56 protein-coding genes, 1 tRNA gene and 1 pseudogene (2 of these 58 running past the window's edge) are annotated in these 57,671 nt (G+C 43.9%); 44 read left to right on the top strand and 14 right to left on the bottom strand.

The window, feature by feature from the left end:
* Positions 1–1,047 carry the 5' portion of an MFS transporter gene (locus ASD24_RS18650; protein WP_056698778.1) on the bottom strand. 60 nt of this gene lie to the left of the window's left edge, so only the first 1,047 of its 1,107 coding nucleotides appear in the window; its start codon is at positions 1,045–1,047; its stop codon lies off the left edge, out of view.
* Between the two features lie 85 nt (positions 1,048–1,132).
* Positions 1,133–1,669: a TetR/AcrR family transcriptional regulator gene (locus ASD24_RS18645; RefSeq protein WP_235540667.1), complete on the bottom strand. Its 537-nt coding sequence runs from the start codon at positions 1,667–1,669 to the stop codon at positions 1,133–1,135.
* Positions 1,670–2,048: 379 nt separating this feature from the next.
* On the opposite strand from ASD24_RS18645, the gene ASD24_RS18640 reads away from it, so the two are divergent.
* From ASD24_RS18640 to ASD24_RS18595, 10 genes are all read left to right on the top strand, one after another.
* Complete coding sequence (locus ASD24_RS18640) at positions 2,049–2,567, top strand: nucleotidyltransferase family protein (protein ID WP_235540665.1); 519 nt, start codon at positions 2,049–2,051, stop codon at positions 2,565–2,567.
* Positions 2,564–3,304, top strand: a complete 741-nt coding sequence (locus ASD24_RS18635) for a YdcF family protein (RefSeq protein ID WP_056698772.1) — start codon at positions 2,564–2,566, stop codon at positions 3,302–3,304. The genes ASD24_RS18640 and ASD24_RS18635 overlap by 4 nt, the downstream gene beginning before the upstream one ends.
* Before the next feature lie 117 nt (positions 3,305–3,421).
* A complete protein-coding gene (locus tag ASD24_RS18630) occupies positions 3,422–3,979 on the top strand; it encodes a DJ-1/PfpI family protein (protein ID WP_056698770.1) in 558 nt (185 codons plus the stop codon).
* 43 nt (positions 3,980–4,022) lie between these two features.
* Positions 4,023–4,544: a hypothetical protein gene (locus ASD24_RS18625; protein WP_056698766.1), complete on the top strand. Its 522-nt coding sequence runs from the start codon at positions 4,023–4,025 to the stop codon at positions 4,542–4,544.
* A gap of 50 nt (positions 4,545–4,594) precedes the next feature.
* Positions 4,595–5,485, top strand: coding sequence for a TIGR01777 family oxidoreductase (locus tag ASD24_RS18620; RefSeq protein ID WP_056698763.1), 891 nt, complete (start codon positions 4,595–4,597; stop codon positions 5,483–5,485).
* Between the two features lie 187 nt (positions 5,486–5,672).
* Positions 5,673–6,533: an SDR family oxidoreductase gene (locus tag ASD24_RS18615; protein WP_056698759.1), complete on the top strand. Its 861-nt coding sequence runs from the start codon at positions 5,673–5,675 to the stop codon at positions 6,531–6,533.
* Between the two features lie 93 nt (positions 6,534–6,626).
* Positions 6,627–7,283, top strand: coding sequence for a GNAT family N-acetyltransferase (locus ASD24_RS18610; protein WP_327205247.1), 657 nt, complete (start codon positions 6,627–6,629; stop codon positions 7,281–7,283).
* A gap of 86 nt (positions 7,284–7,369) precedes the next feature.
* On the top strand, positions 7,370–7,843 hold the full coding sequence (locus tag ASD24_RS18605; RefSeq protein ID WP_162248957.1) for a GNAT family N-acetyltransferase: 474 nt from the start codon (positions 7,370–7,372) through the stop codon (positions 7,841–7,843).
* A 116-nt stretch (positions 7,844–7,959) separates the two neighbouring features.
* Entirely contained in the window at positions 7,960–8,850 is an 891-nt protein-coding gene (gene murI, locus ASD24_RS18600; protein ID WP_235540663.1) for a glutamate racemase, read from the top strand.
* 24 nt (positions 8,851–8,874) lie between these two features.
* Positions 8,875–9,423, top strand: a complete 549-nt coding sequence (locus tag ASD24_RS18595) for a histidine phosphatase family protein (RefSeq protein WP_056698754.1) — start codon at positions 8,875–8,877, stop codon at positions 9,421–9,423.
* Positions 9,424–9,495: 72 nt separating this feature from the next.
* On the opposite strand, the gene ASD24_RS18590 is transcribed toward ASD24_RS18595, so the two are convergent.
* Complete coding sequence (locus ASD24_RS18590) at positions 9,496–9,858, bottom strand: DUF423 domain-containing protein (RefSeq protein ID WP_056698751.1); 363 nt, start codon at positions 9,856–9,858, stop codon at positions 9,496–9,498.
* 58 nt (positions 9,859–9,916) lie between these two features.
* Positions 9,917–10,846: a type I pantothenate kinase gene (gene coaA / locus ASD24_RS18585; RefSeq protein WP_056698747.1), complete on the bottom strand. Its 930-nt coding sequence runs from the start codon at positions 10,844–10,846 to the stop codon at positions 9,917–9,919.
* A gap of 134 nt (positions 10,847–10,980) precedes the next feature.
* Between coaA and ASD24_RS18580 the strand changes: the two genes are divergently transcribed.
* The 9 genes from ASD24_RS18580 (at position 10,981) to odhB (ending at position 19,243) form a co-directional block, all read left to right on the top strand.
* Positions 10,981–11,778: a DUF3891 family protein gene (locus tag ASD24_RS18580; RefSeq protein ID WP_056698745.1), complete on the top strand. Its 798-nt coding sequence runs from the start codon at positions 10,981–10,983 to the stop codon at positions 11,776–11,778.
* A gap of 185 nt (positions 11,779–11,963) precedes the next feature.
* Positions 11,964–12,458, top strand: coding sequence for an 8-oxo-dGTP diphosphatase (locus ASD24_RS18575; protein WP_056698742.1), 495 nt, complete (start codon positions 11,964–11,966; stop codon positions 12,456–12,458).
* A 77-nt stretch (positions 12,459–12,535) separates the two neighbouring features.
* Positions 12,536–12,733: a GNAT family N-acetyltransferase gene (locus tag ASD24_RS30000; protein WP_082560454.1), complete on the top strand. Its 198-nt coding sequence runs from the start codon at positions 12,536–12,538 to the stop codon at positions 12,731–12,733.
* 126 nt (positions 12,734–12,859) lie between these two features.
* The gene (locus tag ASD24_RS18570; protein WP_056698739.1) at positions 12,860–13,345 is read left to right on the top strand and encodes a GNAT family N-acetyltransferase; all 486 of its coding nucleotides are present in this window, start codon (positions 12,860–12,862) and stop codon (positions 13,343–13,345) included.
* Positions 13,342–13,707, top strand: a complete 366-nt coding sequence (locus ASD24_RS18565) for a cupin domain-containing protein (RefSeq protein ID WP_235540659.1) — start codon at positions 13,342–13,344, stop codon at positions 13,705–13,707. Before ASD24_RS18570 ends, ASD24_RS18565 begins: the two co-directional genes overlap by 4 nt.
* Positions 13,708–13,853: 146 nt before the next feature.
* Positions 13,854–14,291, top strand: coding sequence for an NUDIX domain-containing protein (locus tag ASD24_RS18560; protein ID WP_056698736.1), 438 nt, complete (start codon positions 13,854–13,856; stop codon positions 14,289–14,291).
* Between the two features lie 14 nt (positions 14,292–14,305).
* Positions 14,306–14,379, top strand: a tRNA-Pro gene (locus tag ASD24_RS18555).
* Positions 14,380–15,089: 710 nt separating this feature from the next.
* Entirely contained in the window at positions 15,090–17,963 is a 2,874-nt protein-coding gene (locus ASD24_RS18550; RefSeq protein WP_056698732.1) for a 2-oxoglutarate dehydrogenase E1 component, read from the top strand.
* A 5-nt stretch (positions 17,964–17,968) separates the two neighbouring features.
* Entirely contained in the window at positions 17,969–19,243 is a 1,275-nt protein-coding gene (gene odhB / locus ASD24_RS18545; RefSeq protein WP_056698729.1) for a 2-oxoglutarate dehydrogenase complex dihydrolipoyllysine-residue succinyltransferase, read from the top strand.
* Between the two features lie 266 nt (positions 19,244–19,509).
* Here odhB and ASD24_RS18540 read toward each other — a convergent pair whose 3' ends face one another.
* The 4 genes from ASD24_RS18540 to ASD24_RS18525 all read right to left on the bottom strand — a co-directional run bounded on the left by ASD24_RS18540 (position 19,510) and on the right by ASD24_RS18525 (position 23,311).
* Complete coding sequence (locus ASD24_RS18540) at positions 19,510–20,487, bottom strand: alpha/beta fold hydrolase (protein ID WP_056698725.1); 978 nt, start codon at positions 20,485–20,487, stop codon at positions 19,510–19,512.
* A gap of 81 nt (positions 20,488–20,568) precedes the next feature.
* A complete protein-coding gene (locus ASD24_RS18535) occupies positions 20,569–21,546 on the bottom strand; it encodes a type I phosphomannose isomerase catalytic subunit (RefSeq protein WP_056698722.1) in 978 nt (325 codons plus the stop codon).
* Between the two features lie 225 nt (positions 21,547–21,771).
* A complete protein-coding gene (locus ASD24_RS18530; RefSeq protein ID WP_056698719.1) occupies positions 21,772–22,356 on the bottom strand; it encodes a class I SAM-dependent methyltransferase in 585 nt (194 codons plus the stop codon).
* 1 nt (position 22,357) lies between these two features.
* On the bottom strand, positions 22,358–23,311 hold the full coding sequence (locus ASD24_RS18525; protein ID WP_056698715.1) for a TIGR01212 family radical SAM protein: 954 nt from the start codon (positions 23,309–23,311) through the stop codon (positions 22,358–22,360).
* A gap of 303 nt (positions 23,312–23,614) precedes the next feature.
* On the opposite strand from ASD24_RS18525, the gene ASD24_RS18520 reads away from it, so the two are divergent.
* Together ASD24_RS18520 and trmB are read left to right on the top strand one after the other, a co-directional pair.
* Positions 23,615–23,815 (top strand): hypothetical protein, encoded by a 201-nt coding sequence (locus ASD24_RS18520; protein ID WP_056698713.1) that lies wholly within the window; start codon positions 23,615–23,617, stop codon positions 23,813–23,815.
* 151 nt (positions 23,816–23,966) lie between these two features.
* Complete coding sequence (trmB, locus tag ASD24_RS18515) at positions 23,967–24,716, top strand: tRNA (guanosine(46)-N7)-methyltransferase TrmB (protein ID WP_056699898.1); 750 nt, start codon at positions 23,967–23,969, stop codon at positions 24,714–24,716.
* 75 nt (positions 24,717–24,791) lie between these two features.
* Here the strand turns inward: trmB and ASD24_RS18510 are convergent, their stop codons facing one another.
* On the bottom strand, positions 24,792–27,044 hold the full coding sequence (locus tag ASD24_RS18510; RefSeq protein ID WP_056698710.1) for an AraC family transcriptional regulator: 2,253 nt from the start codon (positions 27,042–27,044) through the stop codon (positions 24,792–24,794).
* Positions 27,045–27,449: 405 nt separating this feature from the next.
* Here ASD24_RS18510 and ASD24_RS18505 point away from each other — a divergent pair, with 405 nt between their 5' ends.
* From ASD24_RS18505 to ASD24_RS18495, 3 genes are all read left to right on the top strand, one after another.
* Positions 27,450–28,355, top strand: a complete 906-nt coding sequence (locus ASD24_RS18505; RefSeq protein WP_186380926.1) for an ABC transporter permease — start codon at positions 27,450–27,452, stop codon at positions 28,353–28,355.
* A gap of 30 nt (positions 28,356–28,385) precedes the next feature.
* Positions 28,386–29,285, top strand: a complete 900-nt coding sequence (locus tag ASD24_RS18500; protein ID WP_056698705.1) for a carbohydrate ABC transporter permease — start codon at positions 28,386–28,388, stop codon at positions 29,283–29,285.
* A gap of 98 nt (positions 29,286–29,383) precedes the next feature.
* On the top strand, positions 29,384–30,940 hold the full coding sequence (locus ASD24_RS18495; RefSeq protein ID WP_397339571.1) for an ABC transporter substrate-binding protein: 1,557 nt from the start codon (positions 29,384–29,386) through the stop codon (positions 30,938–30,940).
* A 164-nt stretch (positions 30,941–31,104) separates the two neighbouring features.
* Here ASD24_RS18495 and ASD24_RS18490 read toward each other — a convergent pair whose 3' ends face one another.
* Both ASD24_RS18490 and ASD24_RS18485 read right to left on the bottom strand, forming a co-directional pair.
* A complete protein-coding gene (locus ASD24_RS18490) occupies positions 31,105–32,253 on the bottom strand; it encodes an MGDG synthase family glycosyltransferase (protein WP_056698700.1) in 1,149 nt (382 codons plus the stop codon).
* A 50-nt stretch (positions 32,254–32,303) separates the two neighbouring features.
* Positions 32,304–32,831, bottom strand: a complete 528-nt coding sequence (locus ASD24_RS18485; RefSeq protein ID WP_056698698.1) for a phosphatase PAP2 family protein — start codon at positions 32,829–32,831, stop codon at positions 32,304–32,306.
* Positions 32,832–33,938: 1,107 nt separating this feature from the next.
* On the opposite strand from ASD24_RS18485, the gene ASD24_RS18480 reads away from it, so the two are divergent.
* The 9 genes from ASD24_RS18480 (at position 33,939) to ASD24_RS18440 (ending at position 43,047) form a co-directional block, all read left to right on the top strand.
* Positions 33,939–35,177 carry a glycosyltransferase family 2 protein gene (locus ASD24_RS18480; RefSeq protein ID WP_056698693.1) on the top strand — a complete coding sequence of 413 codons (1,239 nt, stop codon included), beginning with the start codon at positions 33,939–33,941 and terminating at the stop codon, positions 35,175–35,177.
* Positions 35,178–35,505: 328 nt separating this feature from the next.
* Positions 35,506–36,000, top strand: coding sequence for a translation initiation factor IF-3 (gene infC / locus ASD24_RS18475; protein ID WP_056698687.1), 495 nt, complete (start codon positions 35,506–35,508; stop codon positions 35,998–36,000).
* Positions 36,001–36,024: 24 nt separating this feature from the next.
* Positions 36,025–36,228: a 50S ribosomal protein L35 gene (gene rpmI, locus ASD24_RS18470; protein ID WP_017689665.1), complete on the top strand. Its 204-nt coding sequence runs from the start codon at positions 36,025–36,027 to the stop codon at positions 36,226–36,228.
* A gap of 89 nt (positions 36,229–36,317) precedes the next feature.
* On the top strand, positions 36,318–36,677 hold the full coding sequence (gene rplT / locus ASD24_RS18465; protein WP_017689664.1) for a 50S ribosomal protein L20: 360 nt from the start codon (positions 36,318–36,320) through the stop codon (positions 36,675–36,677).
* A 554-nt stretch (positions 36,678–37,231) separates the two neighbouring features.
* Positions 37,232–38,272 carry a BMP family lipoprotein gene (locus ASD24_RS18460; protein WP_056698684.1) on the top strand — a complete coding sequence of 347 codons (1,041 nt, stop codon included), beginning with the start codon at positions 37,232–37,234 and terminating at the stop codon, positions 38,270–38,272.
* A 232-nt stretch (positions 38,273–38,504) separates the two neighbouring features.
* Positions 38,505–40,043 carry an ABC transporter ATP-binding protein gene (locus ASD24_RS18455; protein ID WP_056698682.1) on the top strand — a complete coding sequence of 513 codons (1,539 nt, stop codon included), beginning with the start codon at positions 38,505–38,507 and terminating at the stop codon, positions 40,041–40,043.
* Positions 40,036–41,115 (top strand): ABC transporter permease, encoded by a 1,080-nt coding sequence (locus ASD24_RS18450; protein ID WP_056698679.1) that lies wholly within the window; start codon positions 40,036–40,038, stop codon positions 41,113–41,115. Before ASD24_RS18455 ends, ASD24_RS18450 begins: the two co-directional genes overlap by 8 nt.
* On the top strand, positions 41,116–42,078 hold the full coding sequence (locus tag ASD24_RS18445) for an ABC transporter permease (RefSeq protein ID WP_056698676.1): 963 nt from the start codon (positions 41,116–41,118) through the stop codon (positions 42,076–42,078).
* Between the two features lie 273 nt (positions 42,079–42,351).
* Positions 42,352–43,047, top strand: coding sequence for a hypothetical protein (locus ASD24_RS18440; protein WP_056698674.1), 696 nt, complete (start codon positions 42,352–42,354; stop codon positions 43,045–43,047).
* A gap of 64 nt (positions 43,048–43,111) precedes the next feature.
* On the opposite strand, the pseudogene ASD24_RS31070 reads toward ASD24_RS18440, so the two are convergent.
* Positions 43,112–43,403 (bottom strand): annotated as a pseudogene (locus tag ASD24_RS31070) (IS3 family transposase); the annotation flags it as partial.
* A 392-nt stretch (positions 43,404–43,795) separates the two neighbouring features.
* On the opposite strand from ASD24_RS31070, the gene ASD24_RS18435 reads away from it, so the two are divergent.
* Complete coding sequence (locus tag ASD24_RS18435; RefSeq protein ID WP_056698671.1) at positions 43,796–44,176, top strand: hypothetical protein; 381 nt, start codon at positions 43,796–43,798, stop codon at positions 44,174–44,176.
* Between the two features lie 22 nt (positions 44,177–44,198).
* Here ASD24_RS18435 and ASD24_RS18430 read toward each other — a convergent pair whose 3' ends face one another.
* Complete coding sequence (locus ASD24_RS18430; protein WP_056698668.1) at positions 44,199–44,645, bottom strand: GNAT family N-acetyltransferase; 447 nt, start codon at positions 44,643–44,645, stop codon at positions 44,199–44,201.
* A gap of 598 nt (positions 44,646–45,243) precedes the next feature.
* On the opposite strand from ASD24_RS18430, the gene ilvB reads away from it, so the two are divergent.
* The 4 genes from ilvB to ASD24_RS18410 all read left to right on the top strand — a co-directional run bounded on the left by ilvB (position 45,244) and on the right by ASD24_RS18410 (position 50,423).
* The gene (gene ilvB / locus ASD24_RS18425; protein ID WP_056698665.1) at positions 45,244–46,995 is read left to right on the top strand and encodes a biosynthetic-type acetolactate synthase large subunit; all 1,752 of its coding nucleotides are present in this window, start codon (positions 45,244–45,246) and stop codon (positions 46,993–46,995) included.
* Entirely contained in the window at positions 46,992–47,474 is a 483-nt protein-coding gene (ilvN, locus tag ASD24_RS18420; RefSeq protein WP_056698662.1) for an acetolactate synthase small subunit, read from the top strand. Before ilvB ends, ilvN begins: the two co-directional genes overlap by 4 nt.
* Before the next feature lie 235 nt (positions 47,475–47,709).
* Entirely contained in the window at positions 47,710–48,702 is a 993-nt protein-coding gene (gene ilvC, locus ASD24_RS18415; protein WP_056698659.1) for a ketol-acid reductoisomerase, read from the top strand.
* Between the two features lie 179 nt (positions 48,703–48,881).
* Entirely contained in the window at positions 48,882–50,423 is a 1,542-nt protein-coding gene (locus tag ASD24_RS18410) for a 2-isopropylmalate synthase (RefSeq protein WP_056698657.1), read from the top strand.
* A 223-nt stretch (positions 50,424–50,646) separates the two neighbouring features.
* On the opposite strand, the gene ASD24_RS18405 is transcribed toward ASD24_RS18410, so the two are convergent.
* Entirely contained in the window at positions 50,647–51,627 is a 981-nt protein-coding gene (locus ASD24_RS18405) for an aldo/keto reductase (protein ID WP_056698654.1), read from the bottom strand.
* Between the two features lie 233 nt (positions 51,628–51,860).
* Between ASD24_RS18405 and leuB the strand changes: the two genes are divergently transcribed.
* The 6 genes from leuB to ASD24_RS18365 all read left to right on the top strand — a co-directional run.
* Positions 51,861–52,946, top strand: coding sequence for a 3-isopropylmalate dehydrogenase (leuB, locus tag ASD24_RS18400; RefSeq protein WP_056698648.1), 1,086 nt, complete (start codon positions 51,861–51,863; stop codon positions 52,944–52,946).
* A gap of 351 nt (positions 52,947–53,297) precedes the next feature.
* Positions 53,298–53,837, top strand: a complete 540-nt coding sequence (locus ASD24_RS18390) for a peroxiredoxin (RefSeq protein ID WP_056698644.1) — start codon at positions 53,298–53,300, stop codon at positions 53,835–53,837.
* Between the two features lie 357 nt (positions 53,838–54,194).
* A complete protein-coding gene (locus tag ASD24_RS18385) occupies positions 54,195–54,611 on the top strand; it encodes a hypothetical protein (RefSeq protein ID WP_024628323.1) in 417 nt (138 codons plus the stop codon).
* A gap of 645 nt (positions 54,612–55,256) precedes the next feature.
* Positions 55,257–56,360: a PAS domain-containing sensor histidine kinase gene (locus ASD24_RS18375; RefSeq protein ID WP_056698637.1), complete on the top strand. Its 1,104-nt coding sequence runs from the start codon at positions 55,257–55,259 to the stop codon at positions 56,358–56,360.
* Positions 56,361–56,496: 136 nt separating this feature from the next.
* Positions 56,497–57,465: an AAA family ATPase gene (locus tag ASD24_RS18370; protein WP_056698634.1), complete on the top strand. Its 969-nt coding sequence runs from the start codon at positions 56,497–56,499 to the stop codon at positions 57,463–57,465.
* Between the two features lie 2 nt (positions 57,466–57,467).
* On the top strand, positions 57,468–57,671 hold the beginning of the coding sequence (locus ASD24_RS18365) for a DUF58 domain-containing protein (RefSeq protein WP_056698633.1). 912 nt of this gene lie beyond the right edge of the window; 204 of the gene's 1,116 nt are visible here — the first part of the coding sequence; it begins with the start codon at positions 57,468–57,470; its stop codon lies beyond the right edge, outside the window.

Raw genomic sequence — 57,671 nt, 5'->3', positions numbered from 1 at the left:
TGTATTGGAGAACATTTCAATGGTGTATCCCGCCATGGAAGAGCCTAAGAATTGTCCAACTCCGAGCGCGAGGAAGGCAAGGCTAATCCCAATGGATACATTTGGAGTGAAGAGTCTTGTTGCCCAAACGATAAATACACTAGTTAGGAATATATATGTGCTGCCAAACATGATCGCTGAAGTCAGACTAGCAGTCATCGAAGGCAGTAGGATAACCCCAAGTGAGAGGGACAAGAGCAGAATCCCTAGTCGGTAAGACCGGCGAATTTCAATGCGTTCAATAATGCGTCCGGCACATCCACCGAGTATGCCCATTACCCCCATAACGATCCAGAAAAGGACAGCTTCCGAATCGGAGGCTCCTTTTTCGTCTGTAAGGAAGTTTCGGGCAAACGTCCAATAGATTGCAGAACTAAAACCTGTTAACAGACAAGCCATGAGTAACGCAGCACCGGGCCGGGTTGGCTTCATACATGCCCAGATCGATTTGGTGCAAGGGAGTGTTTTGGTCGCTGGGATGACACGTCTATTCCATAACAGAACGATAATGCCGATCGCGGCAAATATAATGTAGGTTAAACGCCAGTAATCGGTCAACAGCCAATAGAGCGGGCCAGAGACAACAATTCCGAAGCTGGTTCCTGTATTGATCCAACTGTTGCCTCTCGCCTGCAAATGAGGTGCAAGTTCGGCATTAACGGTATTACCGAGAGCAGGGGAAGCCCAGCCTGTGCTTAGACCAGCGAGAAAGACGCTGAATGCAAGCACCCATGCATTCTGAGATAGAGCAATGCCTATTAATCCAAGCACGGCACTGATTCCAGCCAATTGAAGAACATAATGATGGCCTCTGTGATTAATGATTAATGGAGCAGTCAGAAGGGACAGACAGTATGCAATGTAGGTTCCTGAGTTAATCGCACCCGAAGCGGCATCGTTTAATTGCAGCGCTTCTGAAATTTCCGGCATAAACAGCCCATAACTGAAACGCCCAAAGGCGTAACAAACAGCGATAAGTGCAATGCCTGGGAAAATGATTTTTTTCAATTGATTCACCGCCTTTTAGATAGAACGATCATTATATTTCTTGCGAAATAAAAAAGTGAGTTGAATTACTAACTCACCCTGTGTACTAGGATTTGAAACTTTTTTCCGTCATGTGAATCAGTTCTCTGCAGACATTATGTACATCTTCTGTTTCGGCAAGTGCAGTCGAGCCCTCCAGCAGCAGGATAAACTGCAACAGCTCTCGGTCACTCAGCGAGGGATTTAATTTTTTGATCAGGGTCATTACATGTTTTTTATGTGCATTTACCGTTTGTACGATCACATGATCGGCGGCTCCTCCAAACTCTTCCTTAGCACGCAAAAACAAACATCCTCTGTTCTCATGTTCCATGAGCCAGCGTGCATGTCCTTCAGCTAAATTAAGGAAGATGGGCTTCGATTGGTTGTCCGCATATTGCCGCAGTTGTTCGAGATAGCGCTGCTCCCGTCGCAGTAGGACTTCGACAATGAGATCATCCTTGGATTCGAAGTGGTTGTATAGTGTCATAATCGCGATTTCCGCATCTGTAATAATCCGCTTTAAGCCGATGGCATGAAATCCATGGAGATAGAACAACTTTTCAGCTACATTTAATAGCATTTCCTTTTTGCTGCTCATCATCAATCATACTCCTTCCACTAAAAGATAGAACGATCATTATATCTGGTATGTTATATCCATCCATTTGAATTGTCAATTTGTGTTAATATATCAGGATATCTTTATTCTCCGCCATAGTTGCTAATAGTGAGTCTCCTAATTTTAAAAATATTATAAATAGTGGTATATGAGATCTTACGTATGAAATTGAATTTTGGATCAATGCATTGAGAAACTTGTCTATTTTATTGAGCATATATAAACATGGTATAGTGAAAATGAATGTTTTTGAGTGAAGTGATTGTGTAAGGCATTAAAAGAGTAGATTCAGGGAAGCAAGGAGAGGGTTCATATCCTGCATGAAGAGAGATGCATTCAGTCCGTTAAACATAATAAGATAATGATGCAAGATTTACAGCATGCCCGCAGTCTTCATCTGCCGCAGTGCTACATCGGAGCAGGATATGTCCGTAACTATATTTGGGATGAACTGCATGGATACGATCATCGTGAACTACATGACGATATTGATGTGGTCTATTATGATGCAGAAGATATAAGCGAAGATCGGGATACGATGCTGGAAAAAGAGCTTCAACAGGTTACTGGAAATCCCAAATGGTCTGTGAAAAATCAGGCGAGGATGCATCTGCGTAATCATGCCAAGCCCTATAAGTCGACAGAGGATGCCCTCCGGCATTGGCCTGAGATCGTTACGGCTATAGGTGTACAGGTTGATGAGCAAGATAATATTCGCATCTGTGCTCCACATGGGCTGGAGGATCTGTATCGGTTGATCGTACGTAAAAGCCCGTTCTTCATGGATGCAGATTATTATAATCAGCGGGTAGAGAAGAAATGCTGGCAACAACGATGGCCTAAGCTCAACATAATCATCGCACAGGGAGGAGAAGCATGAGGAAGATCACAACATTTTTACGAGAGAAAGGCCTCATCATTGATATTATTTTACTCGTGTGTTTAGTTATTTTTCTAATAATCTGGGGTAGGAATTTTGCAGTCACGTTTTTTGGTGCGATCAGTGTGGCATTTATGGTATTACGGCGTATTAATTATGAGAAACATGTTGTGCTGAAACGTATTATCCTGTCTGGATTAGGCATTGTAGCGGTTTCATTTATCATTATCGAAGCTCTTGTATTTACCCAATTGGGGGCAAATGATCAGGAAGAAGCGGATTATGTCATCATATTAGGATCGGGTATTAAAGGTACAGAGCTGTCGCTTACGCTCAAACAACGATTGGATGCCAGCCTAGATTATATTCAAGCTCATCCGCAGATTCCCGTCATCGTTTCCGGAGGTCAGGGGCCAGGAGAAGACATCACAGAAGCCCTTGCCATGAAAACATATCTGTTGACTCAAGGGATTAACGCTAACCGAATTATCATGGAGGATCGCTCTACATCGACAAGAGAGAACTTAGTTTTCTCTAAGGAAATAATAGATCAAGCTGGGGTGATGAACCCTGAGATCATGATTGTAACGAGTGATTATCATATGTTCCGTGCGAAGTATTTGGCGGTTAAAAGTGGATACTCTGCCGAATATGGTATCTCAGCTTCATCGCCAGTACACCTCAAACCGATCTATATGATTCGTGAATATCTAGCCGTGATCAAGGCGTTGATTTAGATTTACAGCCATGGAGTGCCAAATGCGCTCTGTGGCTGTTTTTATTATAAGAACAGAAATATGTAGTACAATAGGATATAGTTGGAAGGACATGGAGAAAGAAAGGAATCGGATACAATGAAGACACACATCTTGTTGTTTGAAGGTTATGTTTCGTTTGAAATTATGTTAGCCAGTTATTTTATGAAAACCCAGGGTGACGTGATTACAGTGGCCTTGGATGAAGGGGCTTTTCGTTCGTATGAGGGGTTATCCGTCAATCCAGATCTAATAATGAATCAGGTTGATCCGTCTACGGTGGAACTGTTAATCATCCCAGGAGGGGATGTGACCTCACTGCTTAAGCGAAAAGAATTGATGAACTGGCTTCGCATACTGAATGGACAAATGACTCCAATTGCAGCCATCTGTTCAGGAACCTTATTGCTTGGTCAAGCGCAAATTCTGGAGGATAAATCCTTTACGACTAACGCAGAGGCACAGATGAGAGACATCACTATCCAAGGTGTGTATATGAATACCAACGTTGTCGTAGATGGGCATATTATAACGGCTAAGGCCAATGCTTATGTTGATTTTGGTATTGAGATTGGTAAGGCCATGAATATCTATTCAAGCACGGAGGATCTGGAAGAAACGATTGAAGTGTTCAAATATTTCAAAGCTAAACCATGATATAATATGTGGCGTTATATAGAAGAACGAGATATAGGAGTGAATGATCATTACTGCATTTAAATTAGCTTCTTTATACGAACAGAAGCAGATCACAACAAACGAGATGGAAGAGATCGTACGCATACTGGCACAGGCGCCATTATTATATGATGACGGACAGATCATTCAAGTTCATGATTTTGTAAATGGCTTGGAGATTACGCTGCAGCCGAGTGCTCGTCCTGCAGTAATTGAGCTGTATGAACTAGCTGTACAGGCTTGCCGTCAATATCCGGATAACTCGACATACGAACAGTTTCAGGATGCACTAGGGTTACAGGCTGAGTTGTGGCAGGAAGAAGTGCTGACACTGGCAATGTGGATGAACTGGTTGAAGCAGATCGCTGAGGGGGGTCGAACTTTACCAGAGTATCATTTTGAAGCTATGCTCGGGGCGTTGCCGGATGGGTTCATGATCCATGATTTTTATGATGAGCTACGATATCAATTGGAGCAGAATCCTTCCAATGATTGGGCGATGCAAGAGCGTGATCGATTGTATGCTGCTATGGGAGCAAAATAAAAGTTCATTAGATTATGAAACTAGCACCCAAATGGAAATGAGGGGATGGAATGAATAAGGTCGTTTTGGCAGGTGGAACTGGATTTGTAGGTCAGGATTTTGCTAGGCGGTTTCAGCAGCTAGGTTATGAGGTGGGTATTATCTCACGCCAGTCTGGTCATATAGCCTGGGAGGATCGAGAAGCCATCATTCAAGCGCTGGAAGGTGCCGAGTTATTAATTAATCTGGCTGGTAAATCTGTGAACTGTAGGTACACAGAAGAAAACCGCAGGATCATTCTGGAATCCCGCACACAAACCACGCGTATCCTTGGGGAGAGTGTCTTGGCTTGTAACAACCCTCCTAAACTATGGATTAACTCAAGCACAGCTACCATATATCGACATGCTGAAGATCGACCTATGACGGAACAGGACGGGGAGATCGGTACAGGCTTCTCGGTAGATGTAGCTACAGCATGGGAGCAAGCTTTTTTTGAATTCAGTTTGCCTTCTACCCGGCAGATTGCACTACGAATTGCCATTGTGCTGGGGAACGGCGGGGTCATGGAGCCTTTAACGAATCTGGTTCGTTTTAGGTTAGGTGGTTCTCAGGGTTCTGGAAGGCAGCAGTTTAGTTGGATTCATATCGAGGATCTGTTTCGGATGGTGATCTATTTACAGGAGCATCCTCAGTTGGAAGGTGTATTCAACGCCTCCTCACCTCATCCTGTTACCAATCGTCAATTGATGGCAGCACTGAGACAACAAATGGGTGTGGGATGGGGACTCTCTTCACCGCGCTGGATGTTAGAATTCGGTGCTCGTATCATTCGAACGGAGACAGAACTCGTGCTCAAAAGTCGTTGGGTCATTCCCGCGAGATTAGAGCATGAAGGCTTCGTATTCACATATAATACACTGGATACAGCGCTCGCTGAGATCCTGAAGCAGAAGAATTAATCTATACGGCTATTCAGCCTCAGGAAGAAAGGTTGTTCTGAAGAATAGATGTAACTTACCCATACAGCAACACGATGAGAAGGGCAGCGGCGACTGTCCTTCTGTTATTCTATTTGCATGTCTTGGCATGAGGTATAGAGAACGTAGAGATTGCTTGGTAAACGGAGTGAGAAAGAAGGTGAATTTATTGACGAATGGAAAAAGGAAGACGGACAATGCACCGGTGGTCTTAATAACCGGCACATCTAGTGGATTTGGGATGCTGACAGCGATTAGTTTGGCGAAACGAGGTTATCTGGTTGTAGCAACGATGCGTGATCTCAGTCGTAAGGAAGCGCTGGTGAGGTTAGCCGCAGAAGCGGGAATCTCGGATCAAATACGATACATACGCTTGGACGTCACTGATCCCCATTCAGTTACGGAGGCGATGGATGAGATCCTGCGGCATGATCACCGTATTGATATGTTGGTGAATAATGCAGGCTTTGCGGTCGGAGGATTTATTGAGGAAGTACCCATGGCGGATTGGCGTAGGCAAATGGAGACCAATCTGTTTGGACTTATTGAGGTAACACGCGCTGTTCTGCCAGTGATGCGTAAGCAAAAAAGTGGATTCATTATTAATCTTTCCAGCGTTAGTGGACTATCGGGCTTTCCGGGATATGCACCTTATGCTACCTCTAAGTTTGCCGTGGAAGGTTTCACAGAAAGCTTACGCCATGAGATGGCTCCATTTGGTATAAAGGCTGTATTGGTAGAGCCCGGCGCTTATCGTACCCCTATCTGGAATAAGGGCCTAGGTGAGATTCGTCAGCAGGAGCAGTCGCCTTACAACAAGCAGCTGGATGCAGTGCTCCGGTATTCCCGTCGTACAGGCGAAACTGCGCCTGATCCGCAAGAAGTGGCTGACCTAATCGTTCGGATTGGACAGATGCGCTCCCCACGACTTCGCTATGCGCTCGGCAAAGGTTCTCGTTTACTAATTATCGGTAAGGCTCTATTGCCTTGGAAGTGGTTCGAGCGGATTATTGCCCGTGGATTGAAATAAAAATAAAGGATGGACAGCTAGCCTATCCTTGAATCTTTTTAGTATTGATTGTTGTGCGGTATATATCATGCAAGGTTATTAATATATGAACCTATGAAACTGCAAGGAGTGAAAGGTATGCGCAAAGATTCCCTCAACGAATCTATTTCGATTCGCAATATTGTACGTGAAGATGCAGAGCACTACTGGTCTTTTCGGTTAGAAGCTCTCAAAAATCATCCTGAAGCGTTCGGTGCTTCGTTTGAAATTTCAGTACAGCTCCCCATGACTGAGGTGCAAGACCGCATACATAATGAGCCGGATGATTACATTCTTGGAGCATACGCACAAGATGGTTCTCTTGCAGGCATGATGGGGTTCAAGCGAGAATATGGGCTAAAGTTAAGGCACAAAGGTATGATCTGGGGAGTCTATGTGTCTCCTGCCTATCGTGGGCTTGGAGTGGCTTCTCGTCTACTTCAGGAAGTGCTGGAGCGAGGAAGACAGCTAGAGGGATTGAAACAAATTAATCTATGTGTCGTTACAACGAACGAATCAGCAAAGCGTTTATATGAGCAAGCCGGCTTTGAGACATACGGAATCGAAAAAAATGCCTTGGAAGTGTACGGTCAGGGATATGATGAAGCTCATATGACATACTTTTATACGAATCAAAAGCAGGTAGTCGAGTTTGTTGCTACAGAATGCTCATTCGTCATTACGCAATCTCAATTCGTATCTCGTAAGAATATACCGTATAATGGAAAATGATTGGGAGAATAGATGGATATGCAGGTATGCTCGATCTGGGTCTTATACATGTCTTATGTGAACAGAACAGAGGTGTGTCATTGGCGATGATCCGAACTTTTGAACAAAAGGACTTACAATATGTCATTGAAGCTCATATCCGTATCTATCGAAATGAGTATAATTATGATCATAGCTTTGCTATTTTCATTGAGGAATCTGTTCGGGAGTTCAGTCGTACTTGTCGTCCCAAGAAGGAAATGATCTGGATTGTTGATCTGGACGGAGTTGCCACAGGTTGCATTGGGCTCGTTGAATTGAATGAACACACCGCTCAATTGCGTTGGTTTCTCATTGAACCTGATGCTCGCAATGAAGGCTGGGGTCGTCAGCTTGTTGAGCATGCTATCCAGTTTGCTAGAGAACAAGACTATGCCTCGATCCTATTATGGACTAATCAAGATTTAACAGGAGCACGCAGACTATATCAATCCTTTGGTTTTCATGTGGCGGAAACGAAGCGGCAGTTCTTATCGGGACAGGAGCTTACGGAGGAGAAGTGGGTGCTTCCCCTGACCTAGGTTGTTGGGGTAAGGGAGGACACGCTCTGAAGCAATGGAGCGTTGCATAGGCAAGTAACGAGCAGCATAGAGAAGAACATACGGCGGAGCATTGGAAGAGTGGCAAAGACTAGCTCATGCAGTATAAAATGAAGGAAGAATCAACATACCTCACCTCCAGTCATCATGAGCAGGAATACCGGGTTCCATGGAACCTGAAAGAATACGTTATAGAGGTGAAACCTTTGAACAAGAAAATTGCATTTTTTGACTCAGGCATTGGTGGTTTAACGGTGTTACATCGAGCATTGCAGCAATTTCCTGAAGAACAGTTTATATATTACGCAGATACATTACATGTTCCCTACGGCCCCAAAACTGCGGATGAGGTAAGAGGACACATTTATGATGCTGTAGAAGCGATCCTGCGCGAAAATGTAAAAGCCATCGTCATTGCTTGCAATACAGCAACCAGCCTGTCAGTGAAGGAGTTGCGTGCCCGAATCGACATTCCGGTCATCGGCATGGAGCCGGCGGTGAAGCCAGCAGTGGAGATGAATCGTGAGAGTGGAAAAAGAGTGCTTGTTTTTGCCACGGCATTGACCCTGAGCCAAGCTAAATATAATGAGTTGGTATCTCGCGTAGATGACCATAACACCGTGGATTCCATCCCACTTCCTGAACTTGTAGAGTGGTGCGAGCAATTGGATTTTGATGAGGATAAGATCACCGATTATTTCCGGATGAAAATGGCGGATCTAGATCTGAACATGTATGGAACCGTGGTGCTTGGTTGCACACATTATCCATATTATACCGCCATGCTTCGCAAGGTTCTCCCAGCACATGTGCGAATTATTGATGGAAGTATGGGCACCGTTAATCGCCTGCAACAGCTCCTTGGACTGTCTGAGCAACACGGGGTGTGGACAGAAGATCAGATTACTTTTCTCAGTTCCTCTGGGAAATCGGAAGATCTGGACAATATGAAACATGCCTTACAGTACCTTCAAATGAGCAACTTGTGATCTCGTATAACAGGAGGGTCAGATATGAAGTCCATTTATCTCATTCGACATGCCCAAGCGACGGGACAGGAACCCGAGTCTGAACTTACATTAGAAGGATTGCAACAAGCTGAGAAGCTTGCAAGGGTGTTTGCACAACACTCGATAACCTATATTGTTTCAAGTCCTTGGAAACGGGCGCTACAGACGGCGATGCCGCTTAGCGTAGCCTTATCCCAGCAGGTACATACAGATGAACGTCTTCAGGAAAGGGTGTTAAGCACCCTGCATCTGGAACACTGGATGGATTCATTAAGACGCACATACACGGATGAAGATTGGACGGAAGAAGGGGGAGAGTCTTCTCGCACGGCAACGGCACGTGGCATGAATGTATTGGAAGAGTTGTGGAACCGATCTGAATCAAGCGCCGCAGTGGTGACTCATGGGAATTTGTTATCCTTGATCATCCGCCAGTACGATTCATCCTTCGGATTTGAAGCGTGGAGATCCCTCACGAATCCAGACGTATATGTGTTAGAGCGGACAGCGGATGGGTTAACTCCTTCGATTCGTCGATTCTGGACGGATTGAACAACAAAAAAGAGTGCTATAGCTAACCTCTAGAACACTCTTTTTCTTGTATTGAATTTTTTATTGTGAGAATTACAGAGCTGCGATCAGTAATGTTACCCATCCAGCGAGAAATGCAACCCCGCCTAATGGGGTGATGGCACCAAGCTTACGTACACCTGTAATACTGAGTACATAAAGACTGCCTGAGAACAGGATAATGCCAGCGAATAAAAGCCATCCAGCGAGTAATACTAGCGAAGTTTGCTCTAAGCGATCCGCCAGCAGTCCCATGATAATTAGTCCAAGTCCATGAATGAGGTGATATTGTACACCCGTCTCATAAATTTTGATCATGTCAGCGGACAATTTGCGTTTCAGTGCATGTGCTCCAAATGCACCCAAAGCTACGGCCAGAAACATCATAATACTGCCTAGTATGATTAACGTTTGCATAGGGATATCTCCTTCAAATAGTGGTATTCGGAAATGTGGAGTGCTCCGAACCCGTCAATTACAGTTTGCGCAATTGAATACGTTGGATGGAGTGATCGGCTTCCTTTTTCAGAATAAGTCTAGCTCTTCCCTTCGTTGGCAAAATGTTCTCGTGCAGATTTTTGGCATTAATATCTTGCCAAATCTGACTAGCCGTTTGCACAGCTTCTTCCTCGCCAATATTGGCGAAACGACTGTGGAAGAAGGAATCTGTATTCTGAAACGCGGTGTTACGTAGAAGCTTGAATCGCTCAATGTACCAGTGGCGTATATGTTGTTCTTCTGCATCAATGTAGATGGAAAAATCAAAAAAGTCGCTCACAAGTAACGGTGTTTCTTTCTTAATTTGAAGTACGTTAATGCCTTCAATGATCAGGATGTCCGGCTGGCAGATCGTTTTTTCCTCGCCTGGAATCACATCATAGGCTAGATGGGAATAGACCGGAGCTTTGACTTCGGGCTTACCGGATTTCACATCACCCATGAATTGAATGAGTGACTTGATATCGTAGCTCTCAGGGAAACCCTTGCGGTTCATTATGCCCTTTTCTTCCAGCACGGCGTTGGGATATAGGAATCCATCTGTCGTAACGAGGTCGACTTTGGGATTGTTTTTACCTCTGGCTAGCAGAGCTTGTAGCAGGCGAGCAGCCGTACTTTTGCCTACGGCAACACTGCCTCCAATCCCGATAATGTAGGGCACAGGGTCAGCTTCTTTTTTTAAGTAGGAAGCCGTTAATCGATTTAATTCTCTTGAGACACTTGCATATAAGTCAATAAAGTGGGTAAGAGGTAAATAAATATCTTTTACTTCCTGTATAGATACCTCTTCATTTAATCCCTTGAGTTGTTCTAATTCCATTTCCGTCAGCGGAATTGTGGTCTGATGCTCTTGCAGTTCAGCCCATTCCTTGCGGTTGAACTCGATGTAAGGAGAATATAAATTCATGAGATCCCGCTTTCTATATGTAATGTAATCTGTGACACAACCTTTAGTGTACCAAATTTCAGGAAACTGACAACACCTTTACATTTAAAATAGAGTGTAGAGTCGAATTATACCATGCGGAAGGGTGACAGCAAATGATCGTCTATGAGAGAGAGCATGATTTTGTATTGACCGCACAACAAGAACATGGGCAAGTGGCTGGAGAGATGGCTTCTTATTGGAAAAGCGACTTGCTCGCTGATGCCAGTCACTTTGAAGAGCTTGTTCTTGCGGCAAGAGAGCATGATCGTGGATGGATTGAACTGGATGCTGCTCCATTCTGGAATGATTACAGTCAGTCGCCTTACTCGTTCCGTGACTTTCCGCTACGTCCGCGCTTTGTATTTTACCAGAAGGGAATCGCTGAAGTCTGTGTAAAAAGCGTGTATGCGGGATTGCTATGCAGCATGATGTATACGGAGTTGTTCCAAAATACGCTGGGTGCTAATGCCCATGATGATGACGATATCAGGGAATATCTGAATAGCGAGCGCAAGCAGCAATCGGAATGGATTGCACAGCTCGGAGGTGGAGAAGAGTTACAACGTAGATTACAAAGTGATGTGGACATTATGCTTTTTTGTGATCAATTGAGTCTATTTCTCTGTATGGAGGAACCAGGCACACCTGCGGCACGTTATGAGTTTTTTGCTGAAGGGTTAGGCTGTACATTTGATGCTTGTGGGAGACAACCGATTCGGGCGGAGTGGATCTCCAAAGAGAAGGTAGGCTTATCTTATGTTCCCTTTACAGAAGAGTTTACGGTAGTTATGCCTTATAAATCTGTGCCGAAAGCCAGCATTCGTAAATTCGGTCTATTACAGGCCTATCGTCGTGCGGAGTGGAAAGAACGTAAAGTTTTAATTACAGCATTGAATCAAGATAGCCATTAATCATGAACGACGAATAGGTTTAACTAAACAGACTCCGAGACTCTTCGGAGTCTTTCTTGTGCATGGCTTTTTCTAATCATTATGCATGATTAGAAACTGCTAGAAATTAAGATCAGTCGAAGCAGGAAAAACCAGTGGATTACCAGAAATGTTAATGTACAACGAAGGATTACAGGAGGACACGTATGAGTACACGAATTGAGATTCTAACCATGTGCATGGTGTGGGATAAGTTACATGGCAAGGTGTTATTAATGAATCGTCCGGATCGTAAAGGATTTCCGGGATATATCGCACCTGGAGGCAAGGTAGACTATCCAGAAAGTATTGTAGATGGAGCCATGCGAGAGGTAGAGGAGGAAACTGGACTTAAGGTTACTGAAATCACGTATAAAGGACTAGATGAGTTCTGTGATCCGGAGCAGGGATTACGTTATATGGTGTTTAACTATCTGGCGACGGCATTTGAGGGAGAACTATTACAGAATCCGCCCGAAGGTGAATTGATATGGATTCCTTTGGAACAAGCACTTAATCTACCGATGCAGGACTGGTTCGCAGAACGTTTTCCGCGATTTTTCAATGAGGGTACGTTCGAACGAAGTGTGATCTGGGAGAAATCCACAGGGCAGACGCTGAAGGAAACGTTTAAGGTGTATTCCGATAAAGTTCTTCAATAGCAGAGATCATCCATATCTATATAGTAATATCCATATATTATGATACAATGAAGTTTACTTTGTTTTGATTAGAAGTAGTGCCATCGCATCAAGGAAAAGGGATTGGGGCTACTCTGTTAGAAAGAATGCTTCAGCGACTTCAGCACCTCTACATGATTGATCTGTTATGCGATGGAGAAATGCAGAATTTCTATGAAAAGCAAGGAATGATCAAAGCGTCAGGAATGCTGATTCGCAATTATTCCAATCAATCAGGTGCAACATCTAGTTCATAGATCAAGTAAAAAGGGTTATATGGAGCGTGGCTACTATGGTGAAAATATATGAAGATTTAGCCGATACATAGGCTTCTGCAAACGGACGTAAATGAATACTGTTTACAAAAAAAAGGTGGGTTTATCATGAAATTGTCGTTCCGAATTTTGGATTGGGAAGAAGAAAAGCCTTATGAGCTTCTATTGATGGCTGATCCTTCGAAAGCGATGGTTGACGAATACTTGAGCCGAGGTGTTTGTTTTATCGCTGAATATGAAGGAGAGATGGTCGGAGAGTTCGTCTTGCTGAAGACCCGGCCGGAAACGGTGGAGATTGTTAACATTGCGGTACAGGAAGAGTTGCAAGGACAAGGTGTAGGTAGACATATGATCAAAGAAGCGATTGAAGCTGCACGTAGATTGGGATGTAAGACAGTTGAGATTGGCACAGGGAATTCAAGCTTTCACCAATTGAAGCTGTATCAGCGTTGTGGATTCCGTATTGTTGGAGTGGATCGGGATTTCTTTGTAAGACACTACGAGGAAGAGATCATTGAGGGTGGCATTCGTTGCGTGGATATGATTCGTCTGTCATTGGATCTGGACACCGTTCCGAGGCAGGAGGAGAAGTGAACATATATCGAATGGACTGGACAGACAGTCGAGTAATTACGGCTTTTGACAGCAAGGCAGCCATGATCACACCTATTCTTCGTAATACTGCGGGGTGCCATGTCGCATTTTTGAAGCTGAATGCCGGTGGGAATGTTGGGCTTCATCCGGCCGTAGGTGAGCAATTGTTCTTCGTGCTGGAAGGAGAGGGCTGGGTAGAAGGTGGCGATGGAAAACGAGTGATGATTAAGTCAGGAGAAGCTGCCTTCTGGTCCAGTGGTGAGAATCATCAATCTGGCTCAGACCATGGTCTGACCGCTTTAGTGATTGAAGGAGAAGATTTGGTTGTGCGTATGTCTTTGACAGCAGATGAAGCCGAATAAAAGGGAGTGGTTCATTTGGAATACATGTGGGTTGCTGTGATCATCGCTGGCTTGGTGGTTACGCCATCACTTTATCAGATGAACAAACGAATACGAAGGTTGGAAGAACAGGTTAGACAGATGTCCGACGATAGGAGAATTCTATAATGGAGCGTTATACACATCTAGGCGTTTACGGTCTAATGGTTTGGGAACAGAAGGTACTGCTGATTCAGAAGGCGCGTGAGCCTTATCAGGGGACATGGGATCTGCCAGGAGGTAGGCTGGAGTTCGGAGAAACACCGGAAATAGCGCTCCATCGCGAGATCGAAGAGGAGACGGGGCTCACAAATGTTCGACTGTCTCTTCGATCCGCGCAATCCAATCTGGTGCAGTGGATGTATGAAGGTAGTCCTGAAGAAGTCCATCACATTGGCGTTCTATATGATGTCTATTTGGAATCAGATGAGCAAGCCTATGATATCAAAAAAGATTCGGATGGCGAAGATTCTTTAGGTGCAGCATGGTTTACGACGGAACAACTCCGTTCACTCGCATTAACGCCGTTTGCGCTGCATATGATTCAGAATCGGATGGAGCTATAAGGAATGACTAACATCGGGGTATAGCGCAGCCTGGTAGCGTGCACCCTTGGGGTGGGTGAGGTCGTGGGTTCGAATCCCGCTACTCCGATTCGCAGCAGTAAATAGGATAGGCTTAAAGATAAGGTCATGAATCTTCGGATTTATGGCCTTTATTTGTATTCCCGCAAATTTATTAGGCTTACGTAGAACATAAAAGAAATGCGGATAGGAATGGATGAACATTAATAGGCATGTTGCAGGATTAACGTGTTTCTCACTATCTATGTATTGTATTCCGTATACGAATCTAAAATGGTACTCATAATCACCACATTTTAGTGTAAAACACGTACCATTGGTTAATGTTTAAAGTAACCGTTTGTTTTTTAACTTTATCGACCACAATTAAAAAGGGGGGAATTAACAACTTTTAGACGCAAGGATTGCACCATTTATTCGATTCATCTAATTTATGCATCAATCGAACTAAAAATAGGAAATGCTCCTGAGCGCAAAAGTTTATAGAATAGATATTAGAACACAGAACTTCAGTTGAAAATATTGGAGAATGTGTAACCTTCGAACGGATCAGGACAGTATTCGACATCTGTGCGACGGTATATACAATCATTCTTTTTCTATGATTTTGAAAACGCAGACAAACCTTGACGGGAGCGTCGGAACAACGTTATTACCACCAACAGCACGATTATTGGACTTCATGAAAAATTTCGCTTAAAATGTTGAACGAACGCAAATTACAGCTTAGTCAATGATTTCCGTCAAAAATACGACTAAATCAAGACGGAGGGAACGTCGATGACGATCGTGGAAGGCAACAAGAAACCCTGGGAAAGTTACTATGGACCCAATTTGGGATATGTACAAGAACAATATGAATTATTTTCCGAAGACCCTGGTGCAGTTACACCAGCTTATCGGGAGTTGTTTGAACAATGGGGTGCACCGCCGATGCCTGGCAGAGATGCACATACAACCACTTTTTCGGGTAATGCTCAAAATACCTCGGGAAGCGTGGATATTCAACTTTTACAGAAAGCGGTTACAGCCGGGAAACTGGTCTGGAATATCCGCACATATGGCCATCTCGCTGCAGATATTGATCCACTTGGGATTAGTGAAGAAGTAGATACCTCTTTGCTCGAACCGAAGAATTTTGAATTAAATGAAGAAGACCTCAAAGCACTGCCTGCATCCTTGATCTGGGAGGGCGCTGACGGTCAGACGGCAAATGGTTGGGACGCAATTCAGCGTCTACGCCAGATTTACACAGGGCCAATCGCGTATGAGTTCAGCCACGTACATGAAGTTCAGGAACGTGAATGGCTCAATCGTCGTGCGGAATCTCGCACTTCCCCTGCACCACTTAATCAGGAAGAACGGACTGCCCTATTGGAACGCCTAGTAGAGGTGGAGCAATTCGAAGATTTCCTGCATAAAACCTGTGTGGGACAAAAACGCTTTTCTATTGAAGGAAACGATGTGCTTGTACCAATGCTGGACGAAGCTGTGCGGATTATGTCGCATGCGGGCTCAAGCCATATCCTGATGGGGATGGCTCACCGGGGACGCTTAAACGTACTGGCACATGTACTGGGTAAACCATATAGCAAAATCTTCTCTGAATTCCATCATGCCCCGAACAAGGATTTGGTTCCATCTGAGGGTTCTACAGGAATCAATTATGGATGGACGGGGGATGTAAAATATCACCTAGGTGCTAATCGCTTTGTAAAAGAAGGTGAAACGGTACAGGCTCGCTTGACACTAGCCAACAACCCAAGTCATCTAGAGTACGTAAACCCTGTTGTACAGGGATTCGCTCGTGCTGCACAGGATGATCGCCGTGAACCGGGTTATCCGAAACAGGACGTTTCCAAAGCAGCAACTATTCTTATGCATGGTGACGCAGCATTCCCTGGTGAAGGAATTGTAGCTGAGACGTTGAATTTCAAAGCTCTGCCAGGTTACCAGAATGGTGGAACTATTCATATTATTGTAAACAATCGCTTGGGCTTCACAACGGATAGTAGTGACTCGCGCTCCACGCATTATGCGAGTGACCTTGCGAAGGGGTATGAAATTCCGATTATACACGTTAATGCAGATAATCCGGATGCTTGTATTGCAGCAATTCGGATGGCCGCAGAGTACCGGAATCGGTTTAAAAAAGATTTTTTGATTGATCTAATCGGTTACCGTCGTTACGGTCATAACGAAACGGATGATCCAGAAACAACACAACCGAAGGTGTATGACAAAGTTAAGGCTCATCCGACCGTGAGTCATCTGTATCAGGATCAGTTGAAACAGGAATCTATTGTTGACGAAGCGGCTATTAATAACATTCGTGAGGCTGTGACGAACCGCTTAAAAGAAGCCTATGACCATATGAAGAAAAATGAAGTACATGAATACTATCAACGGAAGACAGAAGAGCCTGAAGCAGTGAAGGTGATTCCAACTGCGGTACCGCTTGAGAATCTACGAAGTATCAACGCAGATCTATTGAAATGGCCGGAGAATTTCAATGTGTATCCGAAGTTGCAGCGGATTCTACAGCGCCGTAGCACGTCACTTAATGAAGGCGAAAAAGTTGATTGGAGCCTTGCGGAGACACTTGCATTTGCAACTATTCTTGCAGATGGTAAGCCAATCCGGATCAGTGGTCAGGACGCAGAGCGTGCAACATTTGCTCACCGGAACCTGGTGTTGCATGATTCAGAGAATGGAAGTAAATTCTGCCCTCTGCATCATTTGCCACAGGCACGTGCTTCGTTCGCAATCTACAACAGCCCATTGTCTGAGGAATCGGTGGTTGGATTCGAATATGGATACAACGTGTATTCGCCAGAAACTCTTGTCATCTGGGAAGCTCAGTTCGGTGATTTTGCTAACTGTGCACAGGTTATTTTTGACCAGTTCATATCGGCAGGTCGCGCGAAGTGGTCGCAAAAATCAAGCCTGGTTATGCTGCTTCCGCACGGTAATGAAGGTCAAGGGCCTGAGCACACAAGTGCACGTCTCGAACGTTTCCTACAGCTTGCTGCAGAAGACAATATGACCGTTGCTAACTTGACAAGTGCTTCTCAGTATTTCCATCTGCTTCGTCGTCAGGCTTCCCTGACTGAAACCGAAGATGCACGTCCGCTTGTAATGATGTCACCGAAGAGTCTAATTCGTAATCCACGTGTTGCTTCTCCGGCGATTCAGTTCAGTGAAGGCAAGTTTGAGCCAGTGCTGGAACAAGCAGGGCTTGGCACAAAGCCTGACCGTGTTGAACGGATTATCTTGTGCAGTGGTAAAATTGCGATTGACCTTGAGGATGCTTTTGAAAAAGAAGGCGGAGACTTGTCATGGCTTCACATTATCCGTGTTGAACAACTGTATCCATTCCCAGCAGAAGAGATCCAGCGTGTACTCGCACGTTTCAGCAAGTTGAAAGAGCTGGTATGGGTTCAGGAAGAAAACAAAAACATGGGTGCATGGACGTATATGGAACCACGTCTTCGTGAAATTGCACCTGAGGGTACAATCGTTAAGTATGAAGGCCGTCCGGAGCATGCAAGTCCTTCCAGCGGTTATCAGCTTGTGCATAGCATGGAACAACAACAGATTATTACATCCGCGTTGAAGCAAACGACGAAGAATAATATTCCACTTGGGAGGTAACAACTGTGAGCGAAATTAAAGTACCTGCAATGGGTGAGTCGATAACCGAAGGAACGGTATCCAAATGGCTTGTCAAAGAAGGGGATACGGTTAACCAAGGCGATGTCCTTCTAGAACTGGAAACAGATAAAGTTAATATTGAGATCAGTGCTGAAGAAAGTGGCGTATTGGAGAAAATTATTCGTCAAGAAGGGGATACCGTTGAGATCGGTGAGACGATTGGTACCCTTTCCGCGGGTGCAGGGGGAGGAAGTAGCTCGGCTGCTTCCGAGCCGGCTGCATCGGAGCAAAAACAAGCGACTACACCAGCGCCTGAAGCACCAACACCGCCGCCAGCACCTGTTGCTGCAGGTTCTGAATCTTCTGATAATGGAAACAAGACAGCTTCCCCATCTGCGCGTAAACTAGCGCGTGAGCGGGGCATCGAGCTGGATCAGGTTCATGGTAAGGATCCAATTGGACGCGTATATCAGGATGATGTGAAGGCTCATAGCACACAGGCTACTGCTCCAGCAGCACCTTCTGCGAATAAAGCGCCAGCTGCATCCAGTGCTCCAACCGGAGGTTCTACGTATACTAAGCCAGTTGAACGTCAACGTATGTCTCGCCGTCGTGCGACCATTGCCAAGCGTCTGGTTGAAGCTCAGCAAACAGCAGCAATGTTGACTACGTTTAACGAAGTTGATATGACTGCCATTATGGATGTTCGTAAACGTCGTAAGGACAAGTTTAAGGAGAAGCATGAGATCAATCTGGGCTTTATGTCCTTCTTCACTAAGGCTGTCGTGGGCGCGCTGAAAAAGTTCCCAACCATTAACGCAGAGATTGATGGCGAAGATGTTGTACTGAAGAAATATTATGATATCGGTATCGCGGTATCTGCAAAAGAGGGTCTGGTTGTACCCGTCGTTCGTGATGCAGATCGTCTAGGCTTTGCTGAGATCGAGAGAAGTATTGCTGATCTGGCTTCAAAAGCTCGTTCCAACACGTTGGCACTTTCGGATCTGCAAGGTGGAACATTCACGATCACCAATGGTGGAACATTCGGCTCGCTCTTGTCCACACCAATTCTGAATACACCTCAAGTGGGTATTCTCGGTATGCACAAGATCCAACTTCGTCCTGTAGCCATTGATGCAGAGCGGATGGAGAATCGTCCAATGATGTATATCGCTCTGTCCTATGATCACCGTATCATTGATGGTAGTGAAGCAGTGCGTTTCCTCGTCACTGTGAAAGAACTGCTTGAAGATCCAGAATCCTTACTCATCGAAGGATAAGAAGGATAAAGGTATCATTTGATATACTATTCATAAAAAGGATCATAAAGAAGCCCCGGAATCGTAATGCAGCTCTCGCTAGCATCTTGATTCCGGGGCTTCCTTTTTTTGGTATTGAATGTTTTCTGTTGCAATTGATCCGCTAGCGAATAGCTACGGAATAGCTCCAAAGTAGATAAACAGAGCGCCGCCCCAGTTTATGGAGCGGCGCTCTGTTTAAGGTATCTGCTACTTACCTAAGCTTAGTGATCCTACACTGATTAGGATCATACCGAATCAGCGATATCTGCATTGACAGTGGTGGGAGCTGCGTTAGATAGAACCAGATGGCGATCCAGCCAATCTAATACATCCAGAGCTACGTCTGCCCGATTCGTCTCATGCAGCATCTCATGACGACCACCAGCGTACAGACGGTACTCAATATGTTGAAGCTGAAGCTGACGATATTGAGTGACTAGGTTATGAACACCTTTGCCATGTAAACCAACAGGGTCTTGCTCGCCTGAAAAGAGGTACACGGGCTTATCCTTTGGAATACGTTTCATATTGTCTGGCAGATGTATTTCAATTAGCAGCTTGAAGAAGTCGCGGAAAAACCCTGCTGTACATATCGCTCCGCACAATGGATCATCAATGAACCGTTTAACCTCCTCGGGGTCACGAGATAACCAATCAAAAGGGGTGCTCACCGGGCGGAAGGAACGATTGAATCCACCAAACACCAATGCGTTAAGCAGCATACTCGGATGAGTTGCTCCTTGAATGCCACATTGAAGGAAGGCGAGCTTCTCACCAAAACGCAGAAGACCACGCTTGCCGTTCGTTCCAGACAAAATAAAGGCGTGATAGCGTTCATGTCCCGCATACATTAGGTGCTGGACAAGGAAAGAGCCCATACTGTGTCCCATTAGAAATAAGGGGATATCAGGATACTCCCTAGATGCCACTTCTCCCAGATTGATCATATCGCTGGCCATCCAGCGGAAGGCATCTACCCCGGCATTACCTAACAAATTCGGATCTTCGACCGATTTGCCATGACCTCGATGGTCATTAGCATAGACCGCATAGCCATGGCGGGTAAGGCACTCTGCAAACTCTGCATACCTAGCTGCCGTTTCTCCCATTCCATGTGCAATCTGCACCACACCCCGGACTTCAGTTCCAGGATCAGGAAGCCAGCGGTACACATGAATACGGGTACCTTCATTGCCCACAAGGCCAAAGTTAGATTCCTGCATCTTGTGCCAATCCTCCTTCATTGGTCATTCAAGCCTATTCCAGATAAGACGAAGCTGTTCACTCCACACACTTCAGAAAAGTTAAGGCAAGTAAGAGCGAAGAACAGTGGTATTCCCGTCTAATGTATATGTACCCAGGTTGGCAGGCAATAGATAGCATTGACCTGCTTTTAATTCAATTTTTTCGGACGAGTCGTTGTCCCATGCTAAAGTACCGTTACCTTCACACACAACTAGAATTGTAAAACTCTCAGCGTTTGTGGCGAGCTGCCAAGGCTTAGACACGACTCCTTTTTCAACGACGAAATATGGGCATTCCGCTAACTTCAGCCATTCACCAGAGATTGCGTTGTTCGTTTTCATCGTTGTGGCACCAGCGCCTTCATAGGCAGTGACATTAAGGGAGTCCTCAACATGCAACTCACGAGGCTTACCATCCAGACCTGGGCGGTTATAGTCATAAATTCGGTAAGTTGTATCTGAATTCTGCTGAATTTCAGCCACAACAACACCTGCACACAGTGCGTGAACAGTTCCGGCAGGGATGAAGAATGTATCTCCTGCTTCTACAGGCACTTGACGCAACGTGTCCATCACGGTTCCATTTTCAAGCGCTTCCTTAAGTACGTTACGATCAACGCCTTCATTCAATCCATAAATGATATGTGCGCCTGGTTTCGCATCAAGTACATACCACATTTCCGTTTTGCCGAGTTCACCGGGAGGAAGAGCCTCGTAATCATCCGTAGGATGCACCTGTACAGAGAGATCATCGTTACAGTCTAGAAGCTTGATAAGGAGAGGGAAACGTCCTCCCTTTTCAGATACACCTTTTGTTCCTAACCAAGACGTACCGAGCTGTTCACGCACTTCATCCAGACCTTTGCCAGCAAGTGCACCATTCAATACTTTTGTTGTTCCGTTAGGGTGATCGGCAATCATCCAGCCTTCTCCGATATGACCTTCAGGTGGCGTGAGGCCAAAATTCTCAAGGGCACGGCCGCCCCAGACACGTTCTTTGAATTCAGGTTGAAATTGCAGTGGATATGGATTAGTCATTGTAGTCTCTCCTTTAGTATATGAAATGGTGGAATGAATTAATCAACCTATAACCGGTTCGACTCCTACATGTATACGGTTGCAGGTTATGTAGTATAAGCGACCACTGCGAACAGATAACAACTTATTAGTGGGTTATGGAACTCGCACTTATATTGTTGAGACGTATTCAGCAGATGGTGCTTACAATATGTCTATCGTAACGTATTTGGACAAGTAAGGAAATTACTTCTTCTCGATTCCGATCAAGAAGGGAGAAGTATCACGTTGTAATTGCCGATAGAGCATGACTTGTGCTTCCGTGACAGGTAGAGCAGAAGCCCATTTTGTTACAGCCTCAGCCTCTTGGGAGCCACCTTCATGTCCGGGGTACAGCACAACGGTAATAATCCCTTTTGGACGCAGTAACGTTAGAGCAGCCTCTAATGCAGTAAGCGTACTTTCGGTTGCCGTAATAATGGAAGCATCTGCACCTTCCGCAGGCAAGTATCCAAGGTTGAACATAACGGCTCCAACGGCACCTTGCCAGTCTTCCGGAACAGCTTCAACCATGCGGTCATGGCTTAGCTGTAATAGTGAAATAGAGCCGAGTTTGGCACCGTCCTCTTGTTTGCGAATCCGAGCTTGGGCAAGAGTGAGAGCTTCGCTCTGGATGTCGAAACCAATGACTTGACCACGTCTGCCCACCTGTTGTGCGAGGAATAACGTATCTGCACCTGTCCCTACGGTTGCATCGATGGCGAGGTCTCCAGGTTGTACCCGCGCTGTAATCCATTGATGCGCACAGCTTAGAACCGATAGAAAACCCATCTTATGCTCCCCTCCAGTACTTGCCTTGCCATGTATCACGTTGTCTCAATTCGCGGTCAATAGAGTTCAGCACTTCCCATTTATTCAGCGACCACATCGGGCCGATGAGCAGGTCTCGTGGTGCATCACCAGTAAGACGATGGACAATCATTTCTGGCGGTAGAAACTCAAGTGTGTCTACAATCAGTTTAATGTACTCATCTTGTTCAAGGAAGCGGAGTAGCCCTGCTTCATATTGCTTCACCATCGGTGTTTTGCGCATGAGGTGCAGTAAATGGATCTTGATCCCTTGAACATCCATATTCGCTACGGCACGGCCGGTATCCAGCATCATCTCGTGTGTTTCTTGAGGCAAGCCATAGATGATATGAGTACAGACCCGAATGTTGTGTTTACGCAGCTTTGCCACGGCATCCTCATAACACTTCGTATCATGTGCGCGATTAATAAGTGTAGAAGTGGATTCATGAACCGTTTGCAGCCCCATTTCAATCCACAGATAGGTTCGTTCATTTAGCTCAGCCAAATACTCAATAACGTCATCTGGTAAGCAATCAGGTCTTGTCGCAATGGACAAACCAACAACACCAGGTTGTTTTAGGATCTCTTCGTAGTACTCTCGAAGTTCTTCAACGGGTGCATATGTATTGGTATACGCCTGGAAATAACCAATATAGTGGGCGGTGGGCCACTTCAAATGCTGTTTATCACGAATGGTATTAAATTGTGTAACCAAGTCGTGGCGACGACTGCCCGCAAAATCGCCAGATCCTCGTGCGCTGCAAAATGTACAGCCACCTTTGGCTATTGAGCCATCACGGTTCGGGCAAGTAAATCCCGCATCCAGCATGACTTTGAACACCTTATTGTCAAATTCATTTCTCATCTCATAATTCCAAGTGTGGAATCGTTTATCTCCCCAGGAAAGAGGGCTGGGTAGGGCAGGTGCATTCATCTTCAGGAACTCCTTCGGTTGTTCGTTTATTAATGAAACGCATGCCGTAATGCATTCGTGAAAAAGAACAAAAAACGGCAAAATATGCGTTCTCATGGACTTTTACCATTGTATCAAAAAACTCAAAAAAAAGGGAATGCAGATGCAAAAATAGGCCGGAAAATCACGGTTTTCTTCTTGCTATAGTTAACACCTTGTGTTATATTTAAATCAACGTCAGACACCATCTAATGGGCAGTATTCATCATAGCATTTGAATTAATGTTGACGTCATGGCTCATACTATACCGTGAGGTGATATGAATGAATTCCCAAGTTAAAAACACTGATCTTCATCATGTTTCTGTAGAACTGACGGCTGAAGAGGCACTGGCTTTGACAGGTGTTCGTTTTAATGGAAATCCGAAGGTGAAAGCGGCTGCAAAACAAAAAGTTCGCGATGCTTTTGAAAAGACATTTGATTTTTCGCACCAAGATAAGGTAGACTATGAACTATTAAAGTAGTTGGACCCCAATTCCAAATAAATCGAAGAGGGAATCTTTGAAAATTGCCACTAGTGGCAATTCCGAAGATTCCTTTTTCATTGCTCTTTACAATTGGTCCGTTCTTCGGCAAAATGAAGCTGAGACAAGTATGGATAAACGGAGGAATAAAATGCGTTTACGTGGTAGAAAAGGAATCCGAGAAAATCTGGAGGAACAGGTCGATCTCGTTGTTCTGGAACCCAACCAGTACAAAGGAAAATGGTCTGAACTGTTTGGCAATGACCATCCGATCTTTGTAGAATTCGGTATGGGCAAAGGGCAATTTATTAGCCAAATGAGCTATAAATATCCGGAGTTTAACTTTATCGGAATTGATATGTACGATGAGCTCGTTCGTCGTGCTAGTGAGAAAGCTCGCAATGCGTGGAGTCAGGCAGAAGTGGAGACACCACCTAACCTGAAGCTAGCGCTCGCCAATATTGAACAAATTGAGGATGTATTCGAACCAGAGGAACTGGAACGTATTTATCTCAACTTCAGTGATCCTTGGCCAAAAGCGAAGCATGCACGTCGTCGTTTGACACATCCACGTTTCTTGAAAAAATATAAAGAATTGCTCAACACTAAAGGACAAATTCACTTCAAGACAGATTCGGAGACGTTGTTTGATTTCTCGCTCAATGCCATTGCTGACTTTGGCCTGCAAATGACAAATATCTCTTTGAACTTGCACCGTGATGGATTGAATGAAGAACATGTGATGACTGAGTATGAGCAGAAGTTCATGGGCAAAGGTATGAATATTCATCGGGTTGAAGTCGTTGTTGGTGAAGAGGCTTTGCGTGAATATCAACAAATGCGTCTGGACAAGTATAAAGTTCGTGAGGTTTCAGAAGAGACTGGCGAAACGCAGGAATAATAGATCTGCATCTATCTATAAGTAGTAAAGCGACACAGAGAGCGTTAAAGCCTCAGGTGTCGCTTTTTTGTTTCTTCAGGGCTCTGAATGTAATTCTTTGCGGCGATAATCATTAGGCGTAACTCCATTAAACTTCTTGAACATGCGATAAAAATAGGAGCTGTTCGTGAAGCCTGTTTTCTCGGCAATATCAGCAACGGAGTTCTCAGTCTCAATTAACAGATCTTGAGCTTTCACAATACGAGTTTCATTAATGACATCAGTTAATCCTTTTAGAGTCAGTTGCTTATAGAGCCTACTTATATAGATTGGAGACATGTTCAGCTCTTCTGCAATAGAAGTAACGCAGAGGTTTGTGTCCGCGTAATCCCGTTCAATAATGCTGTTAATTCGGCGGATCAGCTCATCATGTTTAAGTGTGCGTTTCTCCTCCACCTTGGAGCCTAATTCATCGAACAGTTGATAGAAGTGAGCATGTACTTCATTGAGATCTTCGGCCTCATGAAGAGGCAGCATCGTCCCATCCGAGATAGAGTTAAGCGTCAGTTGATTGTTCTTTTTGAGTGTGTTGCGAACATGGTTTAGTGTCATCGTAAGATGTGAGAGAGCTAGCTGGAAGACATTGAACGGATACGTCGCCGTTTCATTTACGATCGTGGTGTACACCTGTTTGGCTTCCTCTGTTTTACCTGTCATCAAATAATCAATGAGCTGTTTTTCCTTGCCAACAGGGAAGGCATACTCCTTAGCATGATAGGCCATGATGTCTGACGTGTACAATAGACAGCCAGAACCATGAAATAGTCGATGTAGTGAAGCCTCTGCGGATCTTGCATAAGATGCGATGCAATCCTCAAGAGACTTTTCTTCTGGCCCGATTGTGAATGATATGGAGCATTTCAGATGTAGCATGACCGCATCCTGTAGCATTAGCAGCAATTCCTCGATCTTATGCTCTCCAGTACGCGTTGAATGTTGACCCGAATCTTTCTCGTTAAAAATTAGAGTAATCAGATCCCCGCCCATATCTATGGCCTCGGAATGATGGGTAGTTTCAATCGTTTCTGTACATATGTTCATCATCGCGTATTTAACCAACTTAACCTCGTCCCGATAGGTATCACAGAAATCGACAAAGTGATCGATTCGAAGCAAAACAAGTCGAGAGCTACGCTGCACGTCTAAGGATGAACCATAGAATTTCAATCGCTCGGCAAGTAATCCACCCGTAAAGGTCTCGCGTCTCTGGAGAGCTCCCCGCAAATAATCTTGTCTGAGAATATGCAGGCTTCCTCGCCGCTCTGCTTCCATCACACGCATACGCACGAGAACCTTATCAATAGGATGATACAATTTGCGCGATACAAGGTAAGACAAGAGCACACCAGCAACTAATAGACCAAGACAGAATAGGACGGTATGGGTTCTCATATTCCGGATGTCTGTAGTGATCAGATCGTAAGGTGTAATTCGCACATATCGCCAGCCTAGATTGTCAGGAGAGGTGTAGGTAATAAGTGATTTCTCCCCATCCACTTCTGCGGTAAAGAATGCGGACTGGGCTTCATTTTGCATAATGGGCTGTATAAACGATTCATTAGAGAGATCCTTCATTAATGCACGTTCACCAAAATCAGACAATAGCTGTCCTTTTTCATTAATAATGAATGTATTGCCAGGCTGATCCTCCGAATTGATGTTGGGACTAAGCCAGTCATCCTTAATGTTTACAATGACAGCATAATTCAGCTTGGCATTGTCGTTGATGGTGTCATAGCACAAATAGGTATAACTGTTGACCTCGGTTTCCTCCGTTGTGCCAACCTGATATGTACGTGGGATGGGGACAAAGGGTTTATAGTCATGAAACTGTCGGAGAATCTCAGTGATCCCGTGATCATCAATGTCAGAAATAGATTGTTGTCCGGTACGAACACCATCTGAACTGATGAAAAATTCATTACTTTTGGAGTTGTATACATAGATGGATTCAATAAAAGGAAGGGACATGCGGTAGTTATCGAGCTGCTCCATGGCTGGAGTAATTTCATATATGCTCGGTTTGGAGTATAAGAGTAGAGCGGAAATCGTGTAATCCTGATAAATCTGATAAGACAATGATTTGGCGGTCTCGGTCATCTTGGAAACTTCACGACTCGCCTGTGTGAGACTATCCATATCGGTACGATAGACTTGGCGAAGAGCAATGCGGTTATAGTTGGCGTATAAAATGACAGAAGCAACAAGCAAGGTAGCGACAGTGCTGATGATAATGCCAACCAGAATTCGTGTAAACACTTTTTGGCTGTCTTCCGAACGTTTACGCACTACTTTTCCCCTCCATTTCTTCTGTATATATGATAGGTGAAGCGTAGTTTTGAACGAGTGAAGTTCATTCACAGATGTCCATAGTCATCCTGAGCTGGCAAAATAAATTATATATTATGTATGCGTTTACATCAATGCTATACATAGAGTTTGGCTGTCATTCTAAACGTAAAGTTCAACTTTCGCTTGATTGTTCACTACGGCTAGCGTATGTACGATATCAACATTTGTGAACACTCAGCTGTTCATTTCACTGTTCGTTCGAATTGTTCATATTCACTTTAGCAAGATCGTTCATTTTCCGGACAGATGATTCAGTATTCAAGAGCGACAGGGGCACCTACAATAAAAACCAGAGCTACACAGCGCACCAGCGCCGTCAAGAAATTCGGGAGGGATCGAGCCATGCTCAAAGAATTGAACAAAAACAAAATGATGTTTCTGATGCTGCTACCTACACTGATCTTTTTTCTGATTAACTCGTATTTTCCGATGGTCGGCATCTACTACGCGTTTACGAGGTATGATTTTGAAGGTGGTTTGTTTGGTAGCCCATTTGTAGGTTTGGAGAACTTCAAGTTTCTCTGGCAATCAGGAATGCTTCTGAAGCTGACCACCAATACCGTAGGTTACAATCTAGCCTTCATTATATTGGGGAACGGACTCGCTATCTTTTGTGCAATCATGTTAAGTGAGATTAGGGGAAAAGTGTTCAAAAAAGTGACCCAATCCGTTATGTTTCTACCGTATTTCATTTCATTTGTACTATTAAGTGTAATCGCTTACAACATGTTTAACTATGAATCCGGGTTTGTGAATACGGTGCTGAAGCGCTTCGAGGCAGGGCCGGTTGATATCTATAATACGCCGTGGATCTGGGTGTTCCTGATCATCATCTTCTATCTATGGAAGAACCTCGGTTACAGCATGGTCATCTATTTGGCTGCCATTACAGGCATCAGCGATGAATACTATGAGGCGGCTCGGATAGATGGAGCGAATATCTTTCAACGTATCTGGTATATTACGGTTCCGATGTTGAAACCAACGTTTGTTATTCTGCTGCTCTTCTCATTAGGAAGCATTATGAAGGGGCAATTTGATCTCTTTTACCAACTGATCGGAAACAACGGGGTGCTGTATAATGCCACCGATATTATTGATACCTACGTATACCGCTCGTTGAAGGTGACCTTTGATATTGGCATGGCGACGGCTGCTGGCCTTTATCAATCCCTGTTCGGTTTTATTCTCATCATGACAGTCAATTACATCATTCGCAAAGTGAATGAGGATTACGCATTGTTCTAGAACGCCCAATAGGCAGAAGGGAGACCTACTATGCATACTCGTGCCAGAGATTCGGAATTTACGATGCTCTTTCAAGTGATCGCGTACACCTTTATTTTGTTTCTTTCCATCATCTGTTTAGTGCCATTTCTACTCATTCTGTCTGGTTCATTCAGCAGTAATGAATCCATCGTGAGGGATGGATACCATCTGTTTCCCACTGATTTCTCCCTGGAAGGTTACAAAATGGTATTCAAATTCCCTACACAAGTACTCAAAGCCTATGGCGTCACTGTATTTACGACTGTTGTAGGAACTGCGCTTGGACTATTCTTCATCACCATGGCAGGGTTTGTATTACAACGCAAAGATTTTAAATACCGGAATACATTCTCCTTCTTCATCTACTTTACGACCTTATTCGGTGGAGGACTTGTACCTTGGTACATCATGCTGGCGAATTACTTTAACTTGACCGATACGTACACCGTATTGATCTTCCCAGGGCTCATGACACCATTTCTCATCATTCTAATGAAAAATTTCATTCGATCTGCTGTTCCTGACGAGCTCATTGAGTCTGCCAAAATTGATGGGGCGAATGACTTCCGCATTTACTTCAGTGTTGTATTAAATTTGGCGATGCCTGGCATTGCCACAGTGGGGCTTTTCCTTGCACTCGGATACTGGAACGACTGGTTTACATCATCGCTCTTTATCAACAACCCGGATATGTATCAATTGCAATTCTATCTATACAACACGATGAACACGATTACGTTTATAGATCAGATGGCGATTGGAACAGGGATTACACTTAGTCAGGATGTGCCCACTGAATCAACCAAGATGGCGATGGCGATTATCGTGACTGGACCGATCTTGTTCCTGTATCCATTCGTTCAACGTTATTTTGTTAGAGGTCTGACGATTGGTGCGGTTAAAGGTTAGAACGCGAAACCGATGGGGATTCTGGGCTGTGGCAATCTAAACTGCTCTGTCTACATCGAATCTGCGCTAACATATACGTTTCACCACAAAAAGGGAGGATGCATATGCGAAACAAAACATTTCTTCGGCACCTGTCTCTAATTATTGCCTTAATGATGTTTGCTGGGGTGCTGGCCGCATGTAACACAGGTTCGGGGGAATCGACACAAGGTAGTGCAGAGGGAGGCTCTTCAACTTCCAGAGGAGACAAAGTAACCCTGCAATTCTACATGCTTGGTGATGCACCGAAAGACCTACCGACCATTGAATCAGAAATTAATAAATTGGCTGAGGCTGATCTGAACGTCAACGTCAAATTCAACTACACCTCTTGGACAGACTGGGATCAAAAATATAAATTGCTGCTCTCCTCGGGGCAACCGATAGACCTTATCTTTACAGCCGATTGGACATTCTACCAGTCCTATGCTAAAAAAGGTGCGTTCCTAGCGCTGGATGAAATGCTGCCTAAGGTTGCACCGGCTCTGCAAGCGCATGTACCAGAGGATATGTGGAATGCTGTCAAAATCAATGATAAAATCTATACAGTTCCTTCCACATGGATTGAATATGTAACCGAAGGCATTGCGTACCGTGAGGATTTACGTGAGAAGTATAATTTGCCTAAACCTGAATCTATGGAGACGCTCGAAGCTTACCTTGAGGGGATCAAAGCGAATGAACCGGATATGATACCGATCGCAGACAGCAATGCAAACCATACGCATGGCATTCGTCAATTGAACTCTAAACTCGTAAATACAGCTGGTCAGTTACCTTATGGTCTGGATATCATGTATGATTCACCGTCCAATGTTGCTTCCTATTGGGGTTCAGCACAGCATCTGGAAGATCTAAAAACCTACAAGCGCTGGATGGACAAAGGGTTTTTCCCGAAAAACGTACTGAATGTGAAAGACACTTCTAATTCATTGCTGCAAAATGGCAAAGCGGCTGTGATTCTCTCAGGAGAGAATCCGAACAAATTCAATGCCGACGTAATTAAAATCCAGTCAACACACCCTGATTGGAAGTTGGGTTATTTCCCATACCCGAATGCGAAAGGGTTTGCACAACCGGTTCATCCGATTCATAACGGTTTTGCAATTCCGCGTAGCAGTAAAAATCCAGAAAGAGCACTCGCATTTTATGAGAAGCTGGTTACAGATAAACGATACAACTGGCTTACTGAGTATGGTGTAGAGGGTAAAAACTTCGAAGTACAAGATGGCTACTACAAAATGATTGGCGATGCTCAAACGAATGGCTTCCCACGTGAAGGCATGAATGGCTGGGCATGGCGTAATCCGGAATTCATGCTGTATGACAAGTCATTTGACGATGTCCTGAGCATGTTCGAGGAACTCGACAAAATTAAGAAGCCTGATATTTTCACTGGATTTGCAGAGGATTGGACACCTTATCAGGCTGAAAAGGCAGCATTGGAGCAAGTGGAGAAACAGTATCTTTACCCGCTAAACGTAGGCTTAGTAGCCGATGTCGAGACAGGACTGAATACATTTATGGAGAAGGCAAAGCAGGCTGGACTTGAAAAAATCCAAAGTGAATATACGAAGCAGTGGCAAGAATATCTGAAATCGGCTGGGATTCAATGATCTAGTATTGATATCGCACGGATAACCTTATACCCGATACCCAACAAAAACTGCGTTAATTCCGATATGGGAATCGCTGGCTCTGCTACTTTAAACCCATACAAGAAAGGGTACCTTCATAACGAAGATACCCTTTTTCGTATAGATATGAGTTGTTAGAAGCGTTAAACGCTTGACTGATCGGATGGATAAGAACGAATTTCTAATAGATCAATGATGCTCTGCGCACTCTGTGTTGGATGATACTTGGCAATCTGAGCCAAATGGCGTTTACGTTTACGGACAATATCCGGGTATTTATGTAACAGCCGATTCATCCAGTTCACTACAACATCTAGGGAAGTGATCGCTTCTCCAAGGCCTCTAGAAGTAAAATAATGAACGTTCTCTTCTTCCTGACCTGGAATCGGATTATGAAATAACATCGGAATACCCTTGGCAAGACCCTCACTGCATGTCATTCCACCAGGCTTGGTGATGAGCAGATCGGAAACCTCCATTAGTTTGTCTACCTCGTTAGTGTACCCGATGATATGAATGTTTTCTTTTTGATATATAGGATTCTGTTCCATGCTGATTCTTACTTTGTCATTCCGCCCCAAGCAGAAAATGAGCTGAATATCCTTGTGCCAACGGGTAAGCATCTGATTCACAACTTCATCACTGAGCATTCCCCAACCACCGCCCATGACTAATACGGTAGGCATATTTTTCAAATTGAACCTGCTCTGGATCTCATCACGTCCGGGGTGCTCCCAAAAGTTAGGGTGAACAGGTATGCCTGTTACTCGAATTTTGTCTACAGACACACCTCTCAGCATCAGTTTGGACTTCACCTCATCTGTAGAGACGAGGTATAAGTCCACCTCAGGGCTGATCCAGGTACCATGAGCATCATAATCAGTAATCACAGTACACAGTGGCACTTGCACGCCCAATCGCTTCAACCTGGATATCACAGCACTTGGAATGGGATGTGTACAAACGATGACATTTGGACGAAGCTGACGAACAATACTGCGTGTATGAGTATAGAACAGCTTATGCAGCGCCAAAGTAGTCAATCGATTTAGAGACTTTTTATACTGATGTTTGTATACATAGCCGACTAACTTGGGTTGGTTGGTAACGGTTTTTTTGTATGCAGTAATAATCAATGGTGCAACCCGGGGGTTAAGGAAGCTTCCGAGTTCTAGAACTTTGGTCTGCACATCGGTAGAAAGTTTGCGCAAACTGCTGGAAAGGGCGTATGCCGCTTGAGTGTGTCCTGCACCAAAACCTTCTGATAATAGTAATACTCGTTTTTTCTCCACGCTTGATTCACCTGTTCCTGCTAGGTTTTCCTTCGTCTAACATATCGACTTTAAGTCCAGAATGCAACTGTCGCGAGTGCGACCAAAGTACCGATTGTAGCACCAGCAAGGACATCGGAAGGATAATGCAACCCCAAGTATATTCGGGAGAATCCGACAACAAGCGCTACAGGCAATAATACGCTCAGAAGAAATGGATCCATCGTCATAAATGGCACGGTAACCGAAAAGATCGCGGTGGTGTGTCCAGATGGGAATGAATGATCGGTCAAAGGATTACGAAACGTAATCGTGTCTGGTAATGCAAGGTAAGGCCGTATACGAGGATACAGCTTCTTGGCGATAGCCACGGGAATATGACTAACTGCTAGAGCTACACAGGCTTGAAGTCCTGTTGTATTCCATGGAGCCGGTGCGAGCAACCATATCAATAGTGAAATGGCGATGGATGATGTCGCCCCGCCCAGATGGGTGAAGTAATAGAGCCAAAAATTCATAAAACGATTATGAAGTCGACCATTAATCCACATAAACACATTTCGATCATACTCTTGAAACTTAACAAATAAACGGCTCATATTGGCCTCCTGCCAGTCAGGCCGCCCCAGAACGTGTCTCATAACTTGCTGAAGTACATCTTTTACCGCCTTTCCCTCTCTGCTGAGTCACTTTCCCTTGACGTGCCTCGGCACGCCAGCGGAAAACTTCCTTACTTGGAACGGAAATTCGGCAAAATCTGCTTCCTTCAGAATTTTCTGACACGCCCTAATCGGCGGCAGTATTTCCGGGTAAGTTCTGGTTCCGGTTTTTTGTCCTGATTACTATATAACCGTTTTTTAGAGGTTGTTCAAAAAGTCCGCTTTTGATTACGAAGGATGCGCGAGCGGCATCGCAGCATCGAATATGGAATTCAGCCGAAATAAGCGGGATGCTTACGAAGCTTGTTTCCTTCGGAAACATATAGTTGCTCACGTAGTTTGCCTACGCTCCGCTACTCCATTTCTATCTTCGTCCCATCTTCTCGGTACTGAAAAGCGTCCTTTTTGAACACACACTTTAAGATGCCTGGGTTATTTCAGGGATATGTTTATCATATTTTTAAATGTTGTCCTTTTCAAGAAGAAGACATGTGAAGAAAGTAAATTTCATGTTAAAGTGTGGATGAAAACCCAACTTAACATTTTGACTTGGACGAGCCAAAAAAGATACAATGATTCAATGCTGCTGAAATGAGGTAAAGAATTGTGTGATTTATATTAAACTTTTGTTGAACTTTTTGGGCTTGGTTTGCGTTATTTAGATATGTAGACTCTGGAGCTATATAGGTATCTTAGAAAAAAAGCAGGGACTATAGAAATAAAAAACAAGCAAACGGCTGAAAATAAGACATAACTGGCATGAATGCAAGTGTACAGTGTCGCGGAGTGCCAATTTAGCGTTTAATGTTCACATTTCTGCTTCAGGAAGTGAAATTGCGGTTTTGACAAATGGCTAAAAAGAATCCAAAATCGATAAAGCAGCCAATTAGGTTCTAGCCAAGTTTGAAACATTGTTCAAAGCACTCACGTAGTATTCAAAAGAACAGGGTCATATTCTGCACAACAAAAAAAATAAGATGCAGAAGCAGGAAGAGAAACGCTTGTAGGTTAGTAATGGGTTTGAATAAAAGGGGGTAACAGAGAACGATGTTGGACGCTATATTCGTCACGCTGCAGGTGCTACTTGCACTGCTAGCTGTGTACCAATTCACGTTTTCGCTGTTCGGTCTGTATAAGAAAAAGAAAAAGAAAAATTATCCAGCGACAAAGTCATTTGCTGTACTGGTCGCTGCACACAATGAGGAACAGGTCATTGGTGCATTGATGGAAAACTTGAAAGAACTTGATTATCCAGAAGATCTGTACGATGTATTTGTTATCTGTGACAACTGTACAGATGGAACAGCTCAAATTGTTAGAGACCATGGATTGAACGCATGTGTTCGTACGAATGCGGATCTCAGAGGTAAAGGATATGCCATTGAGTGGATGCTCAAATATCTGTGGAAATTGCCACGTCAGTATGATGCAGTTGTTATGTTTGACGCGGATAACCTGGTAGATCGTAACTTTTTGCTTGAGATGAACGATGACCTTTGTAATGGAGCGCGCGTGATCCAAGGTTACATTGATACAAAGAATCCAGAAGATTCTTGGATTACAGCAGCGTATGGCGTATCGTACTGGTACATTAACCGTCTGTGGCAGTTGTCTCGTTACAACCTGAACATGGCGAATTTCCTTGGAGGTACAGGGATGTGCTTCGAGACTAATTTGCTGAAGGAAATTGGTTGGGGTGCAACGAGCTTGGTAGAGGATTTAGAGTTTACGATGCGTAGTGTGCAACGTAATGTCTATCCGGTCTTCAACTATGATGCTAAGGTGTTTGATGAGAAACCGTTGACGTTCAAAGCTTCAGCTAGACAACGTCTTCGTTGGATGCAAGGTCACTTTACTGTTGCGCGGAGATATTTCTTCCCGTTGCTGTGGCAAAGTATCAAAGAAAGAAGCTTGGTCAAATTCGACCTTGCTGTATATGGTGCCAACGTATACGTAGTATTGCTAACCTTCTTGCTGACAGCAGTAATGTGGGTAGATACAGCGGTGTTTAATGGTCCGAATATCGCCAATGTGTATGGGTACTTCCCATTATGGGTAGGATTTGTAGCAATCGGTTTGAACATTTTGACGTTCTTGCTGTCAATGGCGCTGGAGAAGGTTACTTTTGCCAAAGTATATCTATACCTGGTGTTGTTCCCGATCTATCTGCTCTCTTGGTACCCAATTACGTTCTATGCGTTCTTTACACAGAACAACAAGCAATGGAGCCACACTCAACATACACGTGTTGTACGTTTGGATGAGGTGCAGAGCAAACAAGGGTAATGCTTATATCTTATACTTGAGTAGTTGGTGAGCGGGTTTACAATGGTTTGAAATTAAAATTGTAAAGCTGTTGACAATGACTACTACAGGTGGTATAGTATTCAAGTGCGTTAAACAAATAGTGATATGGAATCACAAGAAGAAGTCCGACTTCTCACCTGACCAACAAATGTTGGCTGGTCAACGATCCCAATAATTTATGAAGTTGTATACTCATGAAGAATTGTGTTGATTACAGGGATGTCGGTAGTTTAACCGGCATCCCTTTTAATTTTGTATTACAGTATTGAAAATGACCTGGAGGTGGACGGTTATTAGTAAAGATCACATGATTAATGATGAGATTCGGGCGAAAGAAGTACGCCTTGTCGGAGCTGAAGGAGAACAAATTGGGATCACGCCGATTCGTGAAGCACTACAAATGGCGATTGATCTGAACTTGGATCTGGTCAATGTGGCACCACAGGCTAAACCGCCGGTGTGTCGCATCATGGACTATGGCAAATTCCGCTATGAGCAACAAAAGAAAGACAAAGAAGCCCGTAAGAACCAGAAAATTGTTGATATTAAAGAAGTATGGTTCCGTTCCAATATTGAGGAGCATGATTATCAAACGAAGCTTCGTAATGTAGTTAAGTTTTTGAAAGAGGGCGACAAGGTGAAATGTTCTGTTCGTTATCGCGGACGTGAAATTGCACATGCCGCCATTGGTCAGCGGATTTTGGAGCGCGTTAAGGTGGAAGTTGAAGAACTTTGCACTATCGAGCGTCAACCAAAATTGGAAGGCCGCAGTATGATCATGATTCTGGCTCCTAAAGCCTGATAACATTGAAGGAGGAAACACAAAATGCCTAAAATGAAAACACACAGCAGTTTGAAAGGACGCTTCAAAATTACCGGTTCCGGTAAAGTCCTTCGTTACAAAGCTCACAAAAACCACTTGCTTTCCCACAAATCAAAACGTGCTAAGCGCGTTCTGAATGGTAACCCAGTTATGGCTGCAGGTGACGTGAGACGTTTGAAACAAGGTTTGGCTAACCTCAAAGGCTAATTCAGTACAATACATTCCGTATGGGGGATCGGCTACGGCCGTACACATACCACGGATACATTTAATATTTATTTGGGAGGTTCTTTAATATGGCAAGAGTCAAGGGCGGTTTTGTAGTACGTCGTCGTCATAAAAAGGTTTTGAAACTGGCAAGAGGTTATTTCGGTTCCAAACACCGTATTTTTAAAACAGCTAACGAGCAAGTAATGAAATCCCTGGTATACGCATACCGTGACCGTCGCAACACGAAACGTAACTTCCGCAGACTGTGGATCGTTCGTATCAATGCTGCAGCACGTATGAATGGTTTGTCTTACAACAAACTGATCCATGGTTTGAAACTTGCTGGTGTAGATATGAACCGCAAAATGTTGGCTGATCTGGCCGTTAACGACATCAATGCGTTCAACTCTTTGGCTACTGTAGCTAAAGGTAAAATCAACGCCTAAATTATATTTATACAAGCCGCCGTACCTATGGCGGCTTTTTTTACGCCAGATTCTGCGTGAAGAATATACAACTGTCAGGAAGGGTACACTTAAAATGGCAGTAAAGGGTATGAGAGCATTGTGGTAGTACATAAAACCCGAATCATTAAATAGTGCAAATGAAAAAGACTTATTATTAGTTGATGACCCTCAATATGGAATATATTTGTTATATAACATCACATCGTTGTAACGTTAGCGTGTTAAACTGCTAAATTTTTAAGCGCTTTCAACAATAAAAGTGCAAAAATAAGTGGTTTTTGGTTATGAAACATCTAGATTTTAACACTGGTTAAATGTATAATCACCTCTAGTAGGCAAGTCCTAAACTTTTCTCTCTAGTCATAATGTTCGGTTTTTCGACAGATGATCCGGTAAAGTTAAGTGTAGAATGTGTTTATTATGTCGAATTAGGCATACATTCCACAACCAAACCGTGCTTGGCATCTGTTCTTCCGATTCATATGAGCCTAGGTAGAAATTAGGTATATATCATTAAGGGGGAACTAAAGAAAATGAAGAAGATGCTCAGCTTGTCTTTGGTCATGTTGCTGGCAGTATCCGTAATGCTCGCAGGTTGCGGAAGCAAACCAAAAGAAGAAACAAATGCCGGAGGAACTACGGGTGGCGAAGCTACTGAAGCGAAATCCGATTTGAAAATTGGTATGGTAACTGACGTAGGTGGAGTTAACGATAAGTCCTTTAACCAATCCGCTTGGGAAGCTCTGCAAGCAACTGAAACTGAAACAGGTGTAGCCGTTAAATACCTGCAAAGTAAATCCGATGAAGAGTACATTCCTAACTTGAACGAATTTGTTAAAAATGGATATGACCTGACTTGGGGTATCGGTTATCAGTTGGAGAAAGCGATCAAAGATGTAGCTGATCAAAATCCTGACTCAAAGCTTGCGATTATTGATAGCGTAGTGGATTCTCCTAATGTTAAATCAGTTACTTTTGCAGAAGAAGAGGGTTCTTTCCTTGTAGGAGTAGTTGCTGGTTTGACTACGAAAACAAATAAAATTGGTTTTGTAGGTGGAGCTGAGAGTACTCTTATCAAGAAATTTGAAGTAGGCTTTAGAGAAGGAGTAAAAGCAGTTAATCCTGATGCTCAATTCATCCCCAACTACACAGGTGCATTTGATAAACCTGATCTTGGTAAAGCAGCAGCTGCTACAATGTATAACCAAGGCGTAGACATTATCTTCCACGCTTCCGGTGCTACAGGTAACGGTGTGTTCAACGAAGCAATTGCTCGTAAGAAACAAGGTCAAGATGTATGGGTTATCGGTGTTGACAAAGACCAATCTCTTGAGTTTGGTGATGAAATAACATTGACTTCCATGATCAAAAAAGTTGACGAAGCGGTTAAGCGCGTTAACCAAGAAGTTGTTGATGGTACATTTGCTGGTGGTTCTGAAACATTGACCTTGAAGGATAATGGTGTAGGTATTGCAGATACTTCTACTGCTAATGTTCCTGCTGATGTACTTGCTAAAGTTGACGAGTACAAAGAAAAAATCATCAACGGCGAAATCAAAGTACCTACTGAGTAATCGATTTCGAAGTTATGCAAATGAATAGTCATGGAGGCCGGTCAAGACCGGCCTTATGATTGTCATGAGACTTGTTCTAACATCTAAGAATCATCTGATCCACACGCACAGTGAAGTAAGTCGATAAGCAAGAAATCGCTGTTTGAATGGCAGTTATTATTCCTAATAAACGTCGCTAGACGTTTTTCTTACGTTTGTGGAACCACACTATATCAGGTATAAGGGTGATTACATGGGTGCAGCAACCCCCGTCGTTGAGTTAAAACAAATCACGAAGCGTTTTCCAGGCATTGTTGCCAACGACGCCATCAGCCTCCAGCTTCGTAAAGGCGAGATTCATGCTCTACTGGGCGAAAACGGCGCTGGTAAATCAACATTGATGAATATTGTATTTGGTCTCTATCAGCCAGATGAAGGTTCCATTGAGGTGAATGGCAAGCCAGTGATCATCGATAGTCCGAACAAGGCCATCGATTTGGGAATCGGTATGGTGCATCAGCACTTTAAGCTCGTACAGCCGTTCACGGTAACAGAGAACATTATTTTGGGATCTGAGCCAACAAAGGGTCTCAACATTAATTATAAAAAAGCGGCTGCAGAAGTGCAGCGTCTGTCTGAGCAATATGGCTTGAAAGTGAATCCACATGCCAAAATACATGATATTTCGGTCGGAATGCAGCAACGTGTAGAGATCGTGAAGACCTTGTACCGCGGCGCGGATATTCTGATTTTTGACGAGCCTACGGCGGTCTTGACACCGCAAGAGATCAAAGAACTGATGATCATTATGAAAAAGCTCGTAGCTGAAGGTAAGTCCATCATTTTGATCACACATAAGCTGAAAGAAATTATGGAAATCTCGGATACCGTAACGATTATTCGTCGTGGTAAAGTCATCGATTCAGTGAAGACTGCGGAGACCAATCCGAATGAATTAGCGGAGAAGATGGTAGGACGCAATGTCACATTCAAAGTGGACAAGAAGCCAGCTACACCCGGTGCTAACATTCTGGAAGTTAGCCAGTTGACTGCTAGAAACAAAGAGGACATGCCTGTTCTTAATAAACTGAACCTCAATGTGCGTGCAGGAGAGATTGTCGGTATCGCAGGGGTAGATGGTAACGGACAGAGTGAGTTGATTGAGGCACTTACCGGACTGCGCAAGATCGAGAGTGGCTCCATTCGTCTGCAAGGCAAGGAGCTTGCTAATCTATCTCCAAGACGTATCTCCGAATCGGGAGTAGCTCATATTCCTGAGGATCGGCACAAACATGGACTTGTTCTTGATTTTTCAGTCAGCGAGAATATCGTACTGGAATCGTATTATAAATCTCCATACACACGTAGAGGCTTCTTGAACTTCGATGCGATTAAAAAGCAAGCGAAGCGACTTGTCGAGGCTTTTGACGTGCGTACACCAAGTATTGAGACCAAAGCGCGTTCCCTGTCTGGAGGGAATCAACAAAAGGCCATTATTGCCCGTGAGGTTGATAAAAACCCAGAACTGCTGATTGCTGCTCAGCCTACTCGTGGTTTGGATGTAGGGGCGATTGAGTTTGTACAGAAGCAGTTGATTGCACAGCGCGATCAGGGGAAAGCAGTGCTGCTGATTTCTTTCGAATTGGACGAAATTATCAATGTCTCCGATCGTATTGCTGTCATTTATGAGGGAGAGATCGTAGGCGAGGTGCTGCCAGAAGAAACCAATGACAGGGAGCTCGGCTTGATGATGGCGGGCAGCACCCAAAAGAGAGGTACAGTGCATGAATAACGTATTAAAATGGTTTACCCGTGATTCATTTATTTTACCTGTTGTAGCGATTGTTATGGGTCTGATCCTGGGCGGTATCGTTATGTTGATTGGTGGATATAACCCAGTTGAGGCTTATGGTGCATTGTTCACAAAGGTATTTGGGGACATGTACAACTTCGGTGAAGCTGTTCGTGAAATGACTCCGCTTATTATGACTGGACTTGCCTTTGCCTTCGCATCTCGTGCTGGTTTGTTCAATATCGGGGGAGAAGGACAATTCCTCGTTGGGATGACAGCAGCAACGTTTGTTGGTGTGAAATTCACAGGACTTCCGATCTACATTCATGCTCCACTGGCTCTGATCGCAGGTGCAGTATTTGGTGGACTATGGGCAGCAATTGCAGGTTATTTGAAAGCGAAGCGCGGTGTAAATGAAGTTATCAGTAGTATCATGTTGAACTGGATTGGTCTGTATTTGGCCAACTTGATTGTACGTCAGTTCTTGTTGCAACCAGGGGAGAATCGTTCAGCTGATATTAGTGATTCAGCATCAATAAGCCTTACTTGGCTCTCCGAATTGATGGGTAACTCGCGTGTTCATCTTGGTACTTTAATCGGATTAGTTATAGTGGTAATCTTCTACATTTACATGTGGAAAACGAAGCAAGGATTTGAGATTCGTGCAGTTGGTCTAAATCCAAATGCAGCTGAGTATGCCGGTATGCATGTAAATCGTAACATTGTCAAAGCGATGTTCATTAGTGGGATGCTTGCTGGGTTGGGCGGAGCCTTTCAGGTCTTGGGCGTATTCCAATACCAAACCTTAATGACAGGATCCCCAGGTACAGGTTTTGATGGGATTGCTGTTGCTTTGATCGGTTTGAATCACCCATTTGGTGTGCTTCTAGGTGCGTTGCTGTTCGGTACGCTCACTTACGGTTCTGCGGGAATGAGTTTCGCCGCGGATGTACCACCCGAGATTATTCGGATTGTTATTGGTTCGATTATCTTCTTCATTGCGGCACAAGGCATCGTGCGCTGGGTACTTAAACCGTTCTATTCCAAGCGCAAGAAAGAGAAGGTGTTGTAGATGGACTTGTTGACAATCGGGCAAATTATCAATACGACGCTTGTCTTTGCCACGGCATTGATTTTTGCATCCTTGGGCGGTATTTTCTCAGAGAAATCCGGTGTTACTAACCTGGGTCTTGAAGGTTTCATGGTATTTGGAGCATTTGCAGCTGGCATCGGGGCGCATTATGCTCAAGAAGCAGGAATGGGTGGAACGACTTCGGCATGGATGGGGATTTTGTGCGCTGTTGTACTAGGTGTAGTTGTATCACTTGTCCATGCGGTTGCTTCAATTACATTTAAGGCAGACCAGATCATTAGTGGTATTGTCATTAACTTCCTAGCAGCAGGAAGTACGCTTTATTTAGTTAAGTTATTGTTTGAAGGTGCTGGAGATTCTCCATTGGTACAAGGCTTTAATAAACTCAATATTCCGTTCCTAGAGAATATACCTCTATTGGGAGAGGCAATCTTTAAAAATGTATATCCAACAACGTATCTTGCGATTCTTTTTGTATTCCTGACATATTATATTATGTTTAGAACGCCATTTGGCCTTCGTCTTCGTTCGGTAGGCGAACACCCAAGTGCGGCAGATACTGTTGGTGTCAAAGTCCTTCGTTACCGTTATATTGGGGTTATGATCAGTGGTGCACTTGCTGCTATTGGAGGTGCAGTAATTACTTTGACTACGACTGGTACGTTCTCGCATAACACAGTTTCTGGACAAGGTTTTATTGCCATTGCAGCGATGATTTTTGGTAAATGGAATCCAATCGGTGCATTCGGTGCTGCTGTTTTCTTCGGCTTCTCACAAGCGATAAGGAACTATGTGCAGATGTTTGAATGGACCCAAAGTATTCCCCAGGAAATTATCTATATGCTACCTTATATGTTAACACTTATTGTTCTTGTAGCGGCTGTAGGGCGTTCTTCGGCTCCATCTGCACTCGGTGAAGCGTATGATCCGGGTAAAAGGTAGGATTCGCTAGTAGTTTTTTTAGACTAAATTTATTATCTTTAAAAATAATATTATTTCTTTAAGTTCTATCATTTCTTCTGTTAAAGTAATGCATTGAGACCATTTTGTTACGGTGTCTTAAGCTTTGCTTAGCAGAAGTTTTTTTATTTTTCTGAAAGTGCCTATCGATAGTAATGCAATTAATCAACAAATAATTTACATTATTTAACTTTACTTTTTTTACTTTAGTACTATTGTATAAATATCCCAAAAAAAGAAAGAGAGTGATATAATTTGTATTTAAAGAAAATATTAGTTAGCGGCCTTACGGTATGTCTTTTAGCAGCAGGATCACCTGCATTTGCAGATGAAAATAATAATGTTGAAGTAAGTTCGAACGTTGATGGAAATATCGAAGCGATTGATCTTCAAAATGGTTTCGAAAACTTATCTGAAGATATGGTAGTAAGTGATGTTTTGACATTTGATGAGTTGGTTGCTGTAATGGCTAAAGAGGAAGGTATTACAGCAGAGGAAGCTTCTAATATTATAATAAGTAATTCTGGAGCCAAAATTAAGAGTAATGACAGTAATTTAATGGCAGCTAAATCTGCTACTTACAGAACTCTAACTAAAACATTGAATGATTTTAGTGACTATAAACCGACTTTAAACTTTTACTGTGAAACAAGTGAAAGTGGTAGCTTCCGTGGTATTGTAAAAATCCTCAATACAAGTTTAGATCCAATCTACTACCATAATTCTAAAAGAATTTCGTATGCTTTTATTGGCACCATATATGTAAATTTAGAGCATGCAAATAAAATCCACTATGAAGTAAGTGGTAAATATTATAAAGAATCGGGTATCACATCAGTCACTGGTAATGCAAGTGTCTCTATTGGTGGAGCTATAACCTTAGGAATAAGTGCTACAGCTGCTACTGGTTATATGGGGACTGTATTCAACAATGGAAATGTTTTATTTTAATTGAAAGTAAAGAAACCATGATCAATCTTTAAAGTGTACCCTTTGTAAAGGACATTTCTAAAAACTAGGGAACCTGTTGAAGCTGCTGTCTGTATTTTACAGGCGGCAGCTTTTTCAAATTCAATTGCCCTCGATTATGATTGTACTACGTCATATGATCTTAGTTTCTCGTTTTAATTCTTCAAATGTTTCTCATTCTTTGATATTCGTTTCATCCTTAAAATGCCTCAAGAACGATTCTTGAGGGGCATTATCCCAACAGTTTCCTTGACGTGACATGGATTGACTAAATCCCATGTTCTTCACTAAGGATGGAATTGTGGATTCATATAATGAAAGCCTTGATCGGAATGGATCACGCATCTTTATGAATGACAAATAGTGGCTCCGTCGTCTGATTGGAGATTTTGGTGACCTGGGCCAATGCTTCCGCTTTCGTTCGATCTTGCAACAGACTTTCGTAACATTTATTTTTTCTCAGAAAATGACCAACGGTTGTTCGGGGTGATAACTGTATTCAGCGACATCGACGACTTTTCCTCGAAATCCCTTCGCAGTGGAAGCGAGCACTAGTGATTGCTCCTCGTGAAAAGTTTATTGTGGTGAATATCTTTTTAATACAAGGACTACAATATCGTAGATTTTGTTTATTGATAATACCCATATTTCCTGGTAGGGACAAAGAAACAGGCGAAGTGAGCCATGGACGAATACACTGTTCTGAACGATGCGAGGAGGAGGGGAAAGTATGAAACAACATGTTACGCGTCATGCGGCGATGAAATTCATAGGCAAAAATATTGTTGCCGTTAAAAAGGATGGTACTCGAGTTACTGGGAAGCTGTTGAAAGTGTCGGGAAATAAATTGGTTTTGAAGCGCATGGATGGGAAAAAAGTACGTACAAAGGCGATCCTGCCACTTGTTTTATTTGATCTGCTCGCCATCGCGACTTTGCCTTATGCTTACGGGTCAGGCCCAGGTTTCGGAGGCGGTTATGGTCCTGGGTACGGCCCTGGCTACGGACCAGGTCCGAAACCGGGTCCAGGATATGGTGGTGGTCCAGGCTACGGACCAGGTTCTGGATTTGGACCATATGGACCAGGACCACGTCCACCAGGTTTCTTTTGAGGACTACACATTTTTAGTGTGATCAGATTCTTTTTTCCATTTCGTAGCAGCGGCTAATCATAATATAGCGAATCGTACTATAGCCATTTTTTTGATAAAATTGTAGACCTTTGATGTTTCCTTCATCGACCATAACCTTGGATCTTTTGCAGCCTCTTGATGCGGCAAATTGCTCAGCTTTGAGTAACAAGCTCTGTCCGTAGCGCTTTCGCTGCTCTTTCGTGGTAACGGCCATCATATCTACGTATAGAAGTTCACCATGCATAAGAAAATGGATGAATGCGACCGCTTCTTGGTCAGGCTCCGATGAGACTACAAAGGTCATGCCCCTGTTCATTCGCAGGGGTATTTCTTTGCGTATTTTATTGATTTCACTTTCACTCATATGAGAAAGGGGAACAAGTTGAGAATCAATCAGTCTCATAATGGCAGTGTCATCCAGCTTAGATTTGCGTTGCCGAATTACCATAGAGAGCCTCCTCTCTTAACCAGTCATGCTGCTTGTGTATCCTATGCCTGTAGTAAGATAAAAGGTGACTGAATGAGAGTAGTAGGTTTAGGTTACATTAGTCATTGAAGATGAAAAGTGTATGCGTTTAAAATTTTTATCAAAAACAGGTATTGACTTATCGCTCAGTAGAATCATATAATGTTCCTAACATTTAACGAGAATATTTCATCGGCTATGAAGAGGACGAAGTTTTAAGGGCTCTTTTGCTCAGAGAGTGGCTGGATCTGCTGAAACCACCACCATTATCCCTTATATACGAGCTCACCTCGGAGCTGTTTTCCTGAAAAGCATTGGATGTCACTCCAACTGGTTATTAGGGAAAATCGTATGTCTGCGTTACAGACAACAGGTATAGATAACGGATATGTCCGTTAGGACTATTGTTTTTTGTACCTGGTAAGGTCCGTTATTGCGAAATTTCGGACAAAGTTGGGTGGTACCACGGAAGCGACAACCTTTCGTCCCTCGCAAGCATGAACTTGTTTGCAGGGGATGGAAGGTTTTTTTTGTAACTTCTAATGTCAGAATGGTGTGAATTTCGAGAGGAGGATGACTAATGGGTGCTCAAATTCCAGAAGTACGGTCAACAGATGAATTACGTGAAAAATGGATGAAGCCGGAGGTCATTAGCGGTTCCGAGATTTTGCTGAGAAGCTTGTTGCTGGAAGGTGTAGATTGTGTCTTCGGTTACCCTGGGGGTGCAGTACTTTATATCTATGACGCAATGTATGGTTTCGAGGATTTCAAGCATGTATTAACTCGTCACGAACAAGGTGCCATTCATGCAGCTGACGGATATGCACGTGCGAGTGGTAAGGTAGGCGTATGTATCGCCACTTCCGGACCAGGAGCAACCAATCTGGTTACTGGAATCGCGACAGCGTATATGGACTCAGTTCCTCTCGTTGTGATTACAGGTAACGTTGTCTCCAGCCTGATCGGCTCGGATGCTTTCCAAGAAGCAGACATCACGGGTATTACAATGCCAATTACGAAACACAGTTACTTGGTAAAAGATGTTAAGGATCTACCACGTGTCATTCACGAGGCATTCCACATCGCTAATACAGGTCGTAAAGGCCCGGTTTTGATCGACATTCCGAAAGATGTATCTGCTAACAAAACATTGTTCGAGCCAAGTACTGAGCCTGTTGTGCTTAGAGGGTATAATCCTCGTACTGTACCGAACAAACTGCAAGTTGATCGCTTGGCACAAGCTATTCAAGAGGCAGAGCGTCCAATGATTCTCGCAGGTGGTGGCGTTGTTTACTCTGGTGGACACGAAGCACTCTTCGAATTCGTTGAGAAGACAGGTATTCCAATTACAACAACTTTGCTTGGCTTAGGCGCATTCCCAAGTGGACACGAATTGTGGACAGGGATGCCAGGTATGCATGGTACGTATACTTCGAATCTAGCTATTCAACAATCAGATTTGTTAATCAATATCGGAGCACGTTTCGATGACCGGGTAACGGGTAAACTGGACGGTTTTGCGCCACATGCCAAAATTGTACACATCGATATCGATCCAGCCGAAATCGGTAAAAACATTGCAACAGATATTCCAATTGTTGGTGATGTGAAGACTGTGCTGGAAATTGCGAATAAAGAAGTGCAACGTGCAGAGCGTGCGGATGCATGGAGAGATCAGATCAAGCAATGGAAACAAGAGAAGCCTTACAGCTACACTGATTCCGATGAAGAATTGAAACCGCAATGGGTTGTAGAGTTGTTAAACGATACAACGAAAGGCGAGGCAATTGTAACGACGGATGTTGGACAGCATCAGATGTGGGCAGCTCAATATTACAAATTCAATCAGCCGCGTTCTTGGGTAACCTCAGGTGGTTTGGGAACAATGGGCTTCGGATTCCCTTCAGCAATCGGTGCTCAAATGGCGAATCCTGACAGACTGGTTATCTCCATTAACGGTGATGGTGGTATGCAGATGTGTTCTCAAGAGCTTGCAATCTGTGCAATTAACAACATTCCAGTGAAAATTGTTATTATTAACAACCAAGTACTTGGAATGGTACGTCAATGGCAGGAAATCATCTATGAGAATCGCTATAGTCACATTGATTTGGCGGGCAGCCCTGATTTTGTTAAATTGGCAGAAGCCTATGGTGTTAAAGGCTTGCGCGCTACGAACAAGGAAGAAGCGGAGCGAGCTTGGCAAGAAGCACTGGACACACCGGGACCAGTCGTTGTAGAGTTTGTTGTACGCAAGGAAGAAAACGTATATCCAATGGTTCCACAAGGAGCGACAATCGATCAAATGCTGATGGGGGATGCTGAGAAATGATTAGACATACAATTTCGATTTTGGTCAACGATCAGCCGGGCGTCCTTCAGCGGGTATCGGGTTTGTTCGGTCGACGCGGTTACAACATTGAGAGTATTACGGTGGGGCAATCGGAAGAGCCGGGTTTGTCCCGGATGGTCATTGTCACTACCGGTGATGATAAAACATTGGAACAAATTGAGAAACAATTGTACAAAATCATTGATGTCATCAAAGTTGTCGATTTCAGTTTGAAACCTATGGTTGCTCGTGAGCTTGCACTAATTAAGGTGAAAGCAGAACCTTCCGAACGACCTGAGATTATGGGTGTTGTCGAGACTTTTAGAGCAGCTGTTGTTGATATCGGACCTGGTAGCCTGATGGTACAGGTTGTAGGAGATACTGACAAAATTGATGCTATGATAGAGTTACTCAAACCATACGGTATTCGCGAACTCTCTCGTACAGGTGTAACGGCATTGGTAAGAGGAAACGCATAAATCATTATGAATTTTCTTTGAAAATGTAGAGCAACACGAATTTTGGCACTGCCTGCAATTTAACATTTTAGTGATGTAACGCTTGAAAAGAGAAATACACACCCGCATTAACGAGCGGGTGTCTGAACGGATCGCAGCAGACCAACCCCCGTTAAATCAACTTAACGTGTCGGTCCCTTGAGACACCCGCTCATTAATGAAGGGTTCTTTACAATACAAAGGAGGACTTATAAACATGCCAGTAACTACTTATTATGAACAGGATGCAGAGCTTAGCGTATTGAAAGGAAAAACGATTGCCGTAATTGGTTACGGTAGCCAGGGCCATGCCCAAGCTCAAAACTTGCGTGATAGCGGATTGAACGTAGTCATCGGACTTCGTGAAGGTAAATCCTTCGATACTGCAAAAAATGATGGATTTGAAGTTCTTTCCCCGGCTGAAGCAACTAGCCGTGCTGATGTCGTTCAAATCTTGTTGCCAGACGAAACACAAGCTTCTGTTTACAAAAACGAAATCGAACCAAACCTCAAAGAAGGCGCTGCATTGCTCTTCTCCCACGGTTTCAACGTTCATTTCGGTCAAATCGTTGCTCCAAAAAACAGCGATGTATTGCTGGTAGCTCCTAAGTCCCCTGGCCACATGGTACGTCGTACTTACGTGGAAGGATTCGGTGTACCTGGTCTGATCGCGATTGAGCAAGATGCAACAGGTAATGCAAAAGCGATCGGTTTGGCTTATGCAAAAGGTATCGGTTGCACACGCGCAGGCGTTATCGAAACTTCCTTCCGTGAAGAAACAGAAACTGACCTGTTCGGTGAGCAAGCGGTTCTGTGTGGTGGTGTAAGTGCCCTCGTGAAAGCTGGATTCGAAACGTTGACAGAAGCAGGTTATGCTCCTGAAATGGCATATTTCGAGTGTCTGCACGAGTTGAAATTGATCGTTGACATGATGTATGAAGGTGGACTTGCAAGTATGCGTGATTCCATCAGTAATACAGCAGAATACGGTGACTATGTAACTGGACCTCGCGTTGTAACTGAAGATACGAAGAAAGCAATGAAAGAAGTACTGACGGATATCCAACAAGGTAAATTCGCACGCGACTTCATCTTGGAAAACCAATCCGGACGTGCATTCCTGACAGCAACTCGTCGCAACGAAGCTGAACACCCAATCGAAGTGGTTGGCGGACAATTGCGTGAGATGATGCACTGGATCAAGAAATAAGCATTTCGTTTAAGGAATTATAGCAATTCACAGTTTCAACTGGAAATAGCGGCCGTGCTTATGCGTGAGCCGCTATTACTGGTTTAAAGAGGCAAGAGGTAAATGTTGTCGTCTATTAACGACGGTAATGAAATGAACCCACTTGCCTGAATAATTATCAAGTCAAGGAGGTGCGAAGCGTGCGTAAAATCTATGTATTTGACACAACGCTGCGTGATGGAGAACAATCTCCGGGAGTTAACCTAAACACTCGTGAAAAGGTAGAGATTGCACACCAGCTGGAGCGGCTTGGTATTGACCGGATGGAAGCGGGTTTTCCAGCAGCTTCTCCAGGGGATCTGGCAGCAGTGAACGCGGTAGCCAAAGCGGTGAAAGATATTACAGTAATTGGCCTTTCTCGTTCGAGAGAACAAGATATTGATGCTGTAAAAGAAGCTCTGAAAGGTGCACAGGATCCGTGTATTCACGTTTTTTTGGCGACGTCACCGATTCACCGTCAACATAAACTGCGTATGGACAAAGCGCAGGTGCTTGATACGGCTCGTTCTGCAATTCGTTATGCAAAGAAAACGTTCTCTAAAATTGAATTCTCTCTGGAGGATGCAGGACGTACAGAGTATGATTTCCTTGTAGAAATGGTGAATATGGCAGTTGAGGAAGGCGCATCCGTTGTTAATATTCCAGATACAGTCGGTTATCTGAGCCCCTATGAGTACGGTAACATTTTCAAACATCTCAAAGAGAATGTACATGGGATCGAAAAAGTACAGCTAAGTGCTCATTGCCACAATGACCTGGGAATGGCTACAGCAAATACGCTTGCCGCGATCCTGAATGGTGCTGACCAGATTGAAGGAACAATTAACGGAATCGGTGAACGTGCGGGCAATACAGCAATCGAAGAGATTGCGATGGCACTGGAGACTCGCCAAGAGTTTTTCCAAGCCAAAACATCACTTCAACTTTCTGAAATTGCACGGACTAGTCGTCTCGTGAGCCGCTTGACGGGTATGGTTGTGCCTGGAAATAAAGCGATTGTTGGTGCTAATGCATTCGCACATGAATCCGGAATCCACCAGGATGGCATGTTGAAAGAGAAAACTACGTATGAGATTATGACACCAGAGACTATTGGTCTGAAGGAAAGTAAACTTGTACTGGGTAAACATTCCGGACGTCATGCTTTCCGTGAACGTTTGATCGAGCTAGGCTATGAGTTGGAGGAAGAAGCGCTGAATCGCGCATTTGGCCAATTCAAAGATCTTGCAGATAAGAAAAAAGAAGTTACGGATGAAGATCTACTGGCTCTGATTGAAGAGAAATTGCAGGATGCACCTGAGGTGTATAAACTGGAATCCATCTTTGTAACATACGGAGATGAATCTGTTCCGACAGCGAAAGTTCGCATCACAACCCTCGACGGTAAGACGATCGAACAGCAGGCTGAAGGAAATGGATCTGTGGATGCGATCTACAATGCTATTGATCTGGTTAGTGGGGAAGAGGTAACTTTATCCGATTATTCGATCAAATCCGTTACACATGGTAAGGATGCATTGGGTGAAGTTCATGTTGTTCTTACCCAAAATGAAGTGTCTGTACAGGGACGTGGGGTAAGCACTGACATTTTGGGTGCAAGTGCGCGTGCCTATGTCGATGGTGTGAACCAATTGATCGAGAAACGAAAAACATACACGAACCGAGTAAATGTGAATCTGTAATATACTTGTGCAGCCAGCATTGAGCGAAATCGCTATGTAATGTCTGGGCTAACGTGCAGTCACAGAGAATCATAGGTTGATGAAACCAGAAAAGTCTGACCTCCTTACTGTTACAAGGGTCAGACTTTTTGGCTATCCTATGATTTTATCTCACAGCATAAATAAGACGGTACAACTGCTGGTTCATTCAGATATAAAGTACGATATCAAGTTCATTCAAATATTACCAAGCATAAGCGTTCGGGGCATGTCCACCAGGGCCTGGGAAAATCTCATCTAAGCGCTTAAGAACTTCCTCGTCTAGCGTAACTTCCAGACATTTGAGCGAAGTCTCAAACTGCTCGAGTGTACGTGGGCCGATAATAGGTGCTGTAACTGCTGGATTCGCAGCTACCCAGGCAAGGGCTACTGTATCCTGTGGCTCACCAAGTTCACGACATAATGCCGCAAATTGCTCCAGTTGGGATTGCTGATGTTCGATCCGTTCAGATATTCCGCCACTGCGCGTTCCTTCAAGCTTCTGGAGAGCATTACGTCCCAATAGTCCACCATCCAGAGGACTCCATGGAATTACGCCTAAACCTAATTCTTTGGCGGCTGGAAGAACCTCGAGCTCAGGTAAACGACAATTGAGGCTATACTTATGCTGTTCAGAAACGAGACCAAGGAAATGGCGGTTTTTAGCTTCACTCTGTGCAATGGCAATCTGCCAAGCCGCAAAGTTACTTGAACCTACATAGCCAATTTTCCCCTGATGCACTGCGTTCTCAAACGCATGCCATAGCTCGTCCCAGGTAACAACAGGATCAACATGGTGCATCTGATACAGTTCAATGTGATCTGTTTGCAGGCGGCGCAGGGAACCTTCCAGGTGACGTCTAATTTTATATGCGGATAGCCCAGCCTCATTGTTAGGACCGTCGTTCTCGTCATGCATGGAGCCGTAGACTTTGGTTGCAAGTACAACTTTTTCACGTCTGCCGCCACCTTGGCTGAACCAACGGCCAATAATCTCTTCTGTCAGACCTGAATTCTCACGCCAGCCATAAATGTTAGCGGTATCAAAAAAATTCACTCCTGCATCCAGCGCGGCATCCATAATGCGAAAGGCTTCTTTCTCGTCTGTGATGGGTCCAAAATTCATGGTACCAAGACAAATACGACTAACCTTGAGACCGGATTTACCCAAATACGAATATTGCATGGTGATTATCCCTCCTGCGTACCTGATTTGAATTCAGCTATATTTTACCTTATGGAGAGAAGCGGAACAACTTATATACGTTAAGATTGAACTGCTTATAGGTAAAATCTATTAAAGTCATAGATTGTATATCTTGGTCAAATGACCTCAAAATATGATACAAAAGAGAGAGTTAATATGAGAGCGTTACTTCGTGAATAGTTATAATGAATTGATACAAGGAGTGGACAACCATGGCAGAAGTAAAAAAAATTGCAGTCATTGCTGGAGATGGAATCGGACCAGAAGTCGTAGCTGAGGCTGAAAAAGTACTTAAACGCACAGAAGAAGTATTCGGTTATCGTTTTGAAACAGAACATGCTTTGTTTGGCGGAATTGCCATCGATGAGAAGGGTACACCGCTTCCTGAAGAAACATTGACGGTATGTAAAAGTGCTGACGCAGTACTGCTTGGAGCTGTAGGCGGTCCTAAATGGGATAATAATAGCAAGGAGTTGCGTCCTGAAACTGGCCTGCTTGGTATTCGTAAAGCGCTTGGACTTTTCTCCAATCTACGCCCGGCAGTTGTATTTGATTGCTTGAAAGACGCATCCACACTGAAACCGGAAGTGCTGGAAGGTACGGATCTCATGGTTGTACGTGAGTTGACTGGCGGAATTTACTTCGGCGAGAAATTCAGACGTGAAGGCTCACAAGGTGAAGAAGCTGTAGACACTTGCGTATACAATGTTACGGAAGTGGAGCGCATCGTTCGTCAAGCATTTGAAATTGCTCAAGGCCGTCGCAAAAAACTCGCTTCTGTAGACAAAGCGAACGTACTGGAAACATCCCGCCTCTGGCGTGAGGTTGTTAACCGGGTAGCACCGGATTATCCGGACGTTGAAGTGGAACATGTACTTGTTGACAACTGTGCAATGCAGTTGCTTCGTCGCCCAGCTAGCTTTGACGTGATCGTAACGGAAAATATGTTTGGCGATATTTTGAGTGATGAAGCAGCAATGCTGACAGGCTCTATCGGTATGCTCGCATCTGCATCTCTTGGAGAAGGCAGCTTTGGTCTGTATGAGCCGGTACACGGTTCTGCACCGGATATTGCCGGTCAAGGTTTGGCCAATCCAATTGCAACGATTCTATCGCTTGCTCTGATGTTCCGTACAACCTTTGGATATGCTGAAGGAGCAGACGCGATTGAAGCGGCTGTATCGAATGTACTGAACGCAGGACATCGTACTAGCGATATTGCTGTAGATAAGAGCACAGCGATCAGTACAACGGAGATGGGCGACTTGATCGTCGCAGCGATCCAGAAACAGGCGTAATTATACGATCAACAAGACAGCCCTTTGTCTCCTATTATGGAAGATACAGAGGGCTGTTCCTGTATGAGGTTGTTCAAAAAGTCCACTTTTGATTACGAAGGGTGCCTGACGACATCCGCTCTTTTTGAACATGAGTATGATGATTTTGGCACGAAAAATCCTTATTTATAATTATTATAAAAAAATAATGTTTATAATCTTGACTTTGAGAAGTCCGGATGATAACATTTTACTTGTACTTGTTATCAAGTATCAAATCTATTTAATGACAGGAGAGACGCTTGCGTTTCTACCTGATGATGAGCAATCCATATGGATGCTTACATAATCCCAAAGGAGGAATTTTTAGTTATGGCAGAACGTTTGGTTGGTAGACCAGCACCAGATTTCGCAATGGAAACAGTATCAGGAGACGGACAAGATTTCGGTTCCGTGAAACTGTCTGATTACCGTGGCAAATGGCTTGTATTCTTCTTTTATCCTTTGGACTTCACATTTGTGTGCCCAACTGAAATTACAGCTTTGAGCGTTGCTGCAGAGCAATTCAAAGCTTTGGATACTGAAATCCTTGGCGTGAGCGTGGACTCTGTACACAGCCACAAAGCTTGGATCAACACACCTGTAGACAGCAATGGTCTGGGTCAATTGAACTTCCCGCTCGCTTCTGATATCACGAAGCAAGTGGCTAAAGATTACGGCGTTCTGATCGAAGAAGAAGGCGTTGCATTGCGCGGCTTGTTCATCATCGATCCAGAAGGCGAATTGAAATACCAAGTAGTTAACCACAATGATGTAGGTCGTAGTGTTGAAGAAACACTTCGTGTACTGCAAGCACTGCAATCCGGCGGATTGTGTGCAATGAACTGGAAACCAGGCGACACGAACCTGTAAGCCAGTTAACTTGAACGCGTCAGGTTCAAGCCCTCATCCCACACGGGATTGAGGGCTTTTTGCACCCTTTTTCTCGGATTGAAAAAGGAGTTGTCCAAAGATGTTTAGATTCGTATGGAAACGTGTTAATGATGTATTATAAGAATGATAGTATTTTATCCTCGTGAAAGAGGAATTGAAGGGCATAAAGGCGAATAGGGTATGGAAACCCGGTAAATTATCCGGTATGATTGCTCTCAGATAATGAAGCATATGAAATCCGTTGGAACTATTCCCTTTTCGGTAAGTGCTACAGGTGTACGGGATGTGATTTGCACACTTTTGAATCCCGACACGTAATAAGGAGGGTGAACAAAAATGAGTTACTGTTGTGGGGCAAGTATGGTGGGAACTAAGGGCACGCTGAAGCATTACCGCACCCAGGTTCATAATGTTCCCCTGCTGTTTTGTCCGGTATGTCATCGGGTCGAGGTACATTACAAAGTCGAAAATGAATATGAAATTCTTGCTGAGTATGCACATGGAGATGGTGCTTCAGAGATTGATTTTCAAGACTATGTCACAGAAGACGAAGATGCTATCTTTGAAAATTGTGTAAACCGCGAAAGCGAAGATGCTATGGTCATTGTGCAACGCCAGATTGATATGTCGCTCGATCTGCTTCGACTTGCGAAGGAAATGAAGGATGAGAAATGGGAAAGTGAGCTCAAGCGTCGATTAGCCGTGATGAGCCAGCGCAGACTCAAAATCCAGCATAATAAAAGTGGCTTATAGATCTTTTTGACGCATATGCTATCGCTTGAAATCCGTGACATGTTGGATCAGATTGATGCCGAAAAGCCGCTGCGAATCCAATAGAGATTTTTCGAACGACGTCTATAAGAAATATAAGAAAAAAGTCTATCGTCGTACCTTCACAGAAGACGGACTGCATGTAGTTGTAGTTTTTCTTGCGATGATCGAATGGTTCAGCTCCGCTGAAAACTTATACATTCTAATAACTTAAAATAAACGAAGCTTTTTCGCTATGCTTGCGAATCAGCTTCGTTTTTGTGTATTCAAACTTAGCAATTTCGAGGTTTTTCTTAAAAAAATTTCCATTCGACACTTTCTCCGATTGACTCCATTCTATAAACTTGTCTATGATAAAAACAGACTTGCAAAAGAGGCGGAGCAAAAAGTGTTCGTGTATGGGAATAGGACAAGGTCAGAATGGAACATACGTATATCGTTTTCCGGATCGATTGTTGGTTACGGAGATAAACCAGCTTGGGTTCCGGACGCACCATCCATATTTTCGGCTCAGCCCCCTAACGAAAGGGCTCCGGTAAGAGAATTTAAATCGGCCCTTCCTGTTTCTGTGATGATATGATGTCCGAATGGCAAGTTTATCATTTACGTGAAAAGGAGGAACCTGACGTGATTAGTGAAATTCAGGATACAGTCCCTCAATTAACGAATGGTTTTCCGCCTGTACCCCTGGATAACAACAAGTATGAGAATGTCCTGGAGCACCTGGATAGCGGTATTATGTTGTTTGACAGCAATGGTGTGTTGACGTTTATTAACGTACAGATGGCAAAATTGTTGGAGCTCCCGCGGAGCCTGCTCAACGGATGCACACTCATGCAAATGATGCATCTTCCCCAGATGAGCCGATTCAAGAAAAAGAAAATTTTACGTATTTATCGGGAAACCATATTCCATCGTAAGCGATATCATGAACTGATTGATGAGTATGGCAGGCACTGGCTGGTCACGGTTACCTATGGAGATCAGATGGATGGGGATTTTCTGTTCAGTGTTAAGGATGTGTCCGACTACAAACAAATCGAACAGACGGCCTATCAAAATGACAAGCTTGCGATGTTGGGGAGAATTTCTGCATCGATCGCTCATGAGATTCGTAATCCACTGACAGCCATTCGGGGATTCATCCAGCTGCTACGCCCGCACTTGTTGCAATTAGGGAAGGACGAGTACGCCAGAATCATTCTAACTGAAATCGATCGAGCCAACGATATTATCTACGAATTTCTGAATTCCTCCAAACCGTCAGCGCCCCAGAAAACCATCATATCTGTGGACTCTTTGCTCAAAGAGGTGGTCTTGCTGACTGAAAGCGAAGGCTTGATGAAGGGGTGCGAGATTACCCTGGATGAAGCAGAATTGCCATTGAATGTTTCGATCGATGTGAAACAGATTAAACAGGTTATTTTGAATATGGTCAAAAATGCAATGGATGCAATTGAAGATGTAGGAGAAGAACATCCTGGCTTAATTCGAATATCCACCAGCACGGAAAATAAATTTGTTCAGATCTCTATCGTGGATAACGGTCATGGAATGGATCATAATACGCTTGTACGTTTGTTCGATCCATTCTTTACCACAAAAGAAAGCGGCACAGGACTTGGGCTATCTGTCAGTTATCGCATTATTAAGAATCATGGAGGCACGATCTCTGTGGATAGCAAAAAAGGGGAGGGCACACAGTTTAAAATTATGCTGCCCCTTGTGTAACTTTAAAGGTGAAAACAACGAACAGGAATTGGTCAATTAGCCGATTCCTGTTGTTTTTTGTTAAACTAAATAGGGTTATAGTTAAAATGAATGCGAATACATAAATGTAGTTTATGGAAGGAAAGGTGAATTGCGAATGGATATTCAAGGAATGGAGCAGATGAACAAACAACTGTTGAATCATGTGGGTCAGGTGATTGTAGGGAAAGAGAACACGATGGAGCTGGTGTTAACAGCCATTATTGCCTCAGGTCATGTCTTACTTGAAGATGTACCAGGTACAGGTAAAACAATGCTAGCCAAGTCAGTTGCGGCTTCGCTTGATTGTACATTCCAACGCATCCAGTTCACACCGGACTTGTTACCGTCGGATCTCACAGGTATTCATTTCTTTAACCAGAAAACAGGGGATTTCGAGTTCAGACCAGGTCCACTGTTTGCTAACCTTGTACTTGCGGACGAGATCAATCGTGCTACGCCGCGAACCCAGTCCAGCTTATTGGAGTGTATGGAGGAACGGCAGATCAGTATTGATGGTTCCACAAGACAGCTTGAACACCCGTTTATAGTCATCGCGACGCAAAATCCGATTGATAACCAAGGAACATTTCCTCTGCCAGAAGCGCAAATGGATCGGTTTATGATGAAGATTCGTATGGGCTACCCTACCGAAGGTGAGAGTGTAGAGATTTTGAGACGTACTGTTGCAAGTCGTTCCGTCGCTGATCTATCGAGCATTATAACGCGTGAGCAGCTACTTGAAGCTCAACAGACCTATAAGTCTGTACAGATCGATGAGGATCTGCTGACGTATATCATCCAGCTCATAGAAGAAACTCGCAAGCATCCAGAGCTGTCCTTAGGAGTTAGTCCTCGAGGAGCGCAGGCTCTCCTTAAGGCGAGCCAAGCATGGGCTGCTTTGCATGGCAGAGATTATGTTCTACCAGACGACATTAAAGGCTTAGCAGAGCCAGTACTTGCACATCGCTTGGTGTTCCGTAATCGAATGCGCCAGCAGGAAGGAATGGCAGAGCGAATCATTCAGGATATTCTGAATAACGTTCAAGTACCGACGGAGAACATGACTGCTGGCAGTGGGCGATAATTATGGATTTGCTATGGTTAGTCGTTGTTGGCGGCATTGTTATAGGTATACATGGCTTGTGGTTTGGGCGCTCTGCATTACGTAAGCTCACGTATTCAAGGCAGTTTAGTAAGTCACGCTGTTATGCTGGCGATGAGCTTGAGATGGTAGAGACCATAGCTAATGAGAAACGTGTGTCTGTACCTTGGCTTCGGCTTGAAGCCATG

Source organism: Paenibacillus sp. Root52 (genome assembly GCF_001426865.1).
GTDB lineage: Bacteria > Bacillota > Bacilli > Paenibacillales > Paenibacillaceae > Paenibacillus.
This window is presented reverse-complemented; position numbering and strand designations above follow the sequence as displayed.

Excerpts from the sequence above, each read along its gene's own strand:
- ASD24_RS18645 (WP_235540667.1), bottom strand. The coding sequence starts at position 1,669 with ATGATGAGCAGCAAAAAGGAAATGCTATTAAATGTAGCTGAAAAGTTG.
- ASD24_RS18640 (WP_235540665.1), top strand. The coding sequence starts at position 2,049 with ATGATGCAAGATTTACAGCATGCCCGCAGTCTTCATCTGCCGCAGTGC.
- ASD24_RS18635 (WP_056698772.1), top strand. The coding sequence starts at position 2,564 with ATGAGGAAGATCACAACATTTTTACGAGAGAAAGGCCTCATCATTGAT.
- ASD24_RS18630 (WP_056698770.1), top strand. The coding sequence starts at position 3,422 with ATGAAGACACACATCTTGTTGTTTGAAGGTTATGTTTCGTTTGAAATT.
- ASD24_RS18625 (WP_056698766.1), top strand. The coding sequence starts at position 4,023 with ATGATCATTACTGCATTTAAATTAGCTTCTTTATACGAACAGAAGCAG.
- ASD24_RS18620 (WP_056698763.1), top strand. The coding sequence starts at position 4,595 with ATGAATAAGGTCGTTTTGGCAGGTGGAACTGGATTTGTAGGTCAGGAT.
- ASD24_RS18610 (WP_327205247.1), top strand. The coding sequence starts at position 6,627 with ATGAAACTGCAAGGAGTGAAAGGTATGCGCAAAGATTCCCTCAACGAA.
- ASD24_RS18605 (WP_162248957.1), top strand. The coding sequence starts at position 7,370 with ATGATCCGAACTTTTGAACAAAAGGACTTACAATATGTCATTGAAGCT.
- murI (WP_235540663.1), top strand. The coding sequence starts at position 7,960 with ATGCAGTATAAAATGAAGGAAGAATCAACATACCTCACCTCCAGTCAT.
- ASD24_RS18595 (WP_056698754.1), top strand. The coding sequence starts at position 8,875 with ATGAAGTCCATTTATCTCATTCGACATGCCCAAGCGACGGGACAGGAA.
- ASD24_RS18590 (WP_056698751.1), bottom strand. The coding sequence starts at position 9,858 with ATGCAAACGTTAATCATACTAGGCAGTATTATGATGTTTCTGGCCGTA.
- coaA (WP_056698747.1), bottom strand. The coding sequence starts at position 10,846 with ATGAATTTATATTCTCCTTACATCGAGTTCAACCGCAAGGAATGGGCT.
- ASD24_RS18580 (WP_056698745.1), top strand. The coding sequence starts at position 10,981 with ATGATCGTCTATGAGAGAGAGCATGATTTTGTATTGACCGCACAACAA.
- ASD24_RS18575 (WP_056698742.1), top strand. The coding sequence starts at position 11,964 with ATGAGTACACGAATTGAGATTCTAACCATGTGCATGGTGTGGGATAAG.
- ASD24_RS18570 (WP_056698739.1), top strand. The coding sequence starts at position 12,860 with ATGAAATTGTCGTTCCGAATTTTGGATTGGGAAGAAGAAAAGCCTTAT.
- ASD24_RS18560 (WP_056698736.1), top strand. The coding sequence starts at position 13,854 with ATGGAGCGTTATACACATCTAGGCGTTTACGGTCTAATGGTTTGGGAA.
- ASD24_RS18550 (WP_056698732.1), top strand. The coding sequence starts at position 15,090 with ATGACGATCGTGGAAGGCAACAAGAAACCCTGGGAAAGTTACTATGGA.
- ASD24_RS18540 (WP_056698725.1), bottom strand. The coding sequence starts at position 20,487 with ATGCAGGAATCTAACTTTGGCCTTGTGGGCAATGAAGGTACCCGTATT.
- ASD24_RS18535 (WP_056698722.1), bottom strand. The coding sequence starts at position 21,546 with ATGACTAATCCATATCCACTGCAATTTCAACCTGAATTCAAAGAACGT.
- ASD24_RS18530 (WP_056698719.1), bottom strand. The coding sequence starts at position 22,356 with ATGGGTTTTCTATCGGTTCTAAGCTGTGCGCATCAATGGATTACAGCG.
- ASD24_RS18525 (WP_056698715.1), bottom strand. The coding sequence starts at position 23,311 with ATGAATGCACCTGCCCTACCCAGCCCTCTTTCCTGGGGAGATAAACGA.
- ASD24_RS18520 (WP_056698713.1), top strand. The coding sequence starts at position 23,615 with ATGAATTCCCAAGTTAAAAACACTGATCTTCATCATGTTTCTGTAGAA.
- trmB (WP_056699898.1), top strand. The coding sequence starts at position 23,967 with ATGCGTTTACGTGGTAGAAAAGGAATCCGAGAAAATCTGGAGGAACAG.
- ASD24_RS18505 (WP_186380926.1), top strand. The coding sequence starts at position 27,450 with ATGCTCAAAGAATTGAACAAAAACAAAATGATGTTTCTGATGCTGCTA.
- ASD24_RS18500 (WP_056698705.1), top strand. The coding sequence starts at position 28,386 with ATGCATACTCGTGCCAGAGATTCGGAATTTACGATGCTCTTTCAAGTG.
- ASD24_RS18495 (WP_397339571.1), top strand. The coding sequence starts at position 29,384 with ATGCATATGCGAAACAAAACATTTCTTCGGCACCTGTCTCTAATTATT.
- ASD24_RS18485 (WP_056698698.1), bottom strand. The coding sequence starts at position 32,831 with ATGAGCCGTTTATTTGTTAAGTTTCAAGAGTATGATCGAAATGTGTTT.
- ASD24_RS18480 (WP_056698693.1), top strand. The coding sequence starts at position 33,939 with ATGTTGGACGCTATATTCGTCACGCTGCAGGTGCTACTTGCACTGCTA.
- infC (WP_056698687.1), top strand. The coding sequence starts at position 35,506 with ATGATTAATGATGAGATTCGGGCGAAAGAAGTACGCCTTGTCGGAGCT.
- rpmI (WP_017689665.1), top strand. The coding sequence starts at position 36,025 with ATGCCTAAAATGAAAACACACAGCAGTTTGAAAGGACGCTTCAAAATT.
- rplT (WP_017689664.1), top strand. The coding sequence starts at position 36,318 with ATGGCAAGAGTCAAGGGCGGTTTTGTAGTACGTCGTCGTCATAAAAAG.
- ASD24_RS18460 (WP_056698684.1), top strand. The coding sequence starts at position 37,232 with ATGAAGAAGATGCTCAGCTTGTCTTTGGTCATGTTGCTGGCAGTATCC.
- ASD24_RS18455 (WP_056698682.1), top strand. The coding sequence starts at position 38,505 with ATGGGTGCAGCAACCCCCGTCGTTGAGTTAAAACAAATCACGAAGCGT.
- ASD24_RS18450 (WP_056698679.1), top strand. The coding sequence starts at position 40,036 with ATGAATAACGTATTAAAATGGTTTACCCGTGATTCATTTATTTTACCT.
- ASD24_RS18445 (WP_056698676.1), top strand. The coding sequence starts at position 41,116 with ATGGACTTGTTGACAATCGGGCAAATTATCAATACGACGCTTGTCTTT.
- ASD24_RS18435 (WP_056698671.1), top strand. The coding sequence starts at position 43,796 with ATGAAACAACATGTTACGCGTCATGCGGCGATGAAATTCATAGGCAAA.
- ASD24_RS18430 (WP_056698668.1), bottom strand. The coding sequence starts at position 44,645 with ATGGTAATTCGGCAACGCAAATCTAAGCTGGATGACACTGCCATTATG.
- ilvB (WP_056698665.1), top strand. The coding sequence starts at position 45,244 with ATGGGTGCTCAAATTCCAGAAGTACGGTCAACAGATGAATTACGTGAA.
- ilvN (WP_056698662.1), top strand. The coding sequence starts at position 46,992 with ATGATTAGACATACAATTTCGATTTTGGTCAACGATCAGCCGGGCGTC.
- ilvC (WP_056698659.1), top strand. The coding sequence starts at position 47,710 with ATGCCAGTAACTACTTATTATGAACAGGATGCAGAGCTTAGCGTATTG.
- ASD24_RS18405 (WP_056698654.1), bottom strand. The coding sequence starts at position 51,627 with ATGCAATATTCGTATTTGGGTAAATCCGGTCTCAAGGTTAGTCGTATT.
- leuB (WP_056698648.1), top strand. The coding sequence starts at position 51,861 with ATGGCAGAAGTAAAAAAAATTGCAGTCATTGCTGGAGATGGAATCGGA.
- ASD24_RS18390 (WP_056698644.1), top strand. The coding sequence starts at position 53,298 with ATGGCAGAACGTTTGGTTGGTAGACCAGCACCAGATTTCGCAATGGAA.
- ASD24_RS18385 (WP_024628323.1), top strand. The coding sequence starts at position 54,195 with ATGAGTTACTGTTGTGGGGCAAGTATGGTGGGAACTAAGGGCACGCTG.
- ASD24_RS18370 (WP_056698634.1), top strand. The coding sequence starts at position 56,497 with ATGGATATTCAAGGAATGGAGCAGATGAACAAACAACTGTTGAATCAT.